We start from the raw sequence: 40,542 nt of genomic DNA, 5'->3' as shown, positions 1-40,542 counted from the left end.
TTCAGGTGATTCTTGTTGTGGATAGGAGGAACGGTACAAGGCCCGCGATTCTAGCTTGTCAAGGAGTTATCCACAATCTGAGCGAGGCGGTAAGGGGGGCATGCGCGGCGATACATGCACCGGACCGCGAAGTAGGCCGAGACGCCCCAGGCATTGCCAGGATTCACCGAGCCTGCAATAATCCGCGGTTTCCCTGAATGGTGTTCAGGGTGATCAAGCCCGGGCGGCTGCTTTTCGCGCATTCCATGCAGGATGCAGCAGGCCCGGCGGGTGCTGCCGATCGAAGCCGCGCCCGTAACTGAACCTTCAAGGATCGAGAACATGAAACGTACTTACCAGCCTTCCAAGACGCGCCGTGCGCGCACCCATGGCTTCCTCGTGCGCATGAAGACGCGCGGCGGCCGTGCCGTCATCAACGCTCGCCGCGCCAAGGGCCGCAAGCGTCTGGCCGTCTGAGGCCGGGCCGCTCGGCTTTCGGCCGCTTACGGGTTTGCACCGCCAGTTCCCTGCCGGGGACGCTGCACCCATGCATCGGCTGAAAACGCGTCCCCAGTTCCAGGCAGCCATGGCGGGAGGCACCGTCTCCCGCACGGCGCACTTCGCACTGCACCGGCTGGGTTTGCCGCCGGTGGCAACCGATGGAGTTCCGCCAGCCACAGGGCCCGATTCCTCGCCGCAGGCGCAGGGATCGCAGGCCCTGTTTCTCGTGGGGGGGCAGGCGGGCGGCGTGTGGCTGGGCGCCATGGTGCCCAAGCGCTGGGCCCGCCGCGCAGTCACGCGCAACACCATCAAGCGCCAGATCTACGCCGTGGCCAGCGGGTTCGAGGCGCGCATGCCCAGCGGCGCGCACGTGGTGCGCCTGCGCATGGGCTTTGATCGCAAGCAGTTCGTGAGCGCCACCTCCGAGGCTTTGAAGCAGGCCGTGCGCGCCGAACTGGAACAGCTCTTTGCCGCGGCCGAACGCCGCAGTAGGGCGGCCGCGACAGGGGCGCGACCATGATGCGCGCGCTGCTCATGGGGCTGGTGCGCGGCTACCGGCTGCTGCTAAGTCCCTGGATCGGGTCGGCCTGTCGCTTCGAGCCCACCTGCTCGGTGTACTCTCTGCAGGCGCTGGAGCAACATGGTGCCGCGGCCGGCAGCTACCTGACCGTGCGCCGCCTGGCGCGCTGCCATCCCTGGTGCGAGGGCGGGCTGGACCCCGTGCCGCAGGAGCTGCCGCGCGGCATGCGCCTGTTTTCACGGCTCACGCCTTCCGACGACACTCCCTCTTCCTCACGTAAGAAGACTTCATGAACGACATCCGCCGCACCATCCTGTGGGTGATCTTTGGCTTTTCCATGGTTCTGCTGTGGGACAAGTGGCAGATCCACAACGGCAACAAGGCCACCTTCTTCCCCACGCCGCCGGCGCAGACGGCCAGCACGCCCGCGGTAGCGGCCTCCGGCGCTGGCGCTGCCGACGTGCCGGTGGCCGCCGCCAGCGCCACGCCGGGCGCGGCGCCGCAGCCGCCCGCAGGCGCCAGCGTGCCGCCTGCCGCCATCCCGCGCGAGCGTGTGACGGTGAGCACCGACGTGCTGCGCCTGAGCTTTGACTCCGAAGGCGGTTCGCTGGTCCACGGAGAGCTGCTGCAGTATCCCGAGATGGAGGACAAGACCAAGCCCTTCCTGCTGCTGGACGAGAGCGCTTCGCGTGTCTATGTCGCGCAGACGGGCCTCATCGGCAACGGTGCCGGCGGCGCCTTCCCCACGCACAAGACCCCCATGGCGGTCGTGCCCGGTCCGCGCGAACTGCAGGACGGCCAGAACGAGCTGACCGTGCGTTTCGAGTCGGCCGACATGGGCGGCGTGAAGCTGGTCAAGACCTGGACGCTCAAGCGCGGCGCCTACGACGTGGCCGTGAAGCATGAGGTGGTCAATACGGGCACGGCCCCGGTATCGCCCCAGCTGTACCTGCAGTTGGTGCGCGATGGCAACAAGCCGGCGGGCGAGTCGTCGTTCTACTCCACGTTCACCGGTCCGGCCGTGTACACCGAGGCGAAGAAGTACCAAAAGGTGGAGTTCAAGGACATCGAGAACGGCAAGGCCGAGATCGACAAGTCTTCCAGCAACGGCTACGTGGCCATGGTGCAGCACTACTTCGCCACCGCGTGGCTGCTGGGCGACGGCGTGCAGCGCGACAACTTCGTGCGCAAGGTGGACACCAACCTGTACTCGGTGGGCATGATCACGCCGCTGGGCGAGATCGCCCCCGGCCAGTCGAAGGCCGTGGACGCGCGCCTGTTCGCCGGCCCGCAGATCGAGACGCTGCTGGAAAAGCTGGCCCCGGGCCTGGAGCTGGTCAAGGACTATGGCTGGCTGACCATCCTGGCCAAGCCGCTGTACTGGCTGCTGGACCAGTTGCACAAGGTGATCGCCAACTGGGGCTGGTCCATCGTGGCGCTGGTGTTCCTGCTGAAGATTGCGTTCTACTGGCTTAACGCCAAGGCCTACGCCAGCATGGCCAAGATGAAGGCCATCAACCCGCGCATCATGGAAATGCGCGAGCGCCTGAAGGACAAGCCCCAGCAGATGCAGCAGGAGATGATGCGCATCTACCGCGAGGAGAAGGTCAACCCCATGGGCGGCTGCCTGCCCATCATGATCCAGATCCCGGTGTTCATCGCGCTGTACTGGGTGCTGCTGTCCAGCGTGGAGATGCGCAATGCGCCGTGGATCGGCTGGATCAAGGACCTGTCCTCGCCGGATCCATTCTTCATCCTGCCGCTCCTGATGACGCTCTCGTCGCTGCTGCAGACGGCGCTGAACCCCGCGCCGCCGGACCCGATGCAGGCCAAGATGATGTGGCTGATGCCGCTGATGTTCAGCGTGATGTTCTTCTTCTTCCCGGCCGGCCTGGTGCTGTACTGGCTGACGAACAACATCCTGTCGATCGCGCAGCAGTGGATCATCAACACCCGCATGGGCGTGCCGCCGCAGTTCAACCTGCCCAAGTTCCGCTGACGGAGCGCGGCCTTCCCGGCCGCAATCCCCTGCTCCCCGCAACGGCCGCTCAGCGGCCGTTGTTGTTTTCGGTACGATGATTGCTACTACGTGATCCGGTAGTAACCATCAACACACAGGAGCCAGACGGATGATTCAACGTACCACCTTCAAACTGGGCTTGCTGGGGGCCGCCGTGCTCGTGGCCATGGGCACCGCCCACGCCGCCGCCATGCGCTGGGCCGGCGCCAACGACATCCTCACCGTGGACCCCCACGCGCAGAACCACCAGACCACGCACGCCTTCCTGCAGCAGGTGTACGAGAGCCTGGTGCGCTATGACGACAAGTACCAGATCGAGCCCGCGCTGGCCACCAAGTGGACGCAGGTCTCCCCCACACAGGTGCGTTTTGAACTGCGCAAGGGCGTGAAATTCCATGATGGTGCGCCATTCACGGCCGATGACGTGGTGTTCTCGCTCACGCGTGCCGGCACGGCGCCGTCCAACATGATGTCCGCGGTGCAGAGCGTCAAGGAAGTCAAGAAGGTGGACGAGCACACGGTGGACGTGTTCCTCAAGGGCCCCAATCCCATCCTGCTGCGCGAGCTGACCGAAGCGCGCATCATGAACAAGGCCTGGGCCGAGAAGCACAACTCGGTGAAGTCGCAAGACTACGCGGGCAAGGAAGAGAACTACGCCTCGCGCAACGCCAACGGCACGGGCCCCTTCGTCATGGTGGGCTGGCAGCCGGACGTGAAGGTCACGCTCAAGAAGAACCCCAACTGGTGGGACAAGCCCAAGGGCAACATCGACGAGGTGGTGTTCACCCCCATCAAGTCGGCCGCCACGCGCTCGGCCGCGCTGATCTCGGGGCAGGTGGACTTCGTGGTCGACCCGCCGCCGCAGGACCTGGCGCGCATGAAGGCCAACCCCCGACATCAAGCTCATCGAAGGGGCCGAGAACCGCACCATCTACCTGGGCCTGGACCAGTTCCGCGACGAGCTGCCCGGCGCGGGCACGGCCGGCAAGAACCCGCTCAAGGACAAGCGCGTGCGCCAGGCGCTGTACCAGGCCATCGACTCTGCGGGCCTGCACAGCCGCACCATGCGCAACCTGTCGGTGCCTGCGGGCACCATGATCGCTCCCATGGTGCATGGCTGGACCAAGCAACTGGACGAGCGTGCCGCCAAGTACGACGTGGAGGCCGCCAAGAAGCTGCTGGCCGACGCCGGCTACCCGAACGGCTTCTCGCTCAAGCTCGACTGCCCGAATGACCGCTACGTGAATGACGAGGCCATCTGCCAGGCCGTTACCGCCATGTGGACGCGCATCGGCGTCAAGACCAACCTGCAAACTGCGCCCATGGCGCAGTTCGTCACCCGCGTGATGAACAACGACGTGAGTAACCGTCTTCGAAGTCAAGCGCAATGAAGCGACTTGTCCCAAGGTTTTCCAGTGCGCACAATGGCGTTGAGCGTGGTGAGCAACTTGCGCATGCAAGCGACCAGGGCGACCTTGGGCAACTTGCCAGCGGCCTTCAGACGCTCGTAGAAGGCCTTGATGGCCGGGTTGTAGCGGGTGGCCGTGAGCGTTGCCATGTACAGCACGCGGCGGATCTCGAAGCGCCCGCCTTGTACGCGCCGCCTGCCCTTGCTGCCGCCGGAGTCATTGGCCATGGGCGCCACGCCCACCAATGCAGCGATCTCGCGCCGGTTCAGCCGGCCCAGCTCTGGCAGCTCGGCAATCATCGTGGCACTGGCCACCGGGCCGACTCCCGCAGCCGACTGCAGCAGCGTGTCGAGCTCCCCAAAGTGCTCGCGCACATGCGTGACCATCTGCTCTTCGATCTCATCGAGCTGCGCCTTGATCGCCGCCTCGATGGCCTCGATGCTGGCGTGCAGCTTCTTGGGCGTGATCTGCAGCCGTTGGCGCTCCGAATGGAGCATGGTCAGCAACTGGCGCCTGCGCGTGACCAGGGCCGCGAGCCACTGCTGGCGCTCATCGGCCAGGGGGCGCAAGAAGCGCTGCAGATCGTCGCGGCGCAGCAGCACCGCTGCCAGCTCGGCCAGCGTGCGCGCATCCACCGCGTCGGTCTTGGCCAGGCGTCCCATGGATTTGGCGAAGTCGCGCGCCTGGCGCGGGTTGATGACCGCCACGGGCAGGCCTGTGGCCTGCAGGGCACACGCTAACGCGGCCTCGTAGCCGCCGGTGGCCTCCATCACCACCAGACCCACGTCCAGGGGCTGCAGGGCAGCCGCCAGCGCCGAGTGGCCTTCGGCATCGTTGTCAAACCGCTGGGCGCTGCTCTTGGCACCCAGCACACAGACATCCACGTGCGCCTTGGCCACGTCGATGCCCACCGTCACAGAGGTAACAGACATGATCTTCAGATCCCTTGCTTGTGCATGCGCGCTCAATCAAGGCGCGCGTAACCGTTCGGGCTTCACGAAGACCAGCGCGGCGGCCATGCGTTCTGTACTCAGTCACGGGCTCTATCACCCCAGCGCCTACCAAACTGCACGGGCCGGTCTGGCCGCCTCAACGGCGTTCAGACTCTACCGCGCTGGTCTGGTTTAAAGATACAAGCGCCTACCTGTTCGGCTGGGGCGTGGCCACGTTCGACGCGCTGTATTCGCTGGACTCGCTGATGTCCACCAAGGACGGCAAGACCTCGGCTGGCGTCTACAACGGCGGGCGCTTTTCCGACGCCAAGCTCGACGGCATGATCCAGCAGATCAAGGTCGAGATGGATGCCCCCAAGCGCGACGCGCTGATCAACGACGCGCTCAAGCTGGTCAAGGACGAGTACTACTACCTGCCGCTGCACCACCAGATCCGCCCCTGGGCGATGCGCAAGAACGTGGACACGCCGCATCGCGCGGACGATCGCCCCATGCCCGCGTGGACGACCATCAAGTGATCGCGGTAGGCCGAAGGCCTTAAAAACGATAGCTGCGAGCGCTTGGCTACAAAGGTTTTCAGATACAAAAACCCCTGAAACCGACGTTGGACAAGCGCAAGCAGCTATCAAATATGCGTGACCCACGCCCCAGGCCCGCCCCGCGCGGGCCTTCTTCATGGCGCCGGGCGGGGCGCGGCTATCATGCGCTGCCCCTCTCCACCGCACCTGTAAGCCCATGCTGCCGCGCCACTCCGACCCCATCGTTGCCATTGCCACCGCGCCGGGGCGCGGCGCGGTGGGCATCGTGCGGGTCTCGGGCAAGCAGATCGGCGCACTGGTGCAGGCGCTGTGCGGCCGCGCGCTCAAGCCGCGCGAGGCCACCTACCTGCCGTTTCGGGATGCCGCGGGCCAGGCCATCGACCAGGGGCTGGCGCTGTACTTTCCCGCGCCGCACAGCTACACCGGCGAGGACGTGCTGGAGCTGCAGGCCCATGGCGGCCCCGTGGTGCTGCAGCTGCTGCTGGCGCGCTGCCTGCAGGCGGCCGCGGGCGGGGTGCTGGACCGCCTGCGGCTGGCCGAGCCCGGCGAGTTCACCGAGCGCGCCTTCCTCAACAACAAGATCGACCTGGCCCAGGCCGAGGCGATCGCCGACCTGATCGACGCCAGCACCGAGGCCGCTGCGCGCGGCGCCAGCCGCTCGCTGTCGGGCGACTTCTCGCGCGAGATCCACACGCTGCGCGACGCGCTGGTGCACCTGCGCATGCTGGTGGAGGCGACGCTGGACTTTCCTGAAGAGGAAATCGACTTCCTGCGCAAGGCAGACGCGCGCGGGCAGCTATCGAATTTGCAGCAATCGCTGGCCCGCGTGATGCAGCGTGCCAGCCAGGGCGCGTTGCTGCGCGAGGGTATCAAGGTGGTGATCGCCGGGCAGCCCAACGCGGGCAAGAGCTCGCTGCTGAACGCGCTGGCAGGGGCGGAACTGGCCATCGTCACGCCGATCGCCGGCACCACGCGCGACAAGGTGCAGCAGACCATCCAGATCGAGGGCGTGCCGCTGCACGTGATCGACACGGCGGGCCTGCGCGAAAGCGACGACGAGGTCGAGCGCATCGGCATCGCCCGCGCCTGGGACGAGATCGCGGGCGCCGACGCGGTGCTGTTCCTGCACGACCTCACGCGCTGGGGCAGTGCGCAGTACCAGGACGACGACGCCGCCATTGCGCACACGCTCTCCAACCGGCTGCCCGCGGGCGTGCCGGTGGTCGACGTCTGGAACAAGGCCGACGCCGCCCCGCAGGCGGCGGCGCCTGCGCGCGAGGGTGAGAGCCAGGCGGTGCTGCTGTCCGCGCGCACCGGCCAGGGGCTGGATACGCTGCGTCGGCAATTGCTGCAAATCGCGGGTTGGCAGTCGGCTGCGGAGGGCGTGTACATCGCCCGCGCGCGCCACATCGAAGCCTTGCGCGCCGTGGACGCCCACCTCATGGAGGCGGCCGCGCAACTGGAAAGCGACGGGCCGGCGCTGGACCTGCTGGCCGAGGAGCTGCGCCTGGCGCAAAACGCCCTCAACACCATCACGGGCGAGTTCACGTCCGACGATCTGCTCGGTGTCATCTTCTCCAGCTTCTGTATCGGCAAATAGCCGGCTCGGCGGGCGCGCAACGCCATGTGTAAGTAAGGGTAATGAGTGCTTGTGCAGATGACGGCGGCGCGTTACCGTTCGCGCCCGATGAATGCCATCACCGCTCCCTCCTCCAAAGTCGACCTTTCGGGTCTGATCCAGGCCATCACCCACGCGACGGCGGACGACAGCATGAACAACGTGCTCACCGCCGAGCAGTGGGATTGGCTGTCCGCCTACCTGTTGCCCATCAGCATCCCCTCGGGACAGGTGCTGTTTGCCAAGGGCACCAACGACCGCACCTTGTACCTGGTGGAAAGCGGCTCGCTCAGCGTGCACTTCGAGGACGAGAAGCAGCGGCTGCGCCTGGCCATCGTCGGCCCCGGCTCGATGGTGGGCGAGGGGGCGTTCTTTTCCCATCAGCCCCGCAGCGCCACGGTGCAGGCGGGCGCACCGAGCAAGCTGTGGAGCCTGCCGGCTCTGCGCTTTACGGAACTTTGCAATCGCCAACCGGCGGTAGCGCTGCACTTGGCGATGGCGGCCGGCGCCGTGCTGGCCAAGCGCCTGGGCAACCGCCGCCGCCGCATCGCGGCGACCTGAGCGCGGCGCGCGAGCGCCACGCTTTGTGACCACAGCGCCCATCGCGGCGCGGCCGACCCTGCAACTGTCACGCCTCGGCCGAGGCGCGCGCAGTACACTTGCCGACGTTTTTTGAGCGCTTCTTCGCGAAGGCAAGCATGTCATTGTTCAGCTGGTTCACCCGCAAATCCAAGCCTCCGGTCGCGCGTGCGCGCCCCGCACCCGCCGCTGCTGCCCAGACCAACGGCGCGGCCCCGGCGCGCGCAGGCAAACCCCTGCTGGAGCCCCAACCCGCCGCGGCCCCCGAGCCCGCCACAGGCCGCAAGAACGAACGCATGGAGCGCCGCGAGCTGCTGTACACCGTGGTGCGTGACGCCATGGTGCGTGCCGGCGTGCTGTCGGCGGGGTACAAGTTCAAGGTGCTGTCGCTGGACCAGCGTGGGGCGCAGTTCCTGGTGATGATGGACTTGGCGCCGGAGTATGGGCGGGACATGGCGCGGCTGGGCGAGATCGAAACCCTGGTGACGCAGACCGCCCGTTCTCGCTTCGACATCCTGGTGACTGCCGTGTATTGGCGCACCAACGACCAGATCAGCACGGGCGTGCAGGTGCGCACCCCGGCCGCCCAGGCGCCCGCGCCGCAGGCTTCTGCCACCCCCGCATCGCCCATCATTTCCGGGACGCCCCGGCCCGCCGCTGCCGCGTCGCAAGGAGCGGCACTACCCTCGCGTCCAGCGCCGCTGGTGCCACCCGCGCCCGCGCGCGCGGCGCCGCGGTTCGAGCCCATCGAGGCCGACGAGGTGGCGGCGTTCAAGCAGGCGCTCACCAGCGCTGTGGCGCGTGCGCCCGCGGCCGCGCCGGCCCTGGGTGTTACCACGCGCAGCGGCCCGCTGCTGCCGCCAAGCCCCGCGCCCACGGGGTTCGAGGACACTGTCATGCCGGGGCAGGACGGCCGGTCGTCCGACCTCAGCTCCACGCAATACGGCGACCTGCGCTGAAGAACCGGCTGCGGGGACTGCAGCAGCCCAGCGGTCTAGGGCCTGTTCACACTATTTTTGCCAGTGCGAATGGCGTGAAAACCGCGCCAATCTAGGCGCGTGACGACGCCAAGGCCGGGGCCTTGGCTAGGAGGGCAACGACGAATGGCGCGGTTTTCACTCCGTTCCCTCCGGGTTGCGATCAAAAAGGGCCATTCGCGGCGTTGCCAAGCCTCGCTGGGGTAGCACCCCAGCTTCGTTTGGCGCCTTGCGCCTGGCCCTTTTTGATCGCAACGCATCTGGCAAAAATAGTGTGAACAGGCCCTAGTGTGGTGTCTCAAAAATAGATAGAACTATTTTGACCGGTGTTGGTCGAATCAGCTTCCTTATAGGAGACTACGCTGATGGCCCACCCTGGCCGCCCCGCCACGAAGCTGCAGATCACCGATGCCGAGCGCGCAGAGCTGCATGCGCGACTGCGCGTACGCAAAGCGCCCGAGGACGAGAAGCTGCGCATGCGAATCGTGCTGGGCTGCGCAGATGGGGAGTCGGGCACCATGATTGCCCAACGCTTGGGCACGACGGTGCAAACTGTCTCCAAGTGGCGGCGGCGCTACCGGGCGTATCGTCTGGCGGGTTTGACCGATGCCCCGCGCGCTGGCCGCCCGCGCAGTGTGGGCGACGAGCAGGTTCAGCTCATTGTGGACAAGGTTCGCCAGAGCAAGCCTGACAACGCCACGCACTGGAGCGTGCGCCAGATGAGTCGGCACGCTGGCGTATCGCCCGCGACGGTGCAGCGCATCTGGCATGCCTTTGGGCTGAAGCCGCACCTGCAAGAAACCTTCAAGCTATCGACGGATCCCCATTTCGTGGACAAGGTACGGGATGTGGTGGGGCTGTATATGGCACCACCCGATCGCGCCTTGGTGCTGTGCGTGGACGAGAAGAGCCAGATCCAGGCTCTGGATCGCACCCAACCAGGGTTACCACTGACGTTTGGCAAACCCAGCACGCGCACGCACGATTACAAGCGCCATGGCACAACGTCGCTGTTTGCAGCGCTGGATGTGGCCACTGGCAAAGTCATAGGACAGCTCAAGCGCCGTCACCGCAGTGTGGAATTCCTGCAGTTCCTCAAAGCCATCGATGCAGCGGTGCCTGGCGAACAAGACATCCACCTGATCATGGACAACTACGGCACGCACAAGACGCAGGCAGTGCGGGCCTGGCTAGCAGCCCATCCTCGCTACCACGTTCACTTCACGCCCACCTCAGCGTCCTGGCTCAATCTGGTCGAGCGTTTCTTTAGCCAGATCAGCGAGCAGTGGATCAAGCGCAGCGCCCACACCAGCGTTGCTCAGCTGGAGCAATCCATACGGGAATACATTGATCGTCACAACGAGGATCCCAAGCCGTTCGTGTGGCATAAAAGTGCGGACACCATCTTGGCATCTGTGGCGCGGGCAGCGAGTACCATTATTTGATGATTACTTTTGAGACACCACACTAGTGGCCGCTGAAGTCCACCAGCGTGTACAGCGGCAGTCCGCTGGCACGCAGGCGTTCCGAGCCGCCGAGTTCCGGCAAATCCACGATGGCGGCGCCTTCCATGACGGTCGCGCCCAGTTTTTCCAGCAGTTTCCTGCCGGCCATCATCGTGCCGCCGGTGGCGATCAGGTCGTCGATCAGCAGCACCCGGTCGCCGGGCTGGACCGCGTCCGCGTGCAGTTCCACGGTCGCGCTGCCGTACTCGAGTTCGTAGGTTTCCTCGACGGTGGTGAAAGGCAGCTTGCCCTTCTTGCGGATGGGAACGAAGCCCACATTCAACTCATAGGCCACCACCGCGCCCAGGATGAAGCCGCGGGCGTCCAGTCCGGCCACCACGTCGGGGCGCAGCGCGCGGTCCATGTAGCGGTGCACGAAGGCATCGATCAGCACGCGGAACACTTTGGGGTTTTGCAGCAGGGGCGTGATATCGCGGAACTGCACTCCCGGCGCGGGCCAGTCAGGGACGGTGCGGATGTGCTGGCGCAGGTAGTCGTTGACGCTAAGGGCTGTCATGGGTGGGGCAAAAGAGAGAACGATTCGGATGTGCAGACCCTGCCGGGCACCGCCAGGGCGCACAGTGTAATCAGCCGCGCAGCAGCTTCTCCTCTGCCAGGCCCAGGGCGGTGGGATGGCCGGACAGCACCAGCGTGTCGCCTTCGGCCAGGGGCGTGCGGTCGTCGGGCGGGGACATGGCGCCGCTGGCGCGACGCACGTTGACCAGACGCACGCCGATGCCATGCAGGGGCAGGTCGGCCAGCGGCTTCCCCACCACGGCGGCGCCCGCGGGCAGGGACAGGGAGTACAGCCGCTCCTGGCCGCGTTCGGACGGCGTGTCGTCGTCCGCCCCGTGGAAGTAGCCGCGCAGCAGGCCGTAACGTGCATCGCGCTGGTCTTGCACCAGGCGCAGCACGCGGCGCATGGGCACGCCCACCAACGCCAGTGCGTGGCTGGCCAGCATCAGCGAGCCCTCGATGGCCTCGGGCACCACCTCGGTGGCGCCGGCCTCCTGCAACTTCTCCAGTTGAGAGTCGTCCTGGGTGCGCACGACCACGGGGAGCTGTGGCGCGTGGGTGCGCGCATGGTGAATCACCTTGAGCGCGGCGGGAGTGTCCAGGTAGGTGACGACCAGGGCGGCCGCACGCGCCAGGCCCGCTGCCTTGAGCGCCTGCAGGCGCGTGGCGTCGCCGAACACGACCGAGTTGCCCGCGGCGGCGGCCTGCCGCACGCGGTCGGGGTCCAGGTCCAGCGCCATGTAGGCGATGCCTTCGCGCTCCAGCATGCGTGCCAGATTCTGCCCCGAGCGGCCGTAGCCGCAGATCAGCACGTGCCCGCTGGTGTTGATGGCCTGGCGCGCGATGGTGGTCACCTGCAGTGACTGCTGCAGCCAGTCGCTGGCCACCAGCTTCATGACGATGCGGTTGCTGTACTGGATGAGGAATGGCGTAGCCAGCATGGACAGCACCATGGCCGCCAGCACCGGGTTCATCAGTGCGGGCTGCAGCAGGCCGTGGACCTGCATGAGCGACAGCAGCACGAAGCTGAACTCCCCTGCCTGCGCCACGTACAGCGCGGTGCGCAGCGATACGCCCGTTGTCGTCCCCAACCCGCGGGCCAGCGCGACGATGATGGCCGTCTTGATCAGCAGCGGCGCGGCCAGCAACACGAGCACCAGCGACCAACGCTCCACCAGCACGTGCCAGTCGAGCATCATGCCCACCGTGATGAAGAACAACCCCAGCAGCACGTCGTGGAAGGGGCGGATATCGGTGCCCACCTGGTGCCGGTATTCGGTCTCGGACACCAGCACGCCGGCGATGAAGGCGCCCAGGGCCAGCGAGAGGCCTGCCAGTTCGGTCAGCCAGGCCAGCCCCAGCGTGACCAGCAGCAGGTTGAGCATGAACAGTTCGTCGCTCTTGCGCCGCGCCACCTGCGTGAGCCACCAGCGCATCACGCGCTGGCCGCCAACCAGCAGTACCGCCACGAGTACTGTGGCCTTCAGCAGGGCGACCGCCAGCGCCGTCAGCAGTTGCTCGGGCTCGGACCCCAGCGCAGGCACCAGCACCAGCATGGGAACCACGGCCAAATCCTGGAACAGCAAAATACCCAACACCCTGCGCCCATGCTCGCTCTCCAGCTCGCCGCGCTCGGACATCAGCTTCACGACGATCGCTGTACTGCTCATTGCCAGCGTTCCGCCCAGCGCCAGTGCGGTCTGCCAGCCCATGTCCCACACGCCGCCGGTCAGCCGCGCCAGCAGCAGCAACCATGCGGAGAAGGCCGCCATGCACGCCAGCACCTGCAGCAGGCCCAGGCCGAACACGTGGCGGCGCATGGCACGCAGCTTGGGCAGGTTGAATTCCAGGCCGATGGTGAACATGAGGAACACCACTCCGAATTCGCCCAGGTGGCGCACGCCTTCGGAGTTCTGCGTCAAGGCCAGGGCATGCGGGCCGATGAGGATGCCCGCCGCCAGATAGCCCATCATCGGCGGCAACCGCAGGCTGCGGCATGCCACCACGCCCAGCACGGCGGCCAGCAGGTAAAGCAGGGTCAGGGCGAGAGAGGACATGTTTCATCGTAGCCGAGCCGCAGGTGGGCCGACCGATAGAATTCATCCATGCCTGTCGCTCCTGCCGCTTCCTCGTCTTTCAATGCCGAACAGGCCCTGCGCCTGGGACGCGAGACCGTCCGCACGGAGGCCGAGGCGCTGCATGCCATGGGCGAACGCCTGGGCGGCGGCTTCGTGCAGGTGGTGCAGCGCGTGTTGGCAACCACGGGCCGCGTTGTGGTCATGGGCATGGGCAAGAGCGGCCACGTGGGGCGCAAGATCGCCGCTACCTTGGCCTCCACCGGCACGCCCGCGTTCTTCGTGCACCCTGCCGAGGCCAGCCATGGCGACCTGGGCATGGTGACCAACGGCGACCTGGTGCTGGCGCTCTCCAACAGCGGCGAAAGCAGCGAGATCACCGTGCTGCTACCGGTGCTCAAGCGCCTGGGCGTCCCGCTGATCGCGATGACGGGCGGGCTGCAGTCCACCCTGGCGCGCCACGCGGACCTGGTGCTGGACTGCAGCGTGCAGCGCGAGGCCTGCCCGCTGAACCTGGCGCCTACCACCAGCACCACGGCGCAGCTGGCCATGGGCGACGCGCTGGCGGTGGCGCTGCTCGACGCGCGCGGCTTTCGCCCCGAGGATTTCGCGCGGTCGCACCCCGGCGGTGCGCTGGGCCGCAAGCTGCTGACCCATGTGCGCGACGTCATGCGCGCGGGCGCCGACGTGCCGCACGTACCGCCCCATGCCAATTTCAGCACCCTGATGCGCGAGATGAGCGCCAAGGGCGTGGGCGCCACCGCGGTGGTAGACGATGCGGGCCGGCCCGTGGGTATCTTCACGGACGGCGACCTGCGCCGGCGCATCGAGGCCGGCGTGGACCTGCGCGAGACGCGCGCCCAGGACGTCATGCATGCCAGCCCGCGCACCATTGCAGCCGATGCCCTTGCGGCCGATGCGGCGCAGGCCATGGAGCATCACTCGATCACCAGCGTGCTGGTCACGGACGACGACGGCGTGCTGGTGGGCGTGGTGCACATCGGCGACCTGATGCGAGCCAAGGTGATCTGATGTCCCCGTCCAACGCCACGCCGCTGCCCCCCCTGCAACCGGCCCTGCAGTTCGATCCGCAACTCCTGCTGCTGGCGCAGCCGGTGCGCGTCGCCTTCTTCGACGTGGATGGTGTGTTGACCGACGGCGGCCTGTATTTCTCTGAAGTGGGCGAGACCCTCAAGCGTTTTCATACGCTTGACGGACACGGCATCAAGCTGCTGCAGCAGGCGGGCATCACGCCCGCGGTGGTCACGGGGCGTGATTCACCGGCGCTGCGGCTGCGCCTGAAGGCGCTGGGGGTGATGCATGCGCGTTTCGGCACCGAGGACAAGCGCCCGGCGGCTGAGTCCATCCTGGCCGAGCTGGGCCTGTCGTGGCCGCAGGCCGCCGCCATCGGAGACGACTGGCCCGACCTGCCGGTGATGCGCCGTGTGGCCTTCGCCTGTGCGCCCGCGCAGGCCCACATCGAGGCCCGCGCCGTCGCCCACCATGTCACCGCCGCGCCGGGTGGCGCGGGTGCGGCGCGGGAGTTCTGCGACCTGCTGCTGGTCGCCAGTGGCCGTTACGCCGGTCTGTTGGCCGCGCATGCCGTATGACCTCACGCCTACACCTGGCGTGGGAACGCCTGTCGCTCTACCTGCCCGTGCTGCTCATGGGGCTGCTGGCGCTGGGCTCCTGGTGGCTGGTGCGCAACGCGCCGCGGCCGCAGCAGCCGGCGCAGGAGCGCCCCGTGAGCCACGAGCCCGACTACTACATGCGCGACTTCGCGGTCAAAAGCTTTGATGCCACGGGCCGACTGCAGAGCGAGATCCGCGGCACCCTGGCGCGCCACTACGCGGACAACGACACGCTGGAGATCGACCAGGCGCGCATGCGCTCGGTGAACGAGGAGGGGCGCGTCGTCACCGCCCGTGCGAATCGTGCCCTGTCCAACGGGGACGGCAGCGAGGTTCAGCTCTACGGCAATGCCATCGTCACGCGCGAGGCGTCTGCCCCCGAAGGCCGCGCGCCAGTGCCGCGGCTGGAGTTCCAGGGGGAGTTCCTGCATGCATGGGTGAATGAAGAGCGCGTGCGCTCCGACCAGCCCGTGACACTCAAGCGCGGCGCCGACACGTTCACCGCCGACAGCATGGACTACGACAACCTGGAGCAGGTCATGCAACTGCGCGGCCGCGTGCGCGGCACGCTGATGCCCGCACCCGTGCGCCGTTGACCGAGATGTCACGTTCGGCTCCGCAAGACCGCCCGCTGGTGTTGATCACTGGAGCCTCCAGCGGCATCGGCCAGGCGCTGGCCGAGCGCTACCACCGGGCAGGGTGGCGGTTGGCCCTTGTGGCGCGGCGCGTGGATATGATCGAATCCTGGGTCATGGCAGTAGGGATAAGCGCGGGTAGCTATGAAATATATAGCGCAGATGTAGCGCAGCCTGACAGCGTCATCGCGGCGTGCCACGCTTGTCTGGAGCGCCAAGGGCTGCCCGATGTGGTGGTGGCCAACGCGGGAATCAGCGTCGGGGTGGACACGGCGCAGCGCGGCGACCTCGATGTCATGGCGCAGACCTTTGCGACCAACACCCTGGGCATGGCGGCCACCTTTCATCCGTTCATCGATGCGATGGTCCGCCGTGGCAGCGGCCGGCTGGTGGGAATCGGCAGCGTGGCGGGTATCCGGGGCCTGCCTGGCCATGGAGCTTATTGCGCGAGCAAGGCGGCGGTGATCAGCTACTGCGAGAGCCTGCGGGGGGAGTTGCGCGGCACCGGCGTGCAGGTGGTGACGATCTGCCCGGGCTATGTGGATACGCCGCTGACGCGGGAGAACCGGTATGCCATGCCCTTCCTGTTGCCGCCGCAGGCTTTTGCGGACCGCGCGTTCCGTGCCATTGAGGCGGGGGCGACATACCGGGTGATTCCCTGGCAGATGGGCGTAGTGGCCAAACTGCTGCGCATATTGCCGGATGCGTGGTTCGACCGGCTGCTGGCGGGACGGCCACGCAAGCATCGCGCGGGGCAGGGCCGATCTTCCAATCCCTGAGGCCTGGAAGGACAAAAGGCTCCCGAGGGAGCCTTGTGATGGTGGAGCGCGCTTTTACCCGCGCCTGCCAAAATCAATATCCGTTGTTGCCGCCACCGCCGTAGCCGCCACGGCCACCGCCGCCGCCACGTGGACCGGAGCCGTAGGGACTGCGAAAGCCGCCTTCGCTGCGGCCACCACCGCCGCCGCCGTAGCCGCCACCACCGCCGCCGTAGCCGCCACCACCGCCGCCGTAGCCGCCACCACCGCCGCTGCGGCCGCCGCCGTAGCCGCCACCACCACCACCAAAGCCGCCACCGCTGCGGGGGGGGCGCGCTTCCATGGGACGGGCTTCATTCACGACAATGCTGCGGCCGCCGAGGGACTGGCCGTTCATGCCATTGATGGCCTCCTGGGCTTCGGCATCGCTGCCCATTTCCACGAAGCCAAAGCCTTTGGAGCGGCCGGTGTCGCGCTCCATCATGACCTTGGCGCTGGTCACCGCACCGAACTGGCTGAAGGCTTGCTCCAGATCTTGGTCACGCACCGAGTACGGCAGATTGCCGACGTACAGTTTGTTGCCCATTAAGGGACTCCTCAAAAACAATGGAATGAGCGACGGAGTCCCGAACCCGCAGCCAGTTAATCACAATGACGCCCTATGCGCGAAAACTGACGGATCACCGCAACCTCTACGAGGCAATGCCTCGTCAAAACATTATGCGCCAGAACCTTTGTAAAGATGCAAGGGGTTTTCAACGCACGTGTCGTCAATCTGACGCAAAAAAAGGAGCCCTAAGGCTCCTTTTTTTGACTCAGCGGAATATCAATAGCTGGAGCGGCCGCCACCGTAGCCGCCGCCATAACCACCGCCACCGCCGCTACGGCCACCGCCGTAGCCACCACCGCCACCAAAGCCGCCGCCGCTGCGGGGCGGGCGGGGTTCCATCGGACGGGCTTCGTTGACCACGAGGTCGCGGCCGCCGTAGTTCTGGCCATGCGCGCCCTGGATGGCGGCCTGGGCTTCAGCGTCGCTGCCCATTTCGACAAAGCCGAAACCCTTGGAGCGGCCGGTGTCGCGCTCCATCATGACCTTGGCGCTTTGCACGGCGCCGAATTGGCTGAAGGTCTGCTCCAGATCCTGGTCGCGGAAGGTATAGGGCAGGTTGCCCACGTAGAGTTTGTTGCCCATGATCGGACTCCTAGAAAAAACATGAAATGCGATGGAGCCCGACGCAATCAACAAACCTGTGACGACTTCAAAGACGCGAAACTGACCAGACACCGCAGCGTGCACTTCCGCATGGCAGAACTGCACGGCCATTATCAAGCATTGCCATAACCCCAAGGATGTCGTAATTGCGCGCCTGCAACACTTTCCAGGGTAACTACTGTGTCTAGCTGGGCAAAAAGGTGCCTTCTTCGACCGGATACAATCCCCCGCTGTCTTTGGGGAGTAGCCTGCCCCGCGCGAGTCCGCTGCGACTGCGACGCGAGAGGATGCATGCATCAACAGACTTGGGGCCCTTGGGCGCCATGGTGCATGGGACCCGCTGCCACAGCGGGTCGGGCGAGACCATTGACCGCGTACCGATCCATCAGGCCGGAGTCGGAGCGTGGTCAATGCTGTCCGATGTACTTCCGGCCGGAAATCCTATTACGACCGCCCCATGGAAGCCTTCCTCGTCTCCACCGCCATCGTCACCCTTGCCGAGATGGGTGACAAGACCCAGCTGCTGTCGCTGGTGCTCGCCGCACGCTTTCGCAAGCCCTGGCCCATCGTGCTGGGCATTTTCGTGGCCACGCTGGCCAACCACGCGCTGGCAGGCGCGGTGGGGTCGTGGGTGACTACCGTGCTGGGGCCGCAGGTGCTGCGCTGGGTGCTGGGTCTTTCCTTCATTGCCATGGCGGTGTGGATGCTGATTCCCGACAAGCTGGACGACGACGGTGACGGTGCGGCGCCGCGCTTCGGCGTGTTCGGCACGACGCTGGTGGCGTTCTTCCTGGCCGAGATGGGCGACAAGACGCAGGTCGCCACCGTCATGCTGGCTGCGCAGTACAGCGCCTACTTCTGGGTCGTGGCGGGTACTACGCTGGGCATGATGCTGGCCAATGCGCCCGTGGTCTGGCTGGGGGATCGTCTGGTGAAGAAGGTGCCGATCCGCGTGGTGCATCTGGTGTCTGCGTTGATCTTCCTGGTCTTGGGCCTGCTGGCGCTGTTTGCGGGAGATGCGACGCCTTTGGCATAATGGCCCGCAGACGCGCCGATTTGCACCGCTTGCGGGCGCTTTACAAATCCAGCTAAAGACGTGACCGATCGACACGCCTGCCACCCCAGCACGCACCCGGACCCGGCCTCGTTGTTTAGCGAAGCCGGGTTTTTTCATGTCGTTCATCGCCACACCGCAAACCATGCACTTCGCCGAGCCCCTGCCGCTGCAGTCGGGGGCCTCGATCCGCGACTACACCTTGGCCTACGAGACCTACGGCACGCTCAACGCCGACCGCTCCAACGCCGTACTGGTATGCCATGCGCTCAATGCCTCGCACCACGTCGCAGGCAGCTACGCAGGCCAGCCCAGGAGCGAGGGCTGGTGGGACAACATGATTGGGCCGGGCAAGTCTGTCGACACCAACCAGTTCTTCGTCATCGGCGTCAACAACCTGGGCTCGTGCTTCGGGTCCACGGGGCCCATGCACCGCCACCCGGACACGGGCGAGGTCTACGGTGCGGACTTCCCCGTCGTCACAGTGGAGGACTGGGTCGATGCGCAGGCGCGCCTGCTGGACCGCCTGGGCATCGCGCAACTGGCAGCGGTAATGGGCGGCAGCCTGGGCGGCATGCAAGCGCTTTCCTGGACGCTGCAGTACCCCGAACGCATGCGCCACGCCGTGGTCGTGGCCAGCGCCCCCAACCTCACGGCCGAGAACATCGCCTTCAACGAAGTGGCGCGCCGGGCCATCGTCACTGACCCGGACTTTCACGGCGGGCACTTCTACCGCCACGGCGTGATCCCCAAGCGCGGGCTGCGCATCGCGCGCATGATCGGCCACATCACCTACCTGAGCGACGACGTGATGAACGAGAAGTTCGGGCGCCAGTTGCGCGAGGGCATGGACCTGAAATACAGCACGCAGGACATCGAGTTCCAGATCGAGAGCTACCTGCGCTACCAGGGCGACAAGTTCAGCGACTATTTCGACGCCAACACCTACCTGCTCATCACGCGCGCGCTCGATTACTTCGACCCTGCGCGCCAGCATGGCGGCAATCTGGCGCAGGCGCTGGCCGTGGCGCGTGCCAAGTTCCTGCTGGTGAGTTTCACCACCGACTGGCGCTTCTCGCCCCAGCGCAGCCGCGAGATCGTGCACGCGCTGCTGGAGAACCGCCGCGACGTGAGCTACGCCGAGATCGACGCCCCGCACGGGCATGATGCATTTTTGCTCGATGATCCGCGCTACATGGGCGTGGTGCGCTCTTATTTCGATAGTGTTGCCAAGGGGCTGCAGGGAGGACAACCATGAGCGACCACGCCACCATGCAAGCCATTGCGCGCCTGGTGCCCGAAGGCGCGCGCGTGCTCGACCTGGGGTGCGGTGATGGCGCGATGCTGGACTACCTGCAGCGCGAACGCGGCTGCAGCGGCTACGGCATCGAGATCGCCGACGCCAACGTGCTCGCCTGCGTGCGCCGCGGCGTGAACGTGATCCAGCTCAACCTCGACGAGGGGCTGGCGATGTTCGGCGACAACAGCTTCGACGTGGTGCTGCAGATCGATACGCTGCAGCACCTGCGCAATGCCGAGGTGATGCTGCGCGAGACTGCGCGCGTGGGCAAGAGCGGCATCGTCGCCTTCCCCAATTTCGCACACTGGCCCAACCGCGTGTCGGTGCTGCGCGGGCGCATGCCCGTCACCCGGCGCCTGCCCTACCAGTGGTACGACACGCCCAACATCCGCGTGGGCACGTTCAAGGACTTCGAGGTGCTGGCGCACAAGAACAAGCTGCGCATCCTGGACGCCTTCGGCCTGCAGGACGGGCGCGAGGTGCGCTGGCTGCCCAATGCGCGTGCGGGCACGGCAGTGTTCCGTTTCGAGCACGACTGAGTAACCGTCTTCGAAGTCAAGCGCAATGAAGCGACTTGTCCCAAGGTTTTCCAGTGCGCACAATGGCGTTGAGCGTGGTGAGCAACTTGCGCATGCAAGCGACCAGGGCGACCTTGGGCAACTTGCCAGCGGCCTTCAGACGCTCGTAGAAGGCCTTGATGGCCGGGTTGTAGCGGGTGGCCGTGAGCGTTGCCATGTACAGCACGCGGCGGATCTCGAAGCGCCCGCCTTGTACGCGCCGCCTGCCCTTGCTGCCGCCGGAGTCATTGGCCATGGGCGCCACGCCCACCAATGCAGCGATCTCGCGCCGGTTCAGCCGGCCCAGCTCTGGCAGCTCGGCAATCATCGTGGCACTGGCCACCGGGCCGACTCCCGCAGCCGACTGCAGCAGCGTGTCGAGCTCCCCAAAGTGCTCGCGCACATGCGTGACCATCTGCTCTTCGATCTCATCGAGCTGCGCCTTGATCGCCGCCTCGATGGCCTCGATGCTGGCGTGCAGCTTCTTGGGCGTGATCTGCAGCCGTTGGCGCTCCGAATGGAGCATGGTCAGCAACTGGCGCCTGCGCGTGACCAGGGCCGCGAGCCACTGCTGGCGCTCATCGGCCAGGGGGCGCAAGAAGCGCTGCAGATCGTCGCGGCGCAGCAGCACCGCTGCCAGCTCGGCCAGCGTGCGCGCATCCACCGCGTCGGTCTTGGCCAGGCGTCCCATGGATTTGGCGAAGTCGCGCGCCTGGCGCGGGTTGATGACCGCCACGGGCAGGCCTGTGGCCTGCAGGGCACACGCTAACGCGGCCTCGTAGCCGCCGGTGGCCTCCATCACCACCAGACCCACGTCCAGGGGCTGCAGGGCAGCCGCCAGCGCCGAGTGGCCTTCGGCATCGTTGTCAAACCGCTGGGCGCTGCTCTTGGCACCCAGCACACAGACATCCACGTGCGCCTTGGCCACGTCGATGCCCACCGTCACTGAGGTAACAGACATGATCTTCAGATCCCTTGCTTGTGCATGCGCGCTCAATCAAGGCGCGCGTAACCGTTCGGGCTTCACGAAGACCAGCGCGGCGGCCATGCGTTCTGTACTCAGTCACGGGCTCTATCACCCCAGCGCCTACCAAACTGCACGGGCCGGTCTGGCCGCCTCAACGGCGTTCAGACTCTACCGCGCTGGTCTGGTTTAAAGATACAAGCGCACCGTCCAGCCCGGCGCGCAGGGGACATTTCTCGCCGGCGGGGTTTGTTACTATTGAAAATGTAGCTATCAGCGCTTGGTGGGCAAGCGCTAGAGGCCAAAATTCCTCTGTTCCCGATGCCGGGCCTCTGGGCGGGATGCGTGGTACGTGAGACCGCGTAAGGGATATTGTGAATAGATGTAACGGCAGGCCTGCCGTAGATTTCCAGACAGACCGGGACGACCCGGCGCACCCCTTTTTCTGGAGACATGCATGGCCGCCGTTTCGCTTGCCCACCATTCCGTTGCCCGCCGGGTCACGCTGACCGCCCTGGGGCTTGTGGCCCTGGTGCTGGTGGGCGTGGGGCTGGCCCTGGCGGTTCTGACCGAACGCAGCACGCGGGCGCAGCTGGTGCAGAGCATTGGCGGCACCACCCAGGCCGTCGCCCATTCGCTGGATGCGGCGGACAACACCAACCGTGAGCTGGTCCAGGCCACCATGCGCGGCTTTCGCCGCTACTTCGAGGCCACCATGCAGCTCGACGAGGGCGCGGGGGAGCTGCGCAGCTTCGGCGCGCTGGTCAACGAGGACTACAGCGCGGTGGACAAGTTCGCCAACGAGACCGGCGGCGTGGCCACCGTGTTTGCGCGCAAGGGCGACGACTTCGTGCGCATCACCACCTCGGTGAAAGATGCGCAAGGCCAGCGCCAGCAGGGCACGCCGCTGGACCGTGCCGATCCTGCCTACGCGGCAGTCGCCAAGGGCGAGCCCTACACCGGCATCACCGTGGTCGCAGGCAAGCCCTACATGGGCCACTACCTGCCGGTCAAGGACACGGCAGGCAAGGTGGTGGCGCTGCTGTTCATCGGCAATGACGTCAGCATCTTCCACGCCATGCTGCAAAAGCAGGTGGAGCAGACACGCTTTTTCGAGCACGGCGGCGTGTACGTGATCAACCCCGGCGCCGGGCTGGAACAGGCCGGCTTCGTGTACCACCCCACGGCGCGGGGCCAGCGGGTGCTGGAGGCCTTCCCCCAGTCACGGGCCTTCTTCGAGGCGTTGGTGGCTGCGCCAGAGGGCTTCGTGCGCGACGCGGCGGCGGTGTATTCGCCCGGCGCGCAGGACCCTTGGGCGCTGCTGCGCAAGACACAGGGCGGATGGTGGGTGGTTGCCGAGGTGCCGGACGCCGAGGCCATGGCCGGCCAGCGCCACGTCACCTGGGCCGTGTGGGGATTGATGGCATTGGCCGTCGGCTTGCTGGGCGTGGGTCTGTTCGTGATGCTGCGCCGCGGCGTCAGCCAGCCGCTGACCGGGCTCACGCAGGCCATCACGCTCGTCGCGCAGGGCGACCTGACGCAGAGCTTCGAGACCACGCGGCGCGACGAGATCGGCACGCTGGTGCGGGAAGTGGAAGGCATGCGCCTGCGCTACGTGCAGATGCTGCAAGAGGTGCGCACGGCTGTGGACAGCATCGACACCGCCAGCGCCGAGATCGCCAGCGGCAACCAGGACCTGTCGGCACGCACGGAGGCCACCGCCGGCAGCCTGGCGCAGACGGCGCAGAGCATGGACCAGCTCACGGCCACCGTGCGCCAGTCCGCCGATGCGGCCCACCAGGCCAACCAGCTCGCGGCCTCCGCCGCGCACGTGGCGGCCCGCGGCGGTCAGGTGGTGGGCGAGGTGGTGACCACCATGGACGACATCAACCAGAGCTCGCGCAAGATCGCCGACATCATCGGCGTGATCGACGGCATTGCCTTCCAGACCAACATCCTGGCGCTGAACGCCGCCGTGGAGGCTGCACGCGCCGGCGAACAGGGCCGCGGCTTTGCCGTGGTGGCGGGCGAGGTGCGCAGCCTGGCGGGCCGCAGCGCCGAGGCGGCGCGCGAGATCAAGCAGCTCATCCAGGCCTCGGTGGAGAAGGTGGAGACGGGCGCGCGCCTCGTGCAGGACGCCGGCAGCACCATGGGCGAGATCGTGGGCAGCGTGCAGCGCGTGGGCGACATCATTGGCGAGATCACGGCCGCAGCGTCCGAGCAGGCCGGCGGCATTGGCCAGGTCAACCAGGCCGTGGGCCAGCTGGACCAGATGACGCAGCAGAACGCCGCGCTGGTGGAGGAGTCCGCCGCCGCCGCGCACAGCCTGCGCGAGCAGGCGGCGCGCCTGGCCGCGGCCGTGCAGGTGTTCAGGCTGGGGCCGGCCCTGGGCGACGCGTCCCTGATTGCGGCACCTGCGCATGCACCCGCGCCAATGGCTGAGGTGGCCGACCTGCGCGTGGGGGCCCTCGCGCTTACCTGAGTGCGGGCCTCGCCGGGGCGGGGCGGTTATCCTCGCGCGCTGCGCGCCTGGCCCGGGGCGCGCCCGCCCTTGCCGTTTCCATGCCGTTCCTCGATGTGCCCACCATGCTGCTGATGACCGCGGCGGCTTCCCTCACCATGGCGGCATCCCTGGGCGCAGTGCGGCCGGGGCGCCGCGAGGGCATCAGCCTGTGGGCCGCCGTTCGCTCATCATGGCGCTGGAGCGCGATGTGGCCCGCGCCGTGCGCCTGCGCGAGCCTTACGCGGTGATGCTGGTGGACATCGATCACTTCAAGTCCGTCAACGACAGCCATGGCCACCTGGCGGGCGACAGCGTGCTGCGCCATGTGGCGGACCTGCTGCGCACGCGCCTGCGGGCGCAGGACCTGGTGGGTCGCTACGGGGGTGAAGAATTCATGGTCCTGTTGCCGCACACCCCGCTCGGCGGGGCCCTGGAGCTTGCCGAGACGCTGCGCCGCGCCGTGGAGCGCTTGCCCTGTGTGGGCGGCGGCAAGGAGATACCGGTGACCGTGAGCATCGGCGTGTGCGGCGGGCCCCTGCAGCCCGCGGATGGCTGGGACAGGCTCGTTCAGGGGGGCCGACGAGGCGCTGTATGCAGCCAAGCTCGCCGGGCGCAACCGGGTGGAGTCCACGGCGCTGGCGGCACCGTGCCCCGCGCCCGTACCGGCGGTGGACTAGGGCCTGTTCACACTATTTTTGCCAGATGCGTTGCGATCAAAAAGGGCCAGGCGCAAGGCGCCAAACGAAGCTGGGGTGCTACCCCAGCGAGGCTTGGCAACGCCGCGAATGGCCCTTTTCGATCGCAACCCGGAGGGAACGGAGTGAAAACCGCGCCATTCGTCGTTGCCCTCCTAGCCAAGGCCCCGGCCTTGGCGTCGTCACGCGCCTAGATTGGCGCGGTTTTCACGCCATTCGCACTGGCAAAAATAGTGTGAACAGGCCCTAATAGGGCGCCGTGCAGATCGCCGTCGCCGGGCGGCGGGTGTTGGCGTATCCTGCGCCTTTTGCGCACCGACAGAGGTTCCGCCATGAACGACCGCCTGCCCGCCGCCGCCCTGGATGCCGCACTCGCGCTGGAACGCGTGGGGCGGGTGTGGGACGAAGACATCCTGCGGCAGCTCACCGACTACATCCGCATTCCCGCCAAGTCACCGGGCTTTGCGCCCGACTGGCGCGAACAGGGCCACCTGGAGACCGTGCTGCGCAATGCCGCGCACTGGGTCGAGGCGCAAAAGGTGGCCGGCCTGCAACTGGAGATCGTGCGCCTGCCGGGGCGCACTCCGGTGCTGTTCTTCGAGGTGGCGGCCACCCAGCCGCGGTCCACGCAGACCGTGCTGATGTACGGCCACCTGGACAAGCAGCCCGAATTCGAGGGCTGGCGCAGCGACCTGGGCCCGTGGACACCCAAGTACGAGGACGGCAAGCTCTACGGCCGGGGCGGCGCCGACGACGGCTACGCGGTCTACGCCAGCGTGGCCGCGGTGCAGGAGCTCAAGCGCCAGAACGTGCCGCACCCGCGCATCGTGGGCCTGATCGAGACCTGCGAGGAGAGCGGCTCCGCCGACCTGCTGCCTTACATCGACGCGCTGAAGACCCGCCTGGGCGACGTGGCGCTGGTGATCTGTCTCGACTCGGGCGCGGGCAACTACGACCAGCTGTGGCTCACCACCAGCCTGCGCGGCATGGCCAGCGGCACGCTCAAGGTCCAGATCCTCACCGAGGGGGTGCACTCGGGCGACTCATCGGGTCTGGTGCCGTCGTCGTTTCGCATCATGCGCCAGGTGCTCGACCGGCTGGAGGACTCGGCCACGGGCCGCCTGCTGCCTGCGCACTTCCACTGCGAGGTGCCACCCGACCGCCTGGCGCAGGCGCGGGCCACCGCCGCCATCCTGGGCGACGAGGTCTACAAGCGTTTCCCCTGGGCGCATGCCGATTGCGGTGGCAGCACGGTGTTTGCCCTGCCCACCACCACCGACCCGGTACAGGCGCTGCTCAAGCGCACCTGGGAGCCCACGCTCAGCGTGACGGGGGCCGAGGGCTTCCCCGCCCTCAAGGACGCGGGCAACGTGCTGCGCCCCTACACGGCCTTCAAGCTGTCGTTGCGCCTGCCGCCGCTGGTGGACGCCGCCGCCTGCCTGCAGGAGATGAAGGCCGTGCTGGAGGACAACGCACCCTACCAGGCCAAGGTCACCTTCGCCCCCGATGGCGCGGCCAGCGGCTGGAACGCCCCGGCCATCACGCCGTGGTTCGAGCAGGCGCTCAACGCCGCGAGCCAGGCGCACTTCGGCGCGCCTTGCGGCTACATCGGCCAGGGCGGCACGATTCCGCTCATGAACATGCTGAGCCGCGGTTTCCCGACGGCGCAGATGATGGTCTGCGGCGTGCTCGGCCCCAAGAGCAACGCCCACGGCCCCAACGAGTTCCTGCACGTGCCCTACGCCAAGAAGCTCACCGCGGCCGTGGCGCAGGTGATCGCCAGCATGCCGGCCTGAAAACGCGCACGGCCATGCAGGAACTGAGCGAACCCACGCTGCGCCCCTTCACCGCCAGCGACGGCGAGAACCTCGCCGTACAGGACTGGCCGCTGCCCGCGCAGGAGCGCCGCGGCGCCGTGCTGCTGGTGCACGGCCTGGGCGAGCACGCGGGGCGCTACGAGGCCCTGGCCCAGCGCCTGAACGGCTGGGGCTTCAGCGTGCGCGGCTACGACCACTACGGCCACGGCGACTCCGGCGGGCCGCGAGGCGGCCTCACCAGCGACCTGCGCCTGCTGGCCGACCTGGCGGACCTGGTGGACGCCACACGCACGCGGCTGCGGCCCTGCGAGCCGCTGGTGCTGCTGGGCCACAGCATGGGCGGGCTGGTGGCGGCGAGCTTCGTGGCGCGGGGCGTGCGCCCCGTGGATGCGCTGGTGCTCTCGTCGCCCGCGCTGGCCACTTTCATGAACCCGCTGCAAAAGCTGCTGCTGGCCACGCTGCCCCGGCTGGTGCCCAACCTGCGCGTGGGCAACGGCCTGAACCCCGAACACCTGTCGCACGACCCGGCCGTGGTGGCCGCCTACCGGGCCGACCGGCGTTGCCACGACCGCATCAGCGCGCGGTTGGCTCGCTTCATTGCCGATGCCGGCCCCGCCACGCTGGCGCGCGCCGCGCGCTGGACGGTTCCTACGCTGCTGCTGTGGGGTGAGGACGACCGCATCGTCAATCCCGCGGGCAGCCGTGCCTTCGCGGCAGCGGCGCCCCCGGCCGTGGTGCATGCCCAGGGCTTTGCGGGGCTGTACCACGAGATCTTCAACGAGCGCGACGCGGCGCCCGTGTTCGCGCAATTGGAATCGTGGCTGGAGCAGCGCTGCCCGGTGCGCCGGGTGCAGCCCGTGGCGGCTTGAGCCAAATCGGCCTGCAGCGCTTGTGTAGCAAGCGCTAGCAGCTACTTTTTCAGGAGCAAACCCGCCGTCAATGCGCCAGCAGCACGCGGTTGCGCCCCAGGCGCTTGGCGCCGTAGAGGGCCGCGTCCGCGCGCTGCAGCAGCGCGGCGGTGCTCTCGCCGGGGGCCAGTTCCGCCAGCCCGACCGACACCGTCAGAGACAGCTGCGTGCCGCCTGGCAGGGCCACAGGCGTGGCGGCCACGGTGGCGCGCACGCGCTCCAGCAGACGCGTGCCGTCCGCCGGGTGGGTATTGGCCATGAGCAGCAGGAACTCCTCGCCGCCCCAGCGCGCCAGGAGGTCGCTGGCCCGCACGCAGCCGTGCACCGTCTGCGCGAACGACTGCAGCGCCACGTCGCCGGCCGCATGGCCGTGCGTGTCGTTCACCGCCTTGAAATGGTCCAGGTCCAGCTGCGCCAGCAGCAGGGGCTGCCGGCTGCGCTGCGCGCGCGCATGCTCCAGCCGCATCATCTCCAGCATGTAGCGGCGGTTGGGCAGGCCTGTGAGCTCGTCGCGGACGGCCAGTTCGCGGATCTGCTCCACGGCGGCGGCCAGCTCGCGCTGTTGGCTGCGCAGGCGGGCCCGCGCGCTGTGCACGCGCGTGGCGAGAAAGGTGCTGCTGGCCAGCACCACCGCGATCATGACCAGGTAGGCCGCCGACAGCGCCGGGGGCTGGCTGTCGGGCGATAGCCAAGCCGGATGCCACCACTGCACCACGGCGCCCGCTGCACCAAAGGCCACCAGCCCGTAGAGCGCCACGCCCACCATCTGGCGGGGGGTGAGCCCGAAGACGCCGAACATCATGATGACCGCGAGAATGGGCGGCGCAATGCCGCGCGCGGGGCCGGCGATCACATAGGCCGCCGCGTTGCAGGCAATCGCATAGACGATCTGGAACAGCGTGAGCGACGGGTCGGCAAAGCGCCGGCTGGCGCCGCTGCGGATGAGCACGAACACCGTGGTGATGCCCGCGCCGCACGCCAGGGTCCACCAGTACACCGGCACGGGATAGGTCAGGCCGGCGGCGGCCACCAGGTGCATCGCCCCGATGCAGCCCAGCATCAGCAGCGCCGACAACCCCGCCATGGCCAGGCGGATGCGCTGATGGGGATCGGTCGTGATGAGTGCATCCAGCGTCCGCTGGGCAAGGCCGCGGCGGCCCGTGGCCTCCTGGTTCCCGCAAGCTCCTTTTCTCAGAGGCGCGGGGCTGCGGACCGCGCACGCTGTGTGGACTGTAGGCGGCCCGCGCGCGGTCTGAGAATAGGTAGTTGCCGTGAGCTGGAGGTCTGGCCTGCCAGGGGGGCGATGAGTTGTCCCGATGCCCTGTCGTGGGACCGCGTTGACGGGCGGTACCGGTCGCTGTGCGGTGCGGCGCCGGATGCGCTACAGCCAGAATTCCTGCTCAGCTTTGTGGCCTTGGGTTTGCAACGTGGTGCACAGGGTGCGCAGCGTGGCTGGCAGGTCGGGGTCGGCCTGCAGGCGCTGCAGCCAGGCATGGTCGTGTGCGCTCAGCGGGAGGCGCGGGGCCGCGCCCCAGTCTTGCGGCTGCATGCGGTGGGCCTGCCAAGGCAGGCCCACCGCATGCCACAGCGCACCTGCGGCCAGCGCGATGGCCACGCCCGCGGGGTCAGGGTCGCAGCTCACATCGGCTGGTGCGGGGGCTTGCTGTAGCAGCCACTGCATCGCCTCCCGCCAGCTCTGCGGCGGCTGGCCGGGCAGCCAGACCACGCAAGTGCCGGGCGCGGCCGCCACTGCCTGGCGCTCGAAGCTTGCACGGTTCTCGATCAGCCAGTAGCGGCGGGGCGCCCGCACCCTAGCCGGCGCGCCAAACAGGCGCGTGGGCAGGCCGCACAGGCCGGCAGCCGCCACATCGATGCAGCCCCCGGGCGTATTCAGAGTGAGCGAGCCGCCCAGCCACAACAGCGGCGCGAAGCGGGCGATGCCCAGCGCTTCCAGCCGCTGCGCGCCCGCAATGTCCAACAGGGACTGCCATTGGCGTTCTGCCGCGTCGGCGCGCAGCCAGTCGCACAAAAGGGCCTGTTGGGCGGGCCGCAACGTTGGCAGGCTCGTCCACGGTGCGCCGTGCCGCGTACGGCGCCTGTTCCCGTTGGGTTGCGTGCGCAGGGCGATCATGCGCTGATGGGTTGGAGCTCCGGCACGCCGCGCCGCTTGGCCACGGCGATGGGCGGCGCCCAGCGGCTGCCGGCGGGCTTCTTGCTGGTCACGAGGGTGATCTCGGCGGGCTCGAACACCTCCAGGTTGTGCGTGATGGGCGTGGTCAGCACGTACTGCGCGCGCGTGCTGCGCAGGAAGTGGCCCACGAGCTGGATGTTGCGCACGTCCAGGTGGGCGAAGGGCTCGTCGATGAAGACGAAGCCGCCCGAGCCGCTTTCCTCGTCTTTCAGCAGGCCCACCAGCAGGATCAGCGACTTGATGACCTGCTGCCCGCCCGAGGCCTCGCCGTCGTTCAGCCCGATGCTGCCCTTGCCGTCGAAGGCGAAATGCACCTTCAGGCCCGCCTGGGCGAGCACGGTGTCGTCGTTCTCCAGCAGGGGGAGGTCGGCCGCCACTTCCACACCGGCCAGCTGGCCCAGCTCCTGGATGTTCTTGCGGTAGCGGCGCACGGTGCTGCGCAGCACCTCGATGTAGCTCTCGCGCGCGTTCAGCACCGCCGTGGCGGCCTGGGCGTTCTTGACCTGGTGGTCCGACAGGCTGGCCGCCTGCTCGCGCACCGTCACGTCCATGCGGCGGTGGCGTTCTTCCACGGTGGCGTCCTGCTCCCAGGTGCCTTGCTCCAGTTCCTGCTCCACGGCATGCAGGCGCAGCTTGGCCTGGGTGTCGTTCACGTATTCGTCGACCAGCGCGCCCATGGCGGCGGGCGTGATCCAGCGCGCCGGGAACTGCGCACGCTGGGCCTGGCTGCGGGCCACGGCCCCCTGTTGCTGGCGGCGGCGCGCGCTCCACTCCTGCGCGGCGCGCTCGCTGTCGCCGCGCGCGCGCTGCAGCTGCGCCTCCAGGCGCTTGTGCTCCTCATTGAAGGCGCGGTGGCGGTCGTGGGCGCGGGCGGATTCCTGCTCCAGGCGCTGCCACAGCTGGGCGGCGGCCACGCGCGCCTGCTTGGCGGCGGGCAACTGTTCGCGCGCCTGGCCAAACTCTTCGCAGCGGCGCGCCAGCTCCTCGGCGGCGCTGTGGCCTTCCAGGGCGCGGCGGGTGTCGGTGATCTGGCGCTTGAGGGCCATGAGCTGGTCCAGGACGGGTGCCAGCTGGGCATCGATGCGGGCCAGGTCGCGCTCGGCCGCGCTGCGGCGTGCCTGCACGGCGCTGGCGCCGAACTGGTGCTCATGCGCCTCCACCCACATGGAGCGCGCGCCGCGCCCGTCGTGCATGTAGGCCTGGGGCGTGATCCAGGTGCCGCCCAGCTTCTTGCCCTCGCGCGGGTCGGCCACGCAGCGCAGGTTCTGCAGTTGCTGCACCAGCCAGCGCGGCACGGGCGCGGTGAAGCGCACATGCTCCAGCAGCGTGCCGCTCTCGCCCTTCAGCGCCACGCTGCCCGGCTCGACGATGTAGTGGCGGTAGCGCTCGCGCTCGCCCAGCTCCCAGGCCTCGGTCAGATCGTCCGCCTGGTCCAGCAGCACCACCCAGCGGTGGCCGCGCAGCACACCCTCGATGGCGGCGCGCCAGCGCTCGTCCTGCACTTCCACGGTTTCGGCGACGAAGCGGTGGCCGATGCCGGCATTGGCCAGCTGTTTGCGAAAGCGCAGCACCTCGGGCGGCAGCGGCGGCAGGCTCTGGCCTTCGAGCGCGGCGAGCTGCGCGGCGGCCAGCTTGCGCCGCTGGGTGAGTTGGCTGCGCTCGTCCTGCAGGGCCGATTCCTGGTCCTGCAACTGGGCCAGGTGGGCCTGCAATTCGTCGGCATTGCTGCCCTTGTCCACCAGCGCCAGCAGCTCCTGCTCGCGCTGGGCCAGCTTTTCCAGCGGGGCCTCGTGGCGTGTGGCCTCGTCCAGCTGCGTGCGCGCCTGGTCGCGCTCTGCGCGCAGCTGCTCGGCCTGCTGTTGCGCGCGCGTGCCTTCCTCCAGCAGGTGCAGCAGGCGCTTGTTCTGCACCGCCTGCTCCGCCAGGGCCGCGCGGTGCTGGGCCTTCTGGCGGCGCAACTCGCGCGATTGTTTGGTGAGCTGTTCGCGCTCGCCCCACCAGCCGAGCACGGGCAGCACCTCGGTGGCCAGGCGCTCGCGCTCGGCCAGGCGCATCTGCCAGGTCTTGTAGTTGGTCACGCGGTTGTGCAGTTCGGAGAGCTGCGCGCGGCTGTGGTCCAGCTCGCGCTCGGCCTGCGCCATCTCGCGCGCCAGCTGCTGCTGGTGCTCGCGCGCCTGGTCGTAGGCGTCCAGCACCTGCTGGTCGCCGAACACGTCGAACACCAGGCGCAGCAGCTCCCGCGGGCTGAATTCGCACAGCCGGTCGGTCTGGCCCTGCTCCAGCGAGAGCACGCGCGCAATCGCCGGCGACAGGCCGGCGGCGGCCAGCACGCGGCCCCAGGCCTCCACGCCCATGAAGCCCAGGTCCTTCTCGGGCATGTCCAGCAGCTGCTCGATGGACACATCACCCTCGACCAGGCAGTAGCGGCGCTGCCAGTCGCCCCCGTTCTTGTCGATGCGGCAGGCCAGCGTGACCTGGTCGCTGTACAGCAGGCGGCGCGCGAATGGGCGGCTGGAGCTTTGCCGGCCCTGCGGCCGGTTGTCCACCACGGCGCGCAGCCAGGCGGTCTGCGCGCCGGCGTGGCGCGCATAGGTGCGGTAGTCGCGCGGGGCCGAGCAGCGCAGGCCCAGCAGGGTGCGCATGGCGTCCAGCAGCGTGGTCTTGCCCGAGCCGTTGGGGCCGGCAATCGTGATGATGGAGCCGTCCAGCGGCAGCGACACGCGCTGGCAGTAGTCCCAGTGAACGAGTTCCAGGGTTTGCAGGTGGAACATGGCGGTCAGTTCTCCTGCACCGTGGATGCTTCGTTATTCATAGCTTCTGGCGCTTGCTGTTCGGGCGTTAGAGGCTGATTTGGCTCGTATTCCGGCGCAGCAGCGCGCTCGCGCAGCAGTACGTCGGCCAGCGCACCGTCCAGGATGCGCGGGGCGAGCACGTCGTAGTCCAGCAGCACGTCCAGCAGCGGCCCCTCGGCGATCTCGTCCTGGCGGCGCAGGATGAAGCCGTGGCGCTCCAACAGCTTGAGGTTGGCGTCCAGGCGCAGCTTCTTGCCCAGCTGCGGGCCGTAGTCTTCCAGCAGCGCCTTGTACGACAGCACGGGGCTGGCCACGCTGGCCTGGGGCAGGGGCTTGGCGCCGGGGAAGAAGTCGTTCTGCCCCGCGTCGGCCTCCTGCACGCGGCTGGTCTGGCGCTCGCGCTTCGGTAAAACGATGAGCGCCCACAGCACGATGAGCAGCGCCTGCGCGTCGCGCGGCAGCTCCAGGTTGTTGTTGGCGTTCAGGCCGGACTCGACCATCACCCCGTTCTGCGCGGCGCTCAAGAGGGCCACGCTCACGTGGTCGGCGTAGATGCTGTCCATCCAGCGCAGGCCGGATTGGGCCAGGCGCTGCTCCACCTGGGCAAAGAGTTCGGCATCGACCAGCGCGCGCTTCACACGTGGGTGGCTGCGGGGCAGCCAGCGGCGCGTGAGCAGCTCGGCGATCAGCAGGGCGGCGTCATCCATTCTTCACTTCCTCGGTGCCCTGGGGGCTGTCGGGTTCGGCCGGTATCAGCCGGCCACGGCTGAGCAGCTCCACCTGGTGGTGGTCCAGCGGCTCGGCCTGCGGCTGCCATTCGATGCGCCACGGCTGGCGCGCCAGCTCGCCCGTCAGGCCCGGCAGCACGGCGGCCTGCGGATCGCCCAGCAGGGGCATGAGCTGGGCCTTGTAGGCCAGCTGCGCGTAACGCGTGGCGCCGGGGCGCGGGCCCAGCAGGGCCTCGGCCGCGGTGCGGGCGGTATCGGCATCGCTGCTGCTGCTGGCCCATTCGGCGAGCAGCGCATTCAGGTCGCCCAGCTCGCGCGGCAGGGCCACGGCGGTCAGCGTGCCGGCGGGCGCGCTCTGCGCGTTGGGCAGGGCCTCGGCCAGCGCGGGCTGGGGGCGGTCGCGTTCGAACTCGGCCTCCACCACGTCCAGCAGCTCGTGCGGGGCCAGCGTGGCCAGTTGCGTGGGCTGGGCCACGGCGCCGTCCAGCAGGCGGTGCAGCTGCGGTGCGGCCTGCAGCCAGCGCTTCACGTCGGTGCTGGTGATGCCGGTGGTGCCCAACGTCACGCGCTGGCGGTCCACCTGCTGCAGCGCACGGTTGAACTGGCTGGCCATGGCCAGCAGGCGCGACTGCGCCTGGCCCAGGCCGCGCGCCGCGCGCTCCAGCAGCAGGTGGCCGTGGCTGTTGCCGATGATGGCGGTGATGGCATCGGAGGCGCGGTCGATGAGCTGGGCTGCGCGGTCGTAGCGCTTGCGCGCCTCGCGCAGGCGGAACTCTGAGCCGCTGGCGATGGCGTCGGCAAACTCGCCGTGCAGGCGCGCCAGTTGCGCCTGCAGCAGCTGCACCTGGCCCGCATCCACGCTGCCGAGCTGGTTGGCGCCCACCACTTGGCCCAGCAGGGCGGCCAGTTCGCCGCCGTCGGCGTTGTCGTCTTCGGGCGCGGGGCTGGTCAGCGGCGCCAGCAGGCCGGCCACGCGCTGGGCCAGCGCGGGCAGGTGGTAGCTGCGCTGGGTCTCGTCCCAGGCGAGCAGGCCCACGTCGCGCAGGCGCTTGAGCACCGTCTCCAGCGCTTCGGGGCGCAGCGCGTGAAAGAGTTCGTCGATGCGTTCGCGCGGCAGTTGCGCGTCGCCCTGCGCCGCCAGCTGCAGGAACACCCACACGCGCAGCTGCACCAGCGCCGCGGGGCCGTGGAACAGGCCGCTCAGCGCCTGCGTGAGCGGCTGCTGGCGCGACAGGTGCCACAGCAGCGGGGAGTCCTGCGCGGTATCGTCAAAACTGTAGGCGTCGCGAAAGAAGTCCGCGATGGCGCCCATGCCTACGCCCATGCCTGCGCCCACGCCGTTGTCCAGCGCGTCATCGCCGACCTGTGGCGCCAGGTCGTCCGGGGCCAGTGCGCGCATCAGGCCAGCCCCAGCAGCGCCAGCGCCGCCACCGAGGCGGTTTCCGCCCGCAGCACGCGCGCGCCCAGGCTGGCCGGCGCAAAGCCCTGGGCCAGCGCGGCGTCTTCCTCCTGCGCGGTCAGGCCGCCCTCGGGGCCGTGCAGCACCCAGACGGCGCCGCCCTGGGCCGCGGCTTCCCGCAGCGGGCGGCTGCCGCTGCGCAGCGACAGCAGCAGGCGCGCCGCGTCGGGGGCGAGTGCGTCGGCAGGGGGCTGGCGCAGCCAGTCGGCCAGGGACAGCGGCGCGTGCACGGAGGGCACGCGGTTGCGCCCGCATTGCTCGCAGGCCGCCACGGCAATCGCCTGCCAGTGCTGCTGGCGCTTGGCGGCGCGCTCGCCGGACAGCTTGAGCACGCTGCGTGCCGCGGCAATCGGCTGGATGCTCGCGGCACCCAGCTCGGTGGCCTTTTCCACCAGCCAGTCCATGCGCTCGTTGGCGGGCATGCCCACCACCAGGTGCACGGCGCGCGCGGCCTCGCGCTCCACGGCGCTGTGGCTGCCGACCTGCACCTGCACGTCGCTGCGGCCCATGTGGGTGACGGTGGCGCTCCACTCGCCGCCCTCGCCGTTGAACAGCGTGACCGCGTCGCCCGGCTGCAGGCGCAGCACCTGCACATGGCGCGCGGCCGTCGGCGGCAGCGTGAGCTGCGCATCGGCGGCCAGGGGCAGGGGGCAGTGAAAACGGGGCATATCTTTCAAAAATAGTAGCTGCCAGCGCTTGGTGGACAAGCGCTGGAGGCCGATTTGGCCTGTAAACCTAGACGCGCCCGAAGGCGTAGCCCATGGCGGCCTGGGTGCCTTCCAGTTCGTCCACCAGCCGCAGCAGCGGCGACAGCTCGCGGTAGCGGCCGGCCGTCTGGCGGATGTAGGCGATGAAGCGCGGTGCGTCGGCCAGGTACTTGGGCTTGCCGTCGCGCAGCGTCAGGCGCGCGAAGATGCCGGCCACCTTCAGGTGGCGCTGCAAGGCCATGAAGTCCACCGCGCGGTAGAAGTCGCCGAAGTCCGCACCCCAGCCGCTGCTGCTCGCGGCGCCGAGGATGCCCGCACGCCGGGCCTTCTCCCAGTAACGCACGGTAATGTCGATGACGAAGTCTTCTTCCCAGCTGATGAAGGCGTCGCGCATCAGGCTGGCGATGTCATAGGTCACGGGGCCGTAGACCGCGTCCTGGAAGTCCAGCACGCCCAGGCGCTCGTCCGCACCCACCATCAGGTTGCGCATCATGAAGTCGCGGTGCACGTACACGCTGGGGGCCGCCAGGTTCTGCGCCACGATGGCGTCGAAGGCGCGGGCCAGCGTGGTTTGCTGGGCGTCGGTCAACGTGGCCTGGCGGTGGCGGGCGATGTACCAGTCGGGAAAGAGCTGCAGCTCGCGGCGCAGCAGCGGCTCGTCGTAGGCCGGCAGCACGCCGGGGCGCGAGGCGCGCTGCCAGTCGATGAGCAGGTCCACGGCCTGCAGGTACCAGGCGTGTGCGGCGGCCGGGTTGGCGGGGTCCAGGCGTTCGATGGCCGTCTGCGCGCCCAGGTCGGACAGCAGCATGAAACCGTGCGCCTCGTCCCAGGCCAGGATCTGCGGCACGCGCAGGCCGGCGGACTGCAGCAGCGCCTGCACCTGCACGAACGGGCGGCAGTCTTCCTTGTCGGGCGGCGCGTCCATGACGATGCGGCTGGTGCCATCAACAGCGTCCAGGCGCAGGTAGCGGCGAAAGCTCGCGTCCGCGGACGCCGGGCGCAGGGACCCGGGCCGCAACTGGAGCGAGGCGGCCAGCGGGGCCAGCCAGGCGTTGAAGGCTGCCAGGCGGGCCGGGTCGGTCCAATGCACGGCGCCCGTGTGCACGGCGCCCGTGGCCGGCTCGGATGTGCCCGCCGGAGTGGGGGAAGAGGGGTGGCTCATGGATAATCGGATTCTACAAACCCGGCCTTCCCCGGCGGGGTGGCCCGCGGTGCCCGTGCCCAGCGGCCCGCCGTCCGTCGCAATCCATGGATCGTCTCCCCTTGCCCCACGCCCTGCACGTCCCGACGCACCGCCCATTCGCCGCGCCCCTGCCTCCGCGCAGCATGCTGGCGCGGCTGGCGGCCCTGATGCTGTGCGGCGTGCCACTGGCCGTGCTGGCCCAGGCACAGCCGTCCCAAGATGCTGCGCCGGCCGAGCCACCGCCCGCGCTGCGCTCCAGCCCGCGCCTGCAGGAGGTGCTGCCCTACGGCATCCGCCAGCAACTGCCGGTGTTCGTGCGCGGAGACCGCGTGACGGGCCAACCGGACATCCAGGCCACGATCGAGGGCAACGCCGAGCTGCGCCGCGGCGACACGGTGGTGCATGCCGACCGCATGCAATACGACGTGGCCGATGGCCGCGCGCGCGCCAGCGGCAACGTGCTCATCAACCGCGCGGGCAACCGGTATGAAGGCTCGCAGCTGGACCTGCGCGTGGAGGCCTTCACCGGCTTCTTCAGCGACGCGCGCTACCGCTTCCTGGAGACCGCGGCGCATGGCGAGGCCTCGCGCGTGGACTTCCTCGACCGCGACCGTTCCGTGGTGCACAACGCCACCTACACCACCTGCGAGCGCACCGACGAGGTCAGTTGGCAGCCCGACTGGATCCTGCGCGCCGAGCGCATCCACCTGGACCGCGTGGAGGACGTGGGCACGGCCGAGAATGGCGTGCTGGAGTTCAAGGGCGTGCCGGTGCTGCCGATTCCGCACATCACCTTCCCGCTGTCGGACCGGCGCAAGTCCGGCCTGCTGCCGCCCACGCTCGGGCTGGACAGCGTCAGCGGCTTCGAGTACGCGCAGCCGTACTACTGGAACATCGCGCCCAACCGCGACGCCACCATCACGCCTACGGTCATGACGCGGCGCGGCGTGGCCCTGGGCACGGAGTTCCGCTACCTGGAGCCGCGCTACAGCGGCGAGCTGACGGCCGACTACATGCCCAACGACCGGCTGCGCGACCGCGACCGCTGGGCCTACGGCATCAAGCACCGCGCTACCTTTGACACGCCCGTAGGCGGCGTGGGACTGGGCATCGACATCAAGCGCGTGAGCGACGACAACTACTGGCGCGATTTTTCCCAGCGCAACAGTGGCCGCAGCGGCGTGAACGACCAGCTCACCCAGCGCCTGCTGCCGGGCGACGCGACGCTGAACTGGGCGCGCGGCGAGCATTCGCTGCTGCTGCGCACCCTCAAGTGGCAAACGCTGCAGGACGTGAACGCGCCCATCATCCCGCCCTACGACCGCATGCCGCAGCTGCGCTGGGAGTACCGGCCGCTGCAGCTGGCCGGCGGGCTGGATGCGAGTGTCGAGGCCGACTACACCAGCTTTCACGCCGACCGCGCCTACACCGGCCAGCCCAATGCCAAGCGCAGCTACACCATGGCGCAGGTCAGCCGGCCGTTCCTGGCGCCGGCGGGTTTCATCACACCGCGCGTGCAGTTGCACAGCACGCACTACGAGTTCGATGCGCCGCTGGCCAACGGCCAGCGCACCGCCAGCCGCACGCTGCCCACGTTCAGCCTGGACAGCGGCCTGGTGTTCGAGCGCGACGCCCGCTATTTCGGCCGCGACTTCCTGCAGACCCTGGAGCCGCGCGCCTTCTATACCTACACCCCGTACCGCGACCAGCGCCTGCTGCCGATCTACGACACCGCGGTGAACGACTTCAACTTCGCGTCGATCTACACCGAGAACGCCTTTGGCGGACAGGACCGGCTGGCCGACAACAACCTGCTCACGCTGGGCGTGACCACGCGCCTGCTCGACCCCGACACCGGCGCCGAGGCCGCGCGCTTCGGCGTGGCACAGCGCGTGCGCTTTTCCGACCAGGAAGTCACCATGCCCGGCGGCTCGCCGGTGAACGAGCGGCTGTCGGACGTGCTGCTGGGCGCGGGCATCAACTGGACGCCGCAGTGGGGCTTCGACTCCACGGTGCAATACAACCCCAAGACCGGCCGGTCCCTGCGCACCACGGTGGGGGCGCGCTATTCGCCCGGCAACTACCGCACGGTGAGCGCGGCCTACCGCATGCAGAAGGTCACCGGCCTGATCACCGAGCCCAGCGAGCAGATCGATGTGGGCTGGCAGTGGCCGCTCAACGACCTGTGGGGCGACCGCGGCGACAAGCCCTCCTCTGCCGGGGGGCGCTGGTACAGCGTGGGGCGGCTGAACTACAGCCTGCAGGACCGCAAACTGGTGGACACCGTGGTGGGCCTGGAGTACGAGAGCTGCTGCTGGATCGGCCGCGTGGTGCTGGAGCGCCTGCAGCGCAGCGTTACGTCGTCCAACACCCGGCTCATGTTCCAGATCGAGTTCATCGGCTTCTCGCGCCTGTCGCTGGGCTCCAACCCGCTGTCCAGCCTCAAGCAGAATGTGCCGCGCTACCAGTTCCTGCGCGAAAGCGTGTCCACCCCCAGCCGCTTCACCCAGTACGATTGATCGCCTTGCGCGCCGCCCCGCTTTGGGGACGCGCCGCCTTGCACCATGAATTTGCACCACGCCATGAAACACCGTGCCTTGACCCTGGGCCTGGTCTGCCTGACCGCCGTCGCACCGCTGGTGCCCATGAGCGCCCATGCGCAGGGGCTGCGCCCATCGGCCTCCGGCCAGCCGCGGCTGCCCTCCGCAGCGACGCTGCTGCCGCCGGCCGGGGCGATGGCCTCCAACGCGCCGCGGCAGGCGGACTACATCGTCGCCGTGGTCAATTCCGAGCCCATCACCAACAACGAGGTGCGCCAGCGCACCGAGCGCGTGGTGCAGCAGATCGCCAGCCAGGGCGGCCAGGTTCCGCCGCAGGAGCTGCTGGCCAAGGAGGTGCTGGAGCGCCTGATCCTGGAGAAGATCCAGGTGCAGCAGGCCAAGGAGACCGGCATCAAGGTGGACGACTATGCCGTCAACCAGGCCGAGCAGTCGGTGGCGCGGCAGAACAGCATCAGCGTGGACGAAATGCACCGGCGCCTGGCCGCCGATGGCATCAGCAAGGAGCGCTTTCGCGAAGAACTGCGCAACCAGCTGCTGGCGCTGCGCCTGCGCGAGCGCGACGTGGAGTCGCGCGTGCGTGTGAGCGACCTGGAGGTGGACCAGTACCTGCGCGAGCAGCGGCAGGCCGCCGGCCCGGGCAAGCTGGAACTCAACCTGGGCCACATCCTGGTGAAAGTGCCTGAGAACGCCGGCCCGGACGAGGTGGCCCAGCGCTCGGCGCGCGCGCAGGAGGCGCTGGCCAAGGTGCAGGCGGGCGGCGACTTTGGCGCCGTGGCGCGCGAGTATTCCGATGCGCCCGAAGGCGCCAACGGCGGACTGCTGGGCCTGCGCCCGGCCGACCGCTATCCCGAGTTGTTCGTGAACGCCACGCAGCAAGCCAGCGTGGGCAGCGTGGTCGGCCCGGTGCGTTCGCCCGCGGGCTTTCACATCCTGAAGGTGGTGGACAAGACCCAGAGCGGCGTGCCCACCACGGCCGTGCAGAGCCACGCGCGCCACATTCTGCTGCGCACCAATGCCAACCTGTCGGAACGCCAGGCGGCCGAGCGGCTGGAGGATCTGCGCGATCGCGTCGCGCGCGGCGGCGCCGACTTCGCGGCGCTGGCACGCGAGTATTCGCAGGACGGCAGCGCCAAGGACGGCGGCGACCTGGGTTGGGCATCGCCCGGGCGCTACGTGCCCGAATTCGAAGAGGCGCTCAATGCCCTGCGCCCTGGCGAGATCAGCCGTCCCGTGGTGTCGCGCTTTGGGGTGCACCTGATCCAGCTGCTGGAGCGCCGCGAGGCCAAGCTCACCCAGCGCGAGCAGCGTGAAATGGTGCGCGACACCGTGCGCGAAAAGAAGCTCGACGAGGCCTTCGCCACCTGGATCCAGGAAGCCCGGGGTCGGGCCTACGTGGAATACCGCGACGCTCCGCAATGAAGCACATCCCGCGCAAGCGCTTCGGTCAGCACTTCCTGAGCGACCAGGGCATCATCGATGCGATCGTGCGCGCCATCGCGCCCGAGCCCGGGCAGCCCATGGTGGAGATCGGCCCGGGGCTGGCGGCGCTGACCCAGCCGCTGGTTGAACGCCTGGGCCGGCTCACAGTGGTCGAACTGGACCGCGACCTGGCCGCGCGGCTGCGTCAGCACGGGCAGCTCGATGTCATCGAGTCCGATGTGCTGAAAGTAGACTTTGCGCAGGTAGCGCAAGCGC

37 protein-coding genes and 2 pseudogenes (1 of these 39 only partly in view) are annotated in these 40,542 nt (G+C 68.4%); 25 read left to right on the top strand and 14 right to left on the bottom strand.

Annotated features, from left to right (window positions below; all coding sequences use genetic code 11):
• Positions 1-50: 50 nt before the first annotated feature.
• Entirely contained in the window at positions 51-323 is a 273-nt protein-coding gene (locus tag HND92_RS19215; RefSeq protein ID WP_216662900.1) for a hypothetical protein, read from the bottom strand.
• On the opposite strand from HND92_RS19215, the gene rpmH reads away from it, so the two are divergent.
• From rpmH to HND92_RS18850, 6 genes and pseudogenes are all read left to right on the top strand, one after another.
• The gene (rpmH, locus tag HND92_RS18870; RefSeq protein ID WP_005798102.1) at positions 322-456 is read left to right on the top strand and encodes a 50S ribosomal protein L34; all 135 of its coding nucleotides are present in this window, start codon (positions 322-324) and stop codon (positions 454-456) included. The genes HND92_RS19215 and rpmH overlap by 2 nt on opposite strands.
• A gap of 70 nt (positions 457-526) precedes the next feature.
• Entirely contained in the window at positions 527-1,000 is a 474-nt protein-coding gene (locus HND92_RS18865) for a ribonuclease P protein component (RefSeq protein ID WP_015914746.1), read from the top strand.
• Positions 997-1,293, top strand: a complete 297-nt coding sequence (yidD, locus tag HND92_RS18860) for a membrane protein insertion efficiency factor YidD (protein ID WP_011807217.1) — start codon at positions 997-999, stop codon at positions 1,291-1,293. The genes HND92_RS18865 and yidD overlap by 4 nt, the downstream gene beginning before the upstream one ends.
• Complete coding sequence (yidC, locus tag HND92_RS18855) at positions 1,290-2,999, top strand: membrane protein insertase YidC (protein WP_172209104.1); 1,710 nt, start codon at positions 1,290-1,292, stop codon at positions 2,997-2,999. The genes yidD and yidC overlap by 4 nt, the downstream gene beginning before the upstream one ends.
• Before the next feature lie 130 nt (positions 3,000-3,129).
• Positions 3,130-3,861 (top strand): annotated as a pseudogene (locus HND92_RS19475) (ABC transporter substrate-binding protein); the annotation flags it as partial.
• Between the two features lie 55 nt (positions 3,862-3,916).
• Positions 3,917-4,411: an ABC transporter substrate-binding protein gene (locus tag HND92_RS18850; protein ID WP_172209394.1), complete on the top strand. Its 495-nt coding sequence runs from the start codon at positions 3,917-3,919 to the stop codon at positions 4,409-4,411.
• Here the strand turns inward: HND92_RS18850 and HND92_RS18845 are convergent.
• Positions 4,399-5,361: an IS110 family transposase gene (locus tag HND92_RS18845; RefSeq protein ID WP_371814822.1), complete on the bottom strand. Its 963-nt coding sequence runs from the start codon at positions 5,359-5,361 to the stop codon at positions 4,399-4,401. The two genes, HND92_RS18850 and HND92_RS18845, sit on opposite strands and share 13 nt — an antisense overlap.
• A 227-nt stretch (positions 5,362-5,588) precedes the next feature.
• On the opposite strand from HND92_RS18845, the gene HND92_RS18840 reads away from it, so the two are divergent.
• From HND92_RS18840 to HND92_RS18820, 5 genes are all read left to right on the top strand, one after another.
• Complete coding sequence (locus HND92_RS18840; protein WP_253940076.1) at positions 5,589-5,900, top strand: hypothetical protein; 312 nt, start codon at positions 5,589-5,591, stop codon at positions 5,898-5,900.
• 217 nt (positions 5,901-6,117) lie between these two features.
• Positions 6,118-7,521 carry a tRNA uridine-5-carboxymethylaminomethyl(34) synthesis GTPase MnmE gene (gene mnmE, locus HND92_RS18835; RefSeq protein ID WP_172209102.1) on the top strand — a complete coding sequence of 468 codons (1,404 nt, stop codon included), beginning with the start codon at positions 6,118-6,120 and terminating at the stop codon, positions 7,519-7,521.
• Positions 7,522-7,608: 87 nt separating this feature from the next.
• A complete protein-coding gene (locus tag HND92_RS18830; RefSeq protein WP_041839105.1) occupies positions 7,609-8,100 on the top strand; it encodes a Crp/Fnr family transcriptional regulator in 492 nt (163 codons plus the stop codon).
• Between the two features lie 137 nt (positions 8,101-8,237).
• Entirely contained in the window at positions 8,238-9,077 is an 840-nt protein-coding gene (locus HND92_RS18825) for a hypothetical protein (protein ID WP_047349218.1), read from the top strand.
• A gap of 383 nt (positions 9,078-9,460) precedes the next feature.
• A complete protein-coding gene (locus tag HND92_RS18820; protein ID WP_005801445.1) occupies positions 9,461-10,540 on the top strand; it encodes an IS630 family transposase in 1,080 nt (359 codons plus the stop codon).
• A 22-nt stretch (positions 10,541-10,562) separates the two neighbouring features.
• On the opposite strand, the gene HND92_RS18815 is transcribed toward HND92_RS18820, so the two are convergent.
• Both HND92_RS18815 and HND92_RS18810 read right to left on the bottom strand, forming a co-directional pair.
• A complete protein-coding gene (locus HND92_RS18815; protein ID WP_172209100.1) occupies positions 10,563-11,117 on the bottom strand; it encodes an adenine phosphoribosyltransferase in 555 nt (184 codons plus the stop codon).
• A 70-nt stretch (positions 11,118-11,187) separates the two neighbouring features.
• Positions 11,188-13,173 carry a monovalent cation:proton antiporter family protein gene (locus tag HND92_RS18810; protein ID WP_172209098.1) on the bottom strand — a complete coding sequence of 662 codons (1,986 nt, stop codon included), beginning with the start codon at positions 13,171-13,173 and terminating at the stop codon, positions 11,188-11,190.
• Between the two features lie 48 nt (positions 13,174-13,221).
• On the opposite strand from HND92_RS18810, the gene HND92_RS18805 reads away from it, so the two are divergent.
• The 4 genes from HND92_RS18805 to HND92_RS18790 are packed head-to-tail and all read left to right on the top strand — an operon-like array spanning position 13,222 to position 16,236.
• Positions 13,222-14,223 carry an SIS domain-containing protein gene (locus HND92_RS18805; RefSeq protein WP_088888012.1) on the top strand — a complete coding sequence of 334 codons (1,002 nt, stop codon included), beginning with the start codon at positions 13,222-13,224 and terminating at the stop codon, positions 14,221-14,223.
• A complete protein-coding gene (locus HND92_RS18800; protein ID WP_172209096.1) occupies positions 14,223-14,801 on the top strand; it encodes an HAD family hydrolase in 579 nt (192 codons plus the stop codon). Before HND92_RS18805 ends, HND92_RS18800 begins: the two co-directional genes overlap by 1 nt.
• A complete protein-coding gene (gene lptC / locus HND92_RS18795; RefSeq protein WP_088888014.1) occupies positions 14,798-15,418 on the top strand; it encodes an LPS export ABC transporter periplasmic protein LptC in 621 nt (206 codons plus the stop codon). The genes HND92_RS18800 and lptC overlap by 4 nt, the downstream gene beginning before the upstream one ends.
• 5 nt (positions 15,419-15,423) lie before the next feature.
• Positions 15,424-16,236, top strand: a complete 813-nt coding sequence (locus HND92_RS18790; RefSeq protein ID WP_135147768.1) for an SDR family oxidoreductase — start codon at positions 15,424-15,426, stop codon at positions 16,234-16,236.
• A gap of 73 nt (positions 16,237-16,309) precedes the next feature.
• On the opposite strand, the gene HND92_RS18785 is transcribed toward HND92_RS18790, so the two are convergent.
• Together HND92_RS18785 and HND92_RS18780 are read right to left on the bottom strand one after the other, a co-directional pair.
• Complete coding sequence (locus tag HND92_RS18785; protein WP_172209094.1) at positions 16,310-16,801, bottom strand: RNA-binding protein; 492 nt, start codon at positions 16,799-16,801, stop codon at positions 16,310-16,312.
• Positions 16,802-17,041: 240 nt separating this feature from the next.
• On the bottom strand, positions 17,042-17,407 hold the full coding sequence (locus HND92_RS18780; RefSeq protein WP_015914690.1) for an RNA-binding protein: 366 nt from the start codon (positions 17,405-17,407) through the stop codon (positions 17,042-17,044).
• A gap of 478 nt (positions 17,408-17,885) precedes the next feature.
• On the opposite strand from HND92_RS18780, the gene HND92_RS18775 reads away from it, so the two are divergent.
• The 3 genes from HND92_RS18775 (at position 17,886) to metW (ending at position 20,321) form a co-directional block, all read left to right on the top strand.
• Positions 17,886-18,464: a TMEM165/GDT1 family protein gene (locus HND92_RS18775; RefSeq protein WP_015914689.1), complete on the top strand. Its 579-nt coding sequence runs from the start codon at positions 17,886-17,888 to the stop codon at positions 18,462-18,464.
• 136 nt (positions 18,465-18,600) lie between these two features.
• Positions 18,601-19,740 carry a homoserine O-acetyltransferase gene (locus HND92_RS18770; RefSeq protein WP_103736979.1) on the top strand — a complete coding sequence of 380 codons (1,140 nt, stop codon included), beginning with the start codon at positions 18,601-18,603 and terminating at the stop codon, positions 19,738-19,740.
• Complete coding sequence (gene metW / locus HND92_RS18765; protein ID WP_011807201.1) at positions 19,737-20,321, top strand: methionine biosynthesis protein MetW; 585 nt, start codon at positions 19,737-19,739, stop codon at positions 20,319-20,321. The genes HND92_RS18770 and metW overlap by 4 nt, the downstream gene beginning before the upstream one ends.
• A 16-nt stretch (positions 20,322-20,337) precedes the next feature.
• Here metW and HND92_RS18760 read toward each other — a convergent pair whose 3' ends face one another.
• The gene (locus HND92_RS18760; protein ID WP_371814822.1) at positions 20,338-21,300 is read right to left on the bottom strand and encodes an IS110 family transposase; all 963 of its coding nucleotides are present in this window, start codon (positions 21,298-21,300) and stop codon (positions 20,338-20,340) included.
• A 460-nt stretch (positions 21,301-21,760) separates the two neighbouring features.
• Between HND92_RS18760 and HND92_RS18755 the strand changes: the two genes are divergently transcribed.
• From HND92_RS18755 to HND92_RS18740, 4 genes and pseudogenes are all read left to right on the top strand, one after another.
• Positions 21,761-23,785 (top strand): methyl-accepting chemotaxis protein, encoded by a 2,025-nt coding sequence (locus tag HND92_RS18755; protein ID WP_172209092.1) that lies wholly within the window; start codon positions 21,761-21,763, stop codon positions 23,783-23,785.
• A 190-nt stretch (positions 23,786-23,975) separates the two neighbouring features.
• A pseudogene (locus HND92_RS18750) lies at positions 23,976-24,483 on the top strand (GGDEF domain-containing protein); the annotation flags it as partial.
• Positions 24,484-24,833: 350 nt separating this feature from the next.
• A complete protein-coding gene (locus HND92_RS18745) occupies positions 24,834-26,297 on the top strand; it encodes a M20 family metallopeptidase (RefSeq protein WP_172209090.1) in 1,464 nt (487 codons plus the stop codon).
• 14 nt (positions 26,298-26,311) lie between these two features.
• Positions 26,312-27,187 (top strand): alpha/beta hydrolase, encoded by an 876-nt coding sequence (locus HND92_RS18740; protein WP_172209088.1) that lies wholly within the window; start codon positions 26,312-26,314, stop codon positions 27,185-27,187.
• A gap of 67 nt (positions 27,188-27,254) precedes the next feature.
• On the opposite strand, the gene HND92_RS18735 is transcribed toward HND92_RS18740, so the two are convergent.
• The 7 genes from HND92_RS18735 to HND92_RS18705 all read right to left on the bottom strand — a co-directional run bounded on the left by HND92_RS18735 (position 27,255) and on the right by HND92_RS18705 (position 36,265).
• A complete protein-coding gene (locus HND92_RS18735; protein ID WP_172209086.1) occupies positions 27,255-28,310 on the bottom strand; it encodes a sensor domain-containing diguanylate cyclase in 1,056 nt (351 codons plus the stop codon).
• 297 nt (positions 28,311-28,607) lie between these two features.
• Entirely contained in the window at positions 28,608-29,255 is a 648-nt protein-coding gene (locus tag HND92_RS18730; RefSeq protein WP_172209075.1) for a hypothetical protein, read from the bottom strand.
• Positions 29,256-29,353: 98 nt separating this feature from the next.
• A complete protein-coding gene (locus tag HND92_RS18725; protein ID WP_172209073.1) occupies positions 29,354-32,188 on the bottom strand; it encodes an ATP-binding protein in 2,835 nt (944 codons plus the stop codon).
• 5 nt (positions 32,189-32,193) lie between these two features.
• Positions 32,194-32,916 (bottom strand): hypothetical protein, encoded by a 723-nt coding sequence (locus HND92_RS18720; protein WP_172209071.1) that lies wholly within the window; start codon positions 32,914-32,916, stop codon positions 32,194-32,196.
• Complete coding sequence (locus HND92_RS18715) at positions 32,909-34,336, bottom strand: hypothetical protein (RefSeq protein WP_172209068.1); 1,428 nt, start codon at positions 34,334-34,336, stop codon at positions 32,909-32,911. Before HND92_RS18715 ends, HND92_RS18720 begins: the two co-directional genes overlap by 8 nt.
• Complete coding sequence (locus HND92_RS18710) at positions 34,336-35,064, bottom strand: 16S rRNA (uracil(1498)-N(3))-methyltransferase (RefSeq protein WP_172209066.1); 729 nt, start codon at positions 35,062-35,064, stop codon at positions 34,336-34,338. Before HND92_RS18710 ends, HND92_RS18715 begins: the two co-directional genes overlap by 1 nt.
• Before the next feature lie 67 nt (positions 35,065-35,131).
• Positions 35,132-36,265, bottom strand: a complete 1,134-nt coding sequence (locus HND92_RS18705) for an aminoglycoside phosphotransferase family protein (protein ID WP_172209064.1) — start codon at positions 36,263-36,265, stop codon at positions 35,132-35,134.
• Between the two features lie 86 nt (positions 36,266-36,351).
• Between HND92_RS18705 and HND92_RS18700 the strand changes: the two genes are divergently transcribed.
• The 3 genes from HND92_RS18700 to rsmA all read left to right on the top strand — a co-directional run.
• Positions 36,352-38,805 carry an LPS-assembly protein LptD gene (locus tag HND92_RS18700; protein WP_172209052.1) on the top strand — a complete coding sequence of 818 codons (2,454 nt, stop codon included), beginning with the start codon at positions 36,352-36,354 and terminating at the stop codon, positions 38,803-38,805.
• 63 nt (positions 38,806-38,868) lie between these two features.
• Positions 38,869-40,266, top strand: coding sequence for a peptidylprolyl isomerase (locus HND92_RS18695; RefSeq protein ID WP_371814820.1), 1,398 nt, complete (start codon positions 38,869-38,871; stop codon positions 40,264-40,266).
• Positions 40,263-40,542, top strand: partial view of a 16S rRNA (adenine(1518)-N(6)/adenine(1519)-N(6))-dimethyltransferase RsmA gene (gene rsmA / locus HND92_RS18690; RefSeq protein WP_011807187.1) — the beginning only. It continues 482 nt past the right edge of the window; the window shows 280 of its 762 coding nt (coding positions 1-280); it begins with the start codon at positions 40,263-40,265; its stop codon lies beyond the right edge, outside the window. The genes HND92_RS18695 and rsmA overlap by 4 nt, the downstream gene beginning before the upstream one ends.

The sequence above is a fragment of the Diaphorobacter sp. JS3050 genome (assembly GCF_013154915.1).
GTDB classification, from domain to species: domain Bacteria; phylum Pseudomonadota; class Gammaproteobacteria; order Burkholderiales; family Burkholderiaceae_C; genus Diaphorobacter; species Diaphorobacter nitroreducens.
The sequence above is the reverse complement of the archived record's forward strand: the minus strand, read 5'-3'. Positions and strand labels throughout refer to the sequence as shown.

What these genes read in the sequence shown, in the direction of transcription:
- rpmH (WP_005798102.1), top strand. Translation starts at nt 322, where the DNA reads ATGAAACGTACTTACCAGCCTTCCAAGACGCGCCGTGCGCGCACCCAT.
- HND92_RS19215 (WP_216662900.1), bottom strand. Translation starts at nt 323, where the DNA reads ATGTTCTCGATCCTTGAAGGTTCAGTTACGGGCGCGGCTTCGATCGGC.
- HND92_RS18865 (WP_015914746.1), top strand. Translation starts at nt 527, where the DNA reads ATGCATCGGCTGAAAACGCGTCCCCAGTTCCAGGCAGCCATGGCGGGA.
- yidD (WP_011807217.1), top strand. Translation starts at nt 997, where the DNA reads ATGATGCGCGCGCTGCTCATGGGGCTGGTGCGCGGCTACCGGCTGCTG.
- yidC (WP_172209104.1), top strand. Translation starts at nt 1,290, where the DNA reads ATGAACGACATCCGCCGCACCATCCTGTGGGTGATCTTTGGCTTTTCC.
- HND92_RS18845 (WP_371814822.1), bottom strand. Translation starts at nt 5,361, where the DNA reads ATGTCTGTTACCTCTGTGACGGTGGGCATCGACGTGGCCAAGGCGCAC.
- mnmE (WP_172209102.1), top strand. Translation starts at nt 6,118, where the DNA reads ATGCTGCCGCGCCACTCCGACCCCATCGTTGCCATTGCCACCGCGCCG.
- HND92_RS18830 (WP_041839105.1), top strand. Translation starts at nt 7,609, where the DNA reads ATGAATGCCATCACCGCTCCCTCCTCCAAAGTCGACCTTTCGGGTCTG.
- HND92_RS18825 (WP_047349218.1), top strand. Translation starts at nt 8,238, where the DNA reads ATGTCATTGTTCAGCTGGTTCACCCGCAAATCCAAGCCTCCGGTCGCG.
- HND92_RS18820 (WP_005801445.1), top strand. Translation starts at nt 9,461, where the DNA reads ATGGCCCACCCTGGCCGCCCCGCCACGAAGCTGCAGATCACCGATGCC.
- HND92_RS18815 (WP_172209100.1), bottom strand. Translation starts at nt 11,117, where the DNA reads ATGACAGCCCTTAGCGTCAACGACTACCTGCGCCAGCACATCCGCACC.
- HND92_RS18810 (WP_172209098.1), bottom strand. Translation starts at nt 13,173, where the DNA reads ATGTCCTCTCTCGCCCTGACCCTGCTTTACCTGCTGGCCGCCGTGCTG.
- HND92_RS18805 (WP_088888012.1), top strand. Translation starts at nt 13,222, where the DNA reads ATGCCTGTCGCTCCTGCCGCTTCCTCGTCTTTCAATGCCGAACAGGCC.
- HND92_RS18800 (WP_172209096.1), top strand. Translation starts at nt 14,223, where the DNA reads ATGTCCCCGTCCAACGCCACGCCGCTGCCCCCCCTGCAACCGGCCCTG.
- lptC (WP_088888014.1), top strand. Translation starts at nt 14,798, where the DNA reads ATGACCTCACGCCTACACCTGGCGTGGGAACGCCTGTCGCTCTACCTG.
- HND92_RS18790 (WP_135147768.1), top strand. Translation starts at nt 15,424, where the DNA reads ATGTCACGTTCGGCTCCGCAAGACCGCCCGCTGGTGTTGATCACTGGA.
- HND92_RS18785 (WP_172209094.1), bottom strand. Translation starts at nt 16,801, where the DNA reads ATGGGCAACAAACTGTACGTCGGCAATCTGCCGTACTCGGTGCGTGAC.
- HND92_RS18780 (WP_015914690.1), bottom strand. Translation starts at nt 17,407, where the DNA reads ATGGGCAACAAACTCTACGTGGGCAACCTGCCCTATACCTTCCGCGAC.
- HND92_RS18775 (WP_015914689.1), top strand. Translation starts at nt 17,886, where the DNA reads ATGGAAGCCTTCCTCGTCTCCACCGCCATCGTCACCCTTGCCGAGATG.
- HND92_RS18770 (WP_103736979.1), top strand. Translation starts at nt 18,601, where the DNA reads ATGTCGTTCATCGCCACACCGCAAACCATGCACTTCGCCGAGCCCCTG.
- metW (WP_011807201.1), top strand. Translation starts at nt 19,737, where the DNA reads ATGAGCGACCACGCCACCATGCAAGCCATTGCGCGCCTGGTGCCCGAA.
- HND92_RS18760 (WP_371814822.1), bottom strand. Translation starts at nt 21,300, where the DNA reads ATGTCTGTTACCTCAGTGACGGTGGGCATCGACGTGGCCAAGGCGCAC.
- HND92_RS18755 (WP_172209092.1), top strand. Translation starts at nt 21,761, where the DNA reads ATGGCCGCCGTTTCGCTTGCCCACCATTCCGTTGCCCGCCGGGTCACG.
- HND92_RS18745 (WP_172209090.1), top strand. Translation starts at nt 24,834, where the DNA reads ATGAACGACCGCCTGCCCGCCGCCGCCCTGGATGCCGCACTCGCGCTG.
- HND92_RS18740 (WP_172209088.1), top strand. Translation starts at nt 26,312, where the DNA reads ATGCAGGAACTGAGCGAACCCACGCTGCGCCCCTTCACCGCCAGCGAC.
- HND92_RS18735 (WP_172209086.1), bottom strand. Translation starts at nt 28,310, where the DNA reads ATGGCGGGGTTGTCGGCGCTGCTGATGCTGGGCTGCATCGGGGCGATG.
- HND92_RS18725 (WP_172209073.1), bottom strand. Translation starts at nt 32,188, where the DNA reads ATGTTCCACCTGCAAACCCTGGAACTCGTTCACTGGGACTACTGCCAG.
- HND92_RS18720 (WP_172209071.1), bottom strand. Translation starts at nt 32,916, where the DNA reads ATGGATGACGCCGCCCTGCTGATCGCCGAGCTGCTCACGCGCCGCTGG.
- HND92_RS18715 (WP_172209068.1), bottom strand. Translation starts at nt 34,336, where the DNA reads ATGCGCGCACTGGCCCCGGACGACCTGGCGCCACAGGTCGGCGATGAC.
- HND92_RS18710 (WP_172209066.1), bottom strand. Translation starts at nt 35,064, where the DNA reads ATGCCCCGTTTTCACTGCCCCCTGCCCCTGGCCGCCGATGCGCAGCTC.
- HND92_RS18705 (WP_172209064.1), bottom strand. Translation starts at nt 36,265, where the DNA reads ATGAGCCACCCCTCTTCCCCCACTCCGGCGGGCACATCCGAGCCGGCC.
- HND92_RS18700 (WP_172209052.1), top strand. Translation starts at nt 36,352, where the DNA reads ATGGATCGTCTCCCCTTGCCCCACGCCCTGCACGTCCCGACGCACCGC.
- HND92_RS18695 (WP_371814820.1), top strand. Translation starts at nt 38,869, where the DNA reads ATGAAACACCGTGCCTTGACCCTGGGCCTGGTCTGCCTGACCGCCGTC.